This window comes from Micromonospora arida (assembly GCF_042873195.1).
Lineage (GTDB): Bacteria > Actinomycetota > Actinomycetes > Mycobacteriales > Micromonosporaceae > Micromonospora > Micromonospora arida.
In genome coordinates, this window is record NZ_JBIALC010000018.1 from 1 (window position 1) to 56,221 (window position 56,221).

Genomic DNA, 56,221 nt, shown 5'->3' on the forward strand with positions numbered 1-56,221 from the left:
GCGGGGGCGGGGGGGGCGGCCCCCCCCGGGGCGCGGCGGGGGGGGGGGGGCCCCGGGGGGGGGCGCCCCCCCCCCCCCCCGCCGGGGGGGGGTGTGGGGGGGGGGGGGGGGGCGCGGGGGGGCCCCCCCCCCCACGACAGTTCAGGAGCGGGAGCAGTTCGCCCCGTTGAGCGAGAAGCTGGTCGGCGACGAGTACGACCCGTTCAGGGTGCCCTGGTAGCCGAAGCTGGCCGTGCCTCCAGGTGCGATCGACCCGTTGTGGCCGACGTTACGGGCGGTCACCGCGGAGCCGCTCTGGCTCACCGTGGCGTTCCACGCGTTGGTGACCGTCTGCCCGCTGGGCAGGCTGTAGTTGAGCGTCCAGCCGTTTATCGCGCTGGAACCGGTGTTGGTGACCTGCACGTCGGCAGTGAAGCCGTTGCCCCACGAGTTGGCCGTGTACTTCACCGCGCAGCTCGCGCCACCGCCCGGCGGCGGGGTCGTCGGCGGCGGGGTGGTGGGGTTGCCGCCGCCGTTGACGTTGGCCGAGAACGAGGTCACCGCGAGGCCGACGCCACCCTGCCACGGCTCGAAGCCGGCCTGGATGCTGGTCAGGTACCAGGAGTTGGTGATCGCGCCCCGGTTGCGCGTGTCGTTGATGAAGTCCAGCACGCTGAAGTTCAGGCTGGAGATCGCGGACGACGCGACGTAGGAGATGACGTTGTTGGAGCCGTTGCTGCCCCGCCAGACCTCCCAGGTCCGGCCGGCCAGGTTCGTGGTGCCCACGACCGAGCCGATGGGCTGGATCGGGCCCTGCCGGTTGAGCCAGATCATGATCTCCATCTGGTTCACCCCGTCCCGCTTGGGCGACGGGTCCAGCCAGATGTCGTACGACGCGTTGTATGTGGCGCCGCTGACGTAGCGGTAGGAGATGCTGCTGGTGGCGCTGCTGATCTGGCTCACCTGGATCGGCAGGTTCGTGCCGGGGGAGCAGTTGGTGTAGTGACAACCGAAGAACACCGACGGGTACGCCGTGGGCGCCCCGTTGGTGGGGCTGCTGCCGTTCAGAGTGGTGATCTCGAAGCCGTTGTTGGTGGCGTTGATGCACTGCTGGGCGGTGGTGCCCCAGCGGTTGTTCTGCACCACGTAGCGGCCCTGGATGACGGTCGAGCCGTACTGTTCGCAGATCTGGGTGTCGGCGGAGGCGCTGCCGCCGAGGGCTACTGCCACCAGCGAACTGGCGACCAGCAACCCGGCGGCGGCCAGGGCCCGAAGTTGACGTTTCATGACACTCCTTGACTCGGCGCGTGCCGGGCGCCGGATGTGGTGGGGCAGTGCGGGAGCGCTCCCACGCTCAACGACACATTTACATGTCTGAAACTGGTACGCAACCGTCCGGGTCGAACTGGTGAATTGTGAGGATTGCCATCTCCCGCCGGACGGCTGGCTGCGGACGGCCAGCCAAGTGGCGCGGGTCGCCGACGGGCGGCGGGGTGCGGACCGATTGGGCCTGGTGTGCGCCGATCGCTCCGAGTAGCGTGTTGCCTCCAACGCGTGCCGCTCCCCCTCCGGAGGCGTACACCACCATGGGTGGCTCCCCCCTGCGCATCCTCGTCGTCGGCGCGGGCATCGCCGGCCTGGCCGTGGCCCGGGCGCTGCGCCTGGCAGGCTTCCGGCCCGACGTCACCGACAAGTTGCCGCCGGGGGAGTCCACCGAGACCGGTCTCTACCTGCCCGGCAACGCCGCCCGCGCGCTACACCGGCTCGACCTGCACGACCCGGTCCGGCCGATCGGGCAGGTGATCCGTCGGCAGCGGTTCTTCGACGCCGCAGGCGCGCAACTCTGCGAGGTCGACCTCGACGCCCTCTGGGCCGGCGTCGGCGAGTGCCGGGCGCTACCCCGGGCCGACCTGCACCGGGTGCTGCTCAGCGGTGCCGGCGGCGCCGTCCGGCACGGCGCCGAGGTCCGCACCCTGGACCTCTTCCCGGGCGCGGTCGGCGTCACCTTCACCGACGGCACCACCACGGAGTACGACCTGGTCATCGGCGCCGACGGGCCACGCTCCTCGGTCCGCGCCCTGGCCGCGCTCGGTGGGCCGCCACGCCCGGTCGGGCAGGTGGTCTACCGGGCCGTCCTGCGCGACGGTCCACCGGTCACCGAGTGGACCGCACTGCTCGGCCAGCGCTCCGGGTTCCTGATGGTGCCGATCGGGGCCGGGCGGCTGCACCTCTACGCCGACGAGGCCGGCACCGAGGAACCCGCCGACCCTCTCGCACGGCTGCGGGACCTCTTCGCCGACTACCGCGGCCCGGTGCCCGAGGTGCTGTCGGCCCTCGACGAGGTGCACGTCGGGATCACCGACGAGGTGGAGTTGGGCCGCTGGTACCGAGGCCGTGTCCTGCTGGTCGGCGACGCCGCGCACGCCACCGCGCCGACCCTGTCGCAGGGTGCGGCCATGGCCCTGGAGGACGCCGTGGTGCTGGCCGAGTCGCTGCGCGCCGCCAACAGCGTGGAGGCGGCGCTCGTGGCGTACGAGAGTCGTCGCCGTCCGCGTACCCGATGGGTGCGGGACCGGACCCGGGACCGCAACCGGACCAGGGACGTGCCACCGGCGCTGCGCGACCCGCTGCTGCGCGGACGCGGCGACCGGATCTTCGGAGAGCACTACCGGCTCCTGCTCGGCCCGCTGTAGATCCGTAGTAGATCGTGTCACGCCACCCCACGCGGCGCTGCGACCTGCCGGGGACTATCCTCCTTGCGGATGACGGCCCGCCGATAACCAGCGTGTGCCGAGCGGGACAACCGAGAACCGGAGGCCACTCGTGACCACCGTCGCACCCAAGCCGGTCGTGACCCGGCCCTGGCCGGTCCGGGAGCCGGTCAAGGGGTCGGCCATCGCGCGGCTGCTGCGAACCACGGACGCGAAGCAAATCGGGATCATGTATATGGTCACCGCGTTCGTGTTCTTCATGATCGGTGGCCTGATGGCCCTGGTCATGCGTGCTGAGCTGGCCCGACCCGGGCTGCAGTTCCTGTCGCCCGAGCAGTACAACCAGCTCTTCACGATGCACGGCACGATCATGTTGCTGTTCTTCGCGACGCCGATCGTGTTCGCGTTCGCGAACTACATCGTGCCGATCCAGATCGGCGCGCCTGACGTCTCCTTCCCCCGACTGAACAGCTTCGCCTACTGGCTGTATCTGTTCGGCGGGACGATGGCGACCGCCGGATTCATCACCCCGGGTGGCGCCGCTGACTTCGGCTGGTTCGCGTACGCGCCGCTGAGCAGCGTCGAGCACTCGCCGGGCGTCGGCGCCAACATGTGGATCATGGGTCTGGCCATCTCCGGTCTGGGCACCATCCTCGGCGCCGTGAACATGATCACCACGGTGCTGACCCTGCGCGCGCCCGGCATGACCATGTTCCGGATGCCGATCTTCACGTGGAACATCCTGGTCACCAGCCTTCTGGTGATCCTGGTCTTCCCGCTGCTGGCCGCCGCGCTCTTCGCGCTCGCCGCGGACCGCATCCTCGGCGCGCACGTGTACGACCCGGCAACCGGTGGGCCGATGCTCTGGCAGCACCTGTTCTGGTTCTTCGGGCACCCCGAGGTCTACATCGTGGCGTTGCCGTTCTTCGGCATCATCAGCGAGGTCATCCCGGTCTTCTCCCGCAAGCCGATCTTCGGCTACAAGGGTCTGGTCGCCGCGACCGTCGCGATCGCCGCGCTCTCCATGAGCGTCTGGGCGCACCACATGTTCGCGACCGGCCAGGTGCTGCTGCCGTTCTTCAGCTTCCTGAGCTACCTGATCGCCGTGCCGACCGGTATGAAGTTCTTCAACTGGATCGGCACCATGTGGCGGGGCCAGATCAGCTTCGAGACGCCCATGCTCTGGGCGGTCGGCTTCCTGGTCACCTTCCTCTTCGGTGGTCTCACCGGTGTGCTGCTGGCCAGCCCGCCGATCGACTTCCACGTGTCGGACTCGTACTTCGTGGTGGCGCACTTCCACTACGTGCTCTTCGGCACCATCGTGTTCGCGGTCTTCGCGGGCATCTACTTCTGGTTCCCGAAGATGTTCGGCCGGATGCTCGACGAGCGCCTGGGCAAGGTGCACTTCTGGCTCACCATGATCGGCTTCCACACCACGTTCCTGGTGCAGCACTGGCTCGGCAACGAGGGCATGCCCCGTCGGTACGCCGACTACCTGCCCAGCGACGGCTTCACCACGCTGAACATGATCTCCACGATCGGCGCGTTCATCACCGGTATCTCCACGCTGCCGTTCATCTACAACTGCTGGAAGTCGTACAAGACCGGTCCGGTGGTCGAGGTGAACGACCCCTGGGGTCACGGCAACTCGCTGGAGTGGGCGACCAGCAGCCCGCCGCCGCTGCGCAACTTCGACCGGATGCCCCGGATCCGCTCCGAGCGGCCGGCGTTCGACGCGAAGTTCCCGGAGTTGGCGGCCGGTGGCCAGAGCCTGGCCGGCCCGCCGGAGGGTGGCGCCAAGCCGCTCACCAGCGAGTCGGACGGCGGAGCCAGCTACCGCGAGGACACCGCGAGCGACGTCGACCGGCACTGACGCTCAAGCTCAGCAGTACGACGGGCGCCGCCCCCGGGACACCGGGAGCGGCGCCCGTCGCCATGTCCAGCCCACCGTCACTCCTACTGCTCGCCCTCGTTGCGGCCGCTCCCCATCGCTTCCTCCAGGCCCGCTCGGCGTCGGCCCGGTCCGGCCCGGTCTGGCGTCGGCGTGGCCCGCCCGGCGTCGGCGTGGCTCCGGGGCAGGCCATGTCCCTAGTGAGCGTGATGTCTGTGAGTCATCGTGATGACTCACAGACATCACGCTCACTGGCGTGTATGCCTGCCGGCTGTCGGGCGGACACAGCGATCTGCAGTTGTCCCGGCATGCCCGGAACTGGCCGGGCAGATGTAGCTGCGTCAGACACTGAATGCCTTGGCCGACACTGCCCCGCCCCACAGTGCCCGGCCGCCGCCCGGGACCCACCCGGTCCAGACGGCCCTGTCCAGGCCAGGCCGCCGAATCTGGGCCCGGCCGTTAGTGGGCGGCGGGAGTGAGGTCGACCTCGACGGGCTGCGGGGTGGCCGCGTCGGCGTTGCGGCGGCGGCGCAGCTCGATCGGGAGCACCACCAGGGTGACCAGCGCGCCGAGCGCACCGGTCACCACGAAGCCCCAGAGTGGCGCGCTGGCGTCGATCACCGCGCCGGCGAGCGGTGCGCCGACCGCGATGCCGACGGTGACCGCGGAGCCGTGCAGACCCATCGCCTCACCGCGTACCTCGGCCGGAACCAGGCGGCTGACCGCGTCCGAGCCGGCGGCGATGGTCGGCGCGCAGAGCGCGCCGGCGGGGATCAGCGCCAGGCACAGCAGCCACCAGTGCGCACCGCCCAGCCCCACCGGAATGGTGCAGAGGGCCAGTGCGGCGGTCAGCGCCAGCGGGGAGAACGAGCGGTGCACGGCCCCGTACGCGAAACCGCCGGCCAGCGAGGCGACCGCCCAGATGGCCAGGACCGCGCCGGTCCACCCGACCTCGCCGCTTGCCCGCAGGACGGCGACCACCGCCACGTCGGTGCCCCCGAGCACCAGGGTCGCGGCGGCGCTGAGCGCCAGGACCGCGAGCAGTCGGGGGGTCAGCCACTCCCGGCGCGGCACCCGGCGTTGGGGGCCGGTGGGCTCGGTGGCCTCCCGGATCGGTGGGTTGACCACCCACAGGGCGATCCCGGCGGCGACGATGCCGCCACCGACCAGATACATGGTGGTCTGCGCGGAGATCGCGGTGACCAGGGCCACCGCCAACGCCGGGCCGATCATGAAGGACAGCTCCACCGACATCGAGTCCAGTGCGTAGGCCGGGCGGCGTTGGTCCTCGGGGACCAGCGCGGCGATCGACTGACGGACCACGGAGAAGATGGGTAGGGCCAGGGAGCCGGCCACGAACGCGGCCGGAAGGAGCACGGGGTACGTCAGCGACGGCGCGGTGGACCAGAAGATCGCCTCGGCGACGGCGGTGAGCACCAGGACCGGGCGCAGTCCACGTCGGTCCACGAGTCGGCCGAGCAGCGGCCCGCCGATCGCCGCGCCCACGGTCACCGCCGCACCCACCAGGCCGGCCGCCCCGTAGCCCCGATCAAGATCGAGAACCACGTGGAAGGTCAGCGTCACCCCGGTCGCGGTGAGCGGGATGCGGGCGAGGACGGCAACCAGTAGCAGCGACCGCAGGCCGGGCAGGGCGAGCGCCCGCCGGTAAGGCTTCATGTTCACGTGGGTCCGTACCTCCGGCGACATCCTCGACCGGCGGCGGCCCCTTGGCCAACCAATTAGCGCCTCATGCGGCCCTGATCACAGGCTGGCCGTGCATGATCACCCCGGCGCCCTCCATCGCGCGCAGGGCCACGTCGGTGGTCGCCGGGGCGACGGCGGCGGTCAACTCCAGCAGCACGGTGGTGGCGAAACCCTCCCGGGCGGCGTCCAGCGCGGTCGCCCGGACGCAGTGGTCCGTGGCGATGCCGACCACGTCGACCCGGTCCACGTCACGCCGGCGCAGCCAGTCGGCCAGGCACTCGCCGTCGTCCGCATGTCCCTCGAAACCGGAGTACGCCGCTGCGTGCTCGCCCTTGTGGAAGATCGCCTCGACCCGGGCGGTGTCCAGCTCCGGGTGGAACTCCGAACCGCTGGTGCCGACCACGCAGTGCCGGGGCCAGGACTCCACGAAATCCGGCGGATCGCCGAAGTGGGCACCCGGGTCGACGTGGTAGTCCTTGGTGGCGACCACGTGCGTCCACCGGTCCGGCTCGGTGGCGAGTAACCGGGAGATGCCGGCGGCCACCCCTGCGCCGCCGACGACGGCCAGCGAGCCGCCCTCGCAGAAGTCGTTCTGCACGTCCACGATGATCAGCGCGTTGGCCATCGGGGGGTTTCCTCTCTCCGCACGGTCGGTCGGTGGCGCTCGGGGATGACTCAGCCAGCGGGTACGACGGTGACCGGCACGGCCGGGTCGCCGGCCGAGAGCTTCAGTCCCTCCCACGGGATGGAGATCAGACACTCCCGCAGGTGCTCCCGTGACTCGTCGAGGGTGGGCAGCGGCACCGACTCACCGGCGACCACGTACGACTGCTGGAGCAGGCGGTCGTTGGGCTGCCGGTCGGGAACGCCCTGCGGGACGATGACCTCCTCGGTGGCGGTGCCGGTCGGCTTGTGCCGACGGACCGCGACCTTCCGGCCGCCGATGGTCGCCTTGTGCTCGGAGCGCTTCACCACCGGCCGTCCCTCGACCTCGACCAGTTTGTAGACCAGCCCGGCGGTCGGTGCCCCGGAGCCGGTGACCACGGCCGTGCCAGCTCCGTACATGTCCACCGGTTCGGCGGCCAGCGCGGCGATCGCGTACTCGTCCAGGTCACCGGAAACGATGATCTTTGTCTCGGTGGCGCCCAGCGAGTCGAGCAACTCCCGGGACTGCTGAGCGATCACCGCGAGGTCGCCGGAGTCGATCCGTACCGCCCGCAGGTCCGGCCCGGCCACCGCGATGGCGTTGCGGATGCCCTGGCTGATGTCGTACGTGTCGACCAGCAGCGTGGTGTCCTTGCCCAGCGTGGCGACCTGCGAGGCGAACGCCGCCCGCTCGTCGTCGTGCAGCAGGGTGAACGCGTGCGCCGCCGTGCCCGCCGTCGGGATGCCGTAGCGCGCGCCGGCCGCGAGGTTGGACGTGAACCGGAACCCGGCCAGGTAGGCGGCCCGCGCCGCGGCCACCGCCGCCTCCTCGTGTGCCCGACGCGACCCCATCTCGATCAGCGTCCGGCCCCGCGCCGCGGTCACCATCCGGGCCGCCGCGGCGGCCACCGCGCAATCGTGGTTGAGCACGGACAGCGCCAGCGTCTCCAGCACCACACATTCGGCGAAGCCGCCGGAGACGGTGAGGATCGGTGAACCGGGGAAGAACAGCTCACCCTCGGCGTACCCGTCGATGTCGCCGGTGAAGCGGTAGTCGGTGAGCCACGCCGCCGCCGCCTCGTCGACCACCCCGGTCCGGAGCAGGAACTCGACCTCGGTGGGGTCGAACCGGAAGTCGTGGATCAGCTCGATCAGCCGGCCCGTCCCGGCGACCACGCCGTACCGGCGGCCAGTGGGCAGCCGGCGGCTGAACACCTCGAAGACACACCGGCGGTCGGCGGTGCCGTCCTTCAGTGCCGCGCTGACCATGGTCAGCTCGTAGTGGTCGGTCAGGAGCGCGGGGCGGTGGATGCTCACCGCCCCAGCCTAAGGTTCAGCTCAGGTCGCCGCCGTCGTGGCCCGGGATCGAGCGCAACGCCGCCCACAGCTCGGCCCGGCCGGTGACGCCGAGCTTGGCGTAGATCCGTTGGAGGTGGTTCTCCACGGTGCGCGCCGAGAGGTAGAGCCGTTCGGCGATGGCCCGGCTGGGAGCGCCGTGCGCGGCGAGGCGTGCCACCTGCCACTCCCGCTCGGTGAGCACGGGCGCCCCGGCCTGGAGCGCCGGCGTCCGGATCAGGTCACAGCGCCCGAGCAACCCGGCGAGGCGCTCCCGGGCGTCGTTGGCGGCAGCCGAGTGCCGCCGGCGCAGCCGCTGGACGGCCTGGGAGGTGGCCTCGGCGGCGTACACGGTCAACTCCAGGGCGGCATAGTCGTCGGCGACAGCGAGCAGATCGGTGGGAGAGTCGGTCACCGCCGCGCGGGCGTGCCGGGCCAGCAGCGGCGGGAGCACCCCGTCGACCCGCTCGGAGAGCTCGGCGAGGCGTTGCGCGACGGTGCGCCGACCACCGTCGAAGCAGGTGGGGCCGACCGCCATGCCCGCCTGGTCGAGTCGGACGAGGTCGTGCAGGACATGCACCTCGTGCCCGGCGAAGTCGTCCGAGCGCAGCCGATCCACCAGGTCACCGAGGTGTTTGACAGCGCCCGGCAGGTCGCCCGAGGCGGCGAGTGACGCGCCCCGGGCCTGCTCCAGCCACGGGTAGAGCACCGCCATGCCCGGCGCGTGGGTGCGGTCGGCTTCGGCCATCGCCGCAACCGCCTGCACGGCGTCACCACGCAGCGCCGCCGCCTGGGCGCGTTCGGCCTGGGCCAGACCGGCGTAGACCCGACTCGTGGCCAGCACCGCGCAGGCACCCAGCGAGGTCCGCATGGCCGCGTCGCTCTGCCCGCGCAGCCGGGCCGCGTACGCCTGGAGGATGGCCAGGTAGCCGGTGCCGAGGCGGAAGTCGCCGGCTCCGGCGAGGTCGGCGAACTCGTCGGCCACGATCGCGTCGATCCCGGCGAGGTCGCCGGTGAGCATGAGCCGGGTGCCTCGGGCCAGCTCCAGGGCCAACTGGAGGTACGGCATGTCGGTGCGCCAGCTCGCTGCGGCCGAGTGCACCTGGGCGATCGCCGTACCGCTGCGGGTCAGCTCGCCCTGCGCGGCCTGGACGTACGCGATGGTGGAACGGGCCAGCTCGCGGGCGGCGACGCCGGCCGCCGGCCGGTCCAGTACCCGTCGGCTGAGCCGCACCGCGGTGGCCGTGTCCAGTCGGTGCAGGCGCATGATCGCCTCGAAGGCGTGCACCCGGGACCGGTCGGCGGAGTCGCTGAGCTGCTCGACCCGGCTTGCGATCTCCTCCACCGTGGACTCCTGGCTCAGCCCCCAGTAGCTGACCATGCCGCGTACGGTCAGCCAGCGGCAGAGGCGCCGCTCGTCGCCGGCCTCGGGGGTGACCGCGTCGAGGACGTCGATCGCCTCGTCGGGCCGGTCGGCGAACATCAGGATGGTGGCCAGCAGCTCCGCCGCGTCGTAGCCGCCGTCGGCGTCCAGCGCGGCCCGCGCCAGGCGGGTCGCCAGCGGCACGTCGTAGCGGGTGAACGCCTGCACCGCTGCGTCCAGCAGCAGAGCCGGATCCTGTGCGGTGCCCGAGTCGAGTTGCCAGACGGCCACCCGCAACAGGTCGTCGCGTCGGCGTTTGCCGACCTGCTCAAGCAGCTCGGCGAGGTGTGCCTGAAGTCGGCGGGTGCGGCTGACCGGGCAGCGACGGCGCATCACCTCGCCGTAGAGCGGGTGCGCCAGCCGGACGTTGGTGCGCCGGTCGTGCTGAATGACGGTGATCAGCCCGCGTTCCTCGGCGGTCTCCACGTCCGACTGCTCGGCGGCCTGCCGCAGGAGGTGCAGGCCCAGTGGTTCACCGAACGCGACCAGCTCGACGACCGCGCGGACGCCGTCGGTGAGCTTGCCGACCCGGGTGTCGATGAGGTCGGTCAGGTTGGGCGCCAGTTCCAGTCGCCCGGTCCACTTCCAGATCCCGTACGTGCGCTTCAACTCGGCGCTGCCGTTGGCGGCGTGCACCAGCTCGCGCAGCAGCAGCGGATTGCCGGCCGACAGCCGGCCGAGCCGGTCGGCGGAGCCGGCGTCGACCGGGCCGCCCAGGATCGCCGCCAGCAGGTCGGTGGTCTCCTCCTGCGGCATCGGGGTCAGCTCGACATGTTCGACCAGGTCGTCGGTCCAGAGTGCACGGATCGGCAGCGGGATCTGCTCGCCGTCGCGCAGGGTGCCGACCACTGTGGCGTTCTCGGCGCGGGCGACCAGATGCACAAGTGCGGCCGAGGGGGGATCGAGCAGGTGGGCATCGTCGATGGCGAGCACGATCCGTCGGCCGGCCGCCTGCTGTTGCAGCACGTTGAGCGCCCAGCGCAGGATGCCGGCGGGGGAGAGGCCCTGGGGCTGCTCGGCGGGGAGGACCTGGACCAGCCCACCGAACGGCAGCGCGGCGGTGGTGGCGCTGGCGGCGATGGACCAGATCGCGAACCGGTCGGTGGGCAACGCGCCCACGCCCTCGCGCAGCAGCCGACTCTTGCCGATGCCAGCGCTGCCGCTGAAGAAGAGCCCGCGGCCGGCCTCACCGGTCACCGCCTCCAGCAGGCGGTTCAGCTCACCCGTGCGGCCGACGAACTCCCATCGACTCATTCGCGCAGCATATCGACCGGAATCCGTCCGCGCCCGCACCGTCACGGTGCGAAGTTGAGTATTCGCACAATTACCGCTGAGTATTCGAGGTGTTCCGCCCGGTCGTCAGCCCGCCCGTAGTCTTCCGAACATCCGGGTTGACGTACCGGAACTTTCGTGACCGGACGTCCGGTCACCTGCAACGGGAGGCACCTGATGAAGCAGGGCCCTCTCCCCTCGGTCGATTCGCCGGACGACATGACCGGCCCAACCGACGTACCCGTCTGCGGCCCTCTCCCCACCCGGGTCGGCGTGTCCGGCGCCGCCCCGGACGAGCCGCTCGGTGTGGTCGCCGTCGGGCCGGCCGGTGCTGAGCGGCGTGCCGTGCTCGCCACCCTGCTCGAGCTCGACCCGGTCATGCTCACCGTGCCGGCGGGCAGTTGGTTGGTCGTGCGCGACGCAAAGGTTCCCACCCGCGCGGCGTTCGTGCCCGGCTACCGCCAGCCGCACTCGTACGGCGCGGACCGGGACGCCGCCGGTCCGGCGTTGGCCCGCCCGCCCCGGCGGGTCGAGCTGAGCGTGCCCCAGCCGCTGCTGCGGCACTTCACCCTGGTCGACGTTCCGGACACCGCCACCCTCGGCGTGTCCGGCACCCGGGTGCTGCTCGAAGCGGCGGGTCGAGCCGGCGCGCTGCTCTTCGTGATCGCCGCCGACCAGGCCTTCACCGCCGTCGAGTTGAACCTGCTCGCTGAAGTCGCCCCGACCTCGGTGGAGGTCGTCTTCGCGGTCACCCCCGGCGCGGCGGGGTGGGCTCCGCTGGCCGACGGCACGGCGACTACGGAGGGCGCGGGGGCGTCCGTCCCGCCGGTCGGGGGTGCGGAGACCGAGGTGGACGCGGTCGCGGTGACGGTGGAGGCGCATCGGGCGGCGCTCCTGGCCGCGGTGCCGGCGCTGGCCGGTGCGCGGTGGTTCCCGGTCGACGGGGCCGACACCGCCGCCGACCTGCGGCGGGCGCTGGTGGGTTGGGCGTCGCGTGAGGGGTTGCAGCGGGCCAGCGTCGACCCACCGGTCCTGCCGGGCCAGCAGGGTCGCGTCGCCGTGGCCGCCGATCCGGGTGGCTGGTCCGAGCGGCTCGACCGCCACGCCCGCTCGTGTTCGCAGCGGATCCGCCAGCACCTCGCCCTGGAGTTGGCGAACATCCACCTTCGGGCCGTTCAGGAGATCGTGTTCGGAGTCGGCTGTGCCGGCCTACCGGATCTCCTCGACCGGGAGATGGCGGCGTTGTCGTTGTTGGCCACCGCGCAGTGCGATCAGGCGGTGCGCGGCATCATGACCGACGTCGCCTCCCAGGTGCTCGGCGCGCCACCGGCCGAAGGCGTGCGCCGCCGGATCGCCGCCGCGGTGCAGTACGGCCTGGCCGATCACCGGCCCGGCCACGAACTGGACAAGGTGCTGTTGATCACCAGCACGGCCGGCGTGGCCGAGTTGACCGGCCTGGAGGCGATCGACGCCGCCGCCAGCTATCCGGTGGCGTCCCGGGACGAGGTGCTCCCGCCCATTGCGGTGGCGCTTTCCGGCGGGTGCTGGCAGCAGTGGCGTACGCCCGGCAACGGCGACCACAGCGCGGCGCGTGCCTGGTCGCAACGGGCGGTGCGTGAGGTCGAGTTGGGGTTGTCCAGGGAGATATCCCGACGGTTCGAGGTGATCCGCCTCTCGCTGGGCGTGGTGCTCTCCGATGCAGTCGATCACGGCATTCTGCTCGCCTGACGGCGCGCCCACCGGTTGGTCCGGGTCCGGGCCGGGCCTCACCTCCGACGGCGTCCGGGGCGGGTCGGGAGGGCCCGGGGTGGGTGATCCGCGCCGGGCCGGCGTTCCGGTTCCTCGGTTCCGGGAAACCGGTGGCACGATGGGGGGCATGGCGGCTCCGCAGGTTGCACCGGTCGAGACGCCGGACACTGACGAGGTGCCGGCGTCCGACCGGCAGTGGGTGACGATCGTGTGGGACGACCCGGTCAATCTGATGACGTACGTGACCTGGGTCTTCCAGAAGCTTTTCGGCTACAGCCGGGAGAGGGCCGAACAGCTGATGCTGGACGTGCACCACAAGGGCCGTGCCGTGGTCTCCACCGGTGCCCGCGAACGGATGGAGCACGACGCGTCGCAGCTGCACGCGTACGGGCTGTGGGCGACGGTGGACAGATCATGAGCATGTTCCATCGCCAGGCCGGTCACTACGTCGCCGTGTTCGCCGTCGACGAGGTGCGGGTGCTGCGCAAGGTCGCCAACGAGGTGGTGGGTCTGCTCACCGATGGCTTCGACCACACCGACCCGGTGGTCGGTCGGCTCTTTCCGGCGGTCTACCCACAGGACGCTCCGGGCACCGCCGAGTTCCGCCGCTACACCGAGGGCGACCTGAAGACCGCGAAGATCGATCAGGCGGGGGCGATCCTGGCCGCGTTGCCGGACGATGCCGGTGGCGAGGTGCGGCTGGACGCCGAGGCCGCCGAGGCGTGGTTGCGGGCACTGAACGACGCCCGGCTCGCGATGGGCGTCCGCCTGGAGATCAAGGACGGCACGGATCTGGGCGAGGAGTTGGACGACGCGGTCGCTGAGGACCCCGGTTCCAGCCGGGTGTTCCAGCTTTCGGTCTACGCCTATCTCGGATATCTACAGGAGTCGCTGCTCAACGCCTTGATCGACTAGGGGTGACCGGCACCACTTCGGCCCGCGCCCGGCAGGCGTTAGGCTGGTACACGTGCTGAGCATCGACCGGTCGATCATCGACGCGATCGTCGCCCACGCCCGCCGGGATCACCCTGACGAGGCGTGCGGCGTGGTCGCCGGTCCCGTCGGCAGCGACACCCCGACCCGGCACATTCCGATGGACAATGCCGCGCGGTCGATGACCTTCTACGAGTTCGACTCGATGGAGCACCTGCGCGTGTGGCGGGAGATGGACGACCGGGACGAGGAGCCCGTCGTCATCTACCACTCGCACACCGCCACCGAGGCGTACCCGTCGCGGACGGATGTCTCCTTCGCCGGTGAGCCGGGAGCGCACTACCTGCTCGTGTCGACCCGTGAGCCCGACTCGGAGGAGATCCGGTCGTTCCGGATCGTCGACGGCGTGGTCACCGAGGAGCCGGTCCGTGTCGTGGAGGCCGGTGTCGACCCGCACGCCGTCCAGTCCTACATGTTCGGGCAGAGCCCGGCGACGGTCGATTACGAGTGTTCCGGCCGCTGACCTGTCAGCGTCGCAGCCGTCTCGTCCCGTCACCGTAGGCACACCCGATCGAGGAGTTCCACATCATGGCTATTGAGGTTCGCATCCCCACCATCCTGCGCAGTTACACCGGCGGCGCCAAGGTCGTCGACGGCACCGGCGACACGCTCGCCGATCTGCTCACCGACCTGGATTCCCGGCACGGCGGTCTGCGCGGCCGGCTGATCACCGACGCGGGCACGCTGCACCGCTTCGTCAACGTCTACGTGAACGACGAGGACGTCCGGTTCCTGGGCGCGCTCGACGCGAAGCTCTCCGACGGCGACAGCGTCACCATCCTGCCGGCGGTGGCGGGCGGCGCGTTCGGCTTCGCCGCGGCAGCGGCGATCAGTTCGCACAGCGCCGCGGCAGCGGCGATCAGCTCGCACAGCATCAGCTCGCAGAGCGCCGCCGTCGCGGTGGCCCGCGGCGCCGTCGCGGCTCGCTGAGGTCGGCCGCCATGGCGCGGTACGACAGTCTGCTCGACGCCAGCGGGGGTACGCCGCTGGTCGGCCTGCCCCGACTCTCTCCGACGGTGCCCGACGGGGCCCCTCCGGTGCGGCTCTGGGCCAAGCTGGAGGACCGCAACCCCACCGGCAGCATCAAGGACCGCGCGGCGCTGTTCATGGTCCGGGCGGCGGAGGAGGCTGGTCGGCTCCGTACGGGTGACACCATCCTCGAGCCGACGAGTGGCAACACCGGCATCTCGTTGGCGATGGTGGCGAAGCTGCGCGGCTACCGGCTGGTCTGCGTCATGCCGGAGAACGTCTCCACCGAGCGGGTGCAGCTGCTCCGGATGTACGGGGCCGAGATCATCTTCTCGCCGGCAGCGGGTGGGTCCAACCAGGCGGTCGCCACGGCGAAGCAGATCGCCGTCGAGCACCCCGACTGGGTGATGCTCTACCAGTACGGCAACGAGGCCAACGCGCGGGCGCACTACGAGACGACCGGGCCGGAGCTGCTGCACGACCTGCCCAGCATCACGCACTTCGTGGCCGGGCTGGGCACCACCGGCACCCTGATGGGCACCGGGCGTTACCTGCGGGAAAAAGTCGAGGGCATTCAGATCGTGGCCGCCGAGCCGCGCTACGGCGAGTTGGTCTACGGCCTGCGCAACATCGACGAGGGGTACGTTCCGGAGCTCTACGACGCCTCGGTGCTCTCCCGGCGGTTCTCGGTCGGCACCCGGGACGCGGTGTTGCGTACCCGCCAGCTCGTGGAGGTGGAGGGCATCTTCGCCGGGTTCTCCACCGGTGCGATCCTGCACGCCGCGCTGGCGGTGGCGCACGAGGCGGTGCGCGACGGCCGCCGGGCCGATGTGGCCTTCGTGGTCTGCGACGGCGGGTGGAAGTACCTGTCCACCGGCGCGTACGGCGGCACCCTCGCCGATGCCGAAGACGCCCTGGACGGGCAGCTCTGGGCCTGACCGATCTGGTCTGCCGACTACGGGCCGTCGACATTCGTCGACGGCCCGTGCGCTTCCCGACGTACCGCGAGCGCGTGTCACGTTCGTGACAACTTCCGTTGGATGATTCTTGCTGCCGGGTGCGCCAGCGTAGGCTGCGCAGCGTGGCGTACGCGTCGGTAGAGATCATAGCCGGGACCGTCGCCGGCGCGGTTGCTACTGACAGTGACAGCGAGACCACTCGATGCGACTGACCGTTCTGGGAAGCGCCGGCAGTTTCCCTGGCCCCGAGTCGCCCTGCTCGGCCTACCTCGTCGAGGCCGACGGCTTCCGGCTCCTGGTCGACTTCGGCTCGGGATCGCTGTCCAGCCTCCAGCGGTACGCGGGGTTGCACGCCCCGGACGCCATCCTGCTGACCCACCTGCACTGTGACCACATGTTCGACGCCGTGCTGTATGTGGTGGTACGCCGGTACGCCCCGGACGGCCCTTACCCGGCGCTGCCGGTGTACGCGCCCGCCGGAGCGCCGGACCGGCTCAGCGCCGCGTACGGCGACGACGGTTCGGTGGAGGACGTGTACCAGTTCTACGCGCTCCAGCCGGGCACCTTCCCGATCGGCCCGTTCGCCGTCACCGTCGACCGGGTCAACCACCCCGTCGAGACGTACGGCGTGCGGCTGGAGCACGACGGTCGTTCGCTGTGCTACTCGTCGGACACCGCGCCCTGCGAGGCGCTGCTGCGGCTGGCCCAGAACGCCGACGTGTTCCTCTGCGAGGCCAGTTACCTCGACGGCATCGACAATCCGCCGGATCTGCACCTGACCGGTCGGGAGGCCGGCGAGGCGGCGACCAAGGCCGCGGTGGGTCGGCTGCTGCTCACCCACCTGGTGCCCGCCTGGGGCAGCGAGGCGCACACGTTGGAGTCGGCCGCTTCCGCGTACGCCGGGCCGCTCGAGGTGGTCCGGCCCGGCGCCAGCTACGACGTCTGACGCAGCACGCCCGGTTCGCGAGTCCGGCCGGCGGTCGCCGGGTTCCTCGGTGTGCACGTCGCGAACGTTCCCCGGGGCACCGCGAGCGAGGTGGATCGCCGCACCGCATAGGGTGCAGGCATGGCGCGACCTGACGGGCGAGGGCCCTCTCAACTTCGACCGGTGACCCTGACCCGAGGCTGGAGCACCCATCCGGAGGGCTCGGTTCTCGTCGAGTTCGGCGGCACCCGGGTGCTCTGCACGGCGAGCGTCACCGAGGGGGTGCCCCGCTGGCGCAAGGGCTCCGGGCTCGGCTGGGTGACCGCCGAGTACGCGATGCTGCCCCGGGCCACCAACACCCGCTCCGACCGGGAAAGCGTCAAGGGTCGGGTCGGTGGCCGTACCCACGAGATCTCCCGGTTGATCGGCCGTAGTCTGCGGGCCAGCATCGACCTCAAGGCGCTCGGCGAGAACTCGATCGTGCTCGACTGCGACGTGCTCCAGGCCGACGGCGGCACCCGCACAGCGGCGATCACCGGCGCGTACGTCGCCCTGCACGACGCGGTGGGCTGGCTTGCCGCCCGCAAGTCGTTGGCCGGCAAGCCGGAGAAGGTGATGCACCGCTCGGTGGCCGCGGTCAGCGTGGGGGTCATCGCCGGGGAGGCCCGGCTCGACCTCTGCTACGAGGAGGACGTCGCCGCCGAGGTGGACATGAACGTGGTGTGCACCGGCGCGGGCGACTTCGTCGAGGTGCAGGGCACCGGCGAGGCCGGCGTGTTCGCCCGCGACCAGCTCGACGCCCTGCTCGACCTGGCCGTCGCCGGCTGCGCCGAGTTGGCCGAAGCCCAGCGAAAGGCGCTCGGGTGAGCGCGAGGAGTGAGCTTGCGAGCCCCGCAGTCGCGAACAAAGGTGATTCAGCATGAACAAGGTCCTGCTCGCCACCCGTAACCGCAAGAAGCTGGTCGAGCTGCAGCGGATCCTGGACGGCGCGCTCGGCGCGCACCGGATCGCCCTGCTCGGGCTGGACGACGTCGAGCAGTACGCGGAGCTGCCGGAGACCGGCCTGACCTTCGGCGAGAACGCGCTGATCAAGGCGCGGGAGGGCTGCCGGCAGAGTGGGCTGCCGACCATCGCCGACGACTCCGGCCTCGCGGTCGACGCGCTCAACGGCATGCCGGGGGTGTTCAGCGCCCGCTGGTCCGGCCAGCACGGCGACGACCGGGCCAACCTTCAGCTGGTGCTGGACCAGATCGCCGACGTCCCGGACGAGCAGCGGGCCGCCTCGTTCGTCTGCACCGTGGCGTTGGTGCTGCCCGGCGGCAAGGAGCACCTCGTCGACGGCAGGCAGTCCGGGCGGGTGCTGCGCGCGCCGCGCGGTGACGGCGGCTTCGGCTACGACCCGATCTTCCTGGGCGACGGGCAGGACCGGACCAACGCCGAGCTGACCCCGGCCGAGAAGGACGCGATCAGTCACCGGGGCAAGGCGTTGCGCGAGTTGGCCAAGCTGGTCGCCAAGGTACTGCCGCCGTCCGCGGGCTGAGACCGGGCTTGTCCGATTGACACCTGCGGGGTGGCGGAGCGATCGGTCGATGACATGTACTGATCTCGGGAGTCCGGGGAATCCGGATTGGCAGGTTGTCGGGGAGACGGGATGGCATGGGCCGGTAGGCGTGGTGTGCTGGCGGCACTGATGGGTGTCGGCCTGCTGGCCGCCAGCGGTGCTCTCCTGGCCTTCTCGGCCGACAAACCGGAGAGCGCGGCGCGTGGCGCCCGGGTCGTCGACCCCATTCCGCCGGCGCCACCGTTGACCCAGTCGCGCGATCCCCGCAGCGGGTTCGTCCACCCGGGTGTGCTTGTCAACAGCGCGCAGTTGAACTTCGTGAGCGGCAAGGTGAGGGCGGGCGAGGAGCCTTGGCGCTCGGCCTGGTTGGCCATGCAGCGCAGCCAGTACGCCGAGCTTTCCTGGCGTCCTCGGCCGGTTTCCACTGTGAACTGCGGCTACTACTCCCAGCCGGACACCGGTTGCACCGCGGAGGCCGAGGACGCGGTGGCCGCGTACACGCATGCTCTGATGTGGTGCTTCACCCGTGACCGTAGGTACGCGGAGAAGGCAATCGACATCCTGGACGCGTGGTCCGGCGTGGTCAAGAAGCACACCAACTCCAACGCACCGCTGCAGGCGGGGTGGGCCGGGGCGACGTTCGCGCGAACCGCAGAGCTGATCAAGCACACCTACACCGGCTGGGATCCCGCCTCTTTGGCGCGGACCGAACGGATGCTCCGGAAGGTCTACCTACCGGTGGTGCTCGGTGGCACCGATGGCATCAGGGCGGGGAACTGGGGCCTGATCATGCTCGATGCGGCCGTCGGCATCTCGGTGTTCCTCGACGACCGGGCTTCCTTTCTCAAGGCGATCGAGAAGTGGCGTATGCGCCTGCGGGCGTACGTCTATCTGCGCGGCGACGGGGCCATGCCGTACGCGCCGCCCGGCGATGCCCTCACGAAGTCGCAGCTCACCGAATACTGGGGCGGGCAGACCATGCTCGTCGACGGGTTGGCGCAGGAGACCTGCCGGGACTTCCTGCACACCGGTTGGGGTCTCGCGGCGGCGGCGCACGTTGCCGAGACAGCGTGGATCCAGGGCCGCGACCTGTACGCGGAGGCACGCGAGCGGTTGACCCGCGCACTGGAGTTCCACAGCGGACTCGAGTCGGGCGGGTCGGTGCCGCCCTGGCTGTGCGGCGGTCAGCTCGTGACCGGGTTGGCGCCGTCACCCGAGGTGGCCTTCAACCACTACGGCACCAGGATGAAGCTCGACCTGCCGAACACCAGACGGGTCGTGGAGGCGGACCGGCCCGCCGGCCCGCCCGCCTACTTCTACGCCTGGGAGACGTTGACCCACGCCGGAGATCCGAACTGACGCGTCCACCTCGCGGTATGCAGAACGAGGGGACGCGCGGCGGGTGGCGGAACCGGCTCCCGGTCAGCGGGACGGGGCAACAAACGTATACCCTCGCCGTCGCCACCATTCTGTGGCGGTGTGGCCGCTGCGCGCCATGGTGTTACCCCTACCGATCTGGTGAGGCACAGTGACGGATTCGAAGCAGACCTCTCCCGGGGTGGTGCGACCGGAGATCCAGGCGTTGCGGGCGCTCGCGGTGCTCCTGGTGCTGCTGTTCCATTTCTGGCCGAACCGGATCCCGGGCGGATACGTCGGCGTCGACGTCTTCTTCGCGATCAGTGGCTTCCTCATCACCGCCCACCTCGTGCGGGAGGTGGAGAAGACCGGGTCGGTCCGCCTCCGCACCTTCTGGGCGCGCCGGATCCGGCGTCTGCTGCCGGCCTCTCTGCTCGTGCTCGTCGCCACCGCGGGGGCCGTCTTCGTCTGGGTGCCGCAGCTCTACTGGTCACAGATACTCCGCGAGATCGCGGCGGCGACGGTCTACGTCGAGAACTGGCAGCTGGCGCACGACGCCGTGGACTACCTCGCCGCGGAGAACGTCAGGTCGCCGGTGCAGCACTACTGGTCGCTGTCCGTGGAGGAGCAGTTCTACCTGGTCTGGCCCCTCCTGATCGTCCTCGCCGTCCTGGTCGCCCGCCGGATCCGGCGGACGGACCCGATCGGCGCGATCCGGGTCACGCTTGCGCTGATCGTCGCTGCCTCCTTCGCGTACTCCGTCTACGAGACGTCCGCTAACAGCGCCGCGGCCTACTTCGTGACGCCCACCCGGGCCTGGGAGTTCGGGGCCGGCGCGATGCTCGCCACGTTGCCGGGGCTCGGACGGTCGGCGAGTGACCGCACTCGGGCGGCGGTCTCCTGGTTGGGCTTGCTCCTGATCGGTATCGCCGCTTTCCTCCTTCATTCCGGGACACCGTTCCCGGGCTACGCGGCGGCGCTTCCCGTCGTCGGTGCGCTCGCCGCCATCTGGGCCGGCGCTCCCAGCCCACGCTGGTCTCCGCTGCGGCCGATGGCCTCGACGGTGGTCCAGAAGCTCGGCGACTGGTCGTACTCCATCTACCTCTGGCACTGGCCGCCAATCGTGATCTTCGAGCTGGCGACCGGCGACAAGATGACCTGGCCGGTGAAGCTCGTCGTCATCGCCGGTGTGGTGGTGTTGGCCGCGTTGACCAAGCGCCTCGTCGAGGACCCGGTGCGGTTCGGCTTGTTCAGCGGTGGGCGGCGGCTGTGGCCGCAGTACGCGGCTGCGGCGATGTCGATGGTGCTGGTGCTCTCCGTCGTCGTCGCCGGCAACCGACTGGTCGAACAGAGCGGCAAGGCGAACAACTCACGCCTTGAGCAGTTGATGGCCGCAGGGACGCCGTGTCTCGGTGCGGGCGCGATGGTGGAGGCGCAGCGTTGCGAGCCCGGCGCCCTCGGCCAGGAGTTGTTCCCCGAGATGTCGATGCTCACCAAGGACACGGGTTCCGCGTACGACTGCTATGACCAGGAGCCGGGCGCGACACTCACGTCGTGTCGTGTCGGTTCGCAACGGGCCGACGCGACGCGCGTCGCGCTCGTGGGCGACTCGCACGCCGCCATGCTCATCCCCGCCATCGAGGGGCAGCTCGACTCGCGGAACTGGGCGGTCGACACCTACGTCGGCCGCGGCTGCATCTGGGCGAAGGTGGATGCCGTAGACCAGTCCGACCCGTGCTACGCGCGACGGAACGCGATGATGCAGCGGCTCGGCGACGGCCCGAAGTACGACCTCGTCATCGTGACCGGCAAGCGCAATGCGAGCGCCAACCCTGAGGCGGCGGCCGGCCAGATCCGCAGGTACGTCGAGGCGTGGCGCCCGGTGCTGGAGCGGGGAACCAGGATCGTCGTGGTGGCGGACAACCCGGGGCTCGGGGCGACGGACCTCGGCTGCCTGGTGGACGACGCGGCGAACGGTGGGGACCCGACGCGGTGTGCGGTCGACCGGCAGACCGCGCTCGGCACCCGGGACGCTCTTGAGGAGGCGGCGAAGCGGAGCGACGGCAAGGTGCAGATGGTGGACCTGACCGATCTGTTCTGCACCGCGACCCAGTGTCCGTTGGTGATCGGTAACGTCATCGTCTACCGCGACGCGCATCACATGACGGCGACCTACGCGCGCACCCTGGGGCCCCAACTCGTCGAGCGTGTCGCGGCACGTCTCGCACCCTGACGGCCAGTCTGCGACCCGCGCACCGCGCGATGCGTCCCAAGGGTCCGGAACGATCGGCCACGGTCGCGCGACTGCCCGCCCAGGGTGGGCGAAAGAGGGGAAATCCGCCTGCTGTCGGGACGATCAACGGGCGGGTTCGCCGCCGACCGAGGCGGCCTCTATCGGTTATGACGCTCGCGTATAGTGCCCCGAGGGATAGCGCTGAGAGGATCGTGAAATGGACATAATGCCTCGAAAGGCGGCCACTGCCCCGACCGAGGGCAGTGACCGTCGACTCGGGCGTTATCCGTGGGCCGCCGCCAGAATCATGGCAGCACTGGCCATGGCGGTTGTCGGCGTGAAGTCATTCTTCGATATCTTCGGCGAGAAGGTCGCGGCTGACACCGTGGACGCCGGAATGGTCGTCACGGTCATTGGCGCCCTCCTCATGGTGGGTTCTTTCGTTGCCATGATAATCGCGGCGAAACGATTTCCGACCACGCTGGCGCCATCCCTCATCGCAGTGCTGATCATCGGCCTGTTCTCCATCATCGGCCTCCTGGCGATACCCGCGCGGGAAGACTTCGTCCAGATCTTCGCCACGGCCGACGTACGCGAGATCTTCGGGCCACACGTCGCGCCCAAGAGCGGGGTCATCACGCAGGGCGCCCAACTCGCGGTCGGCTTTGCGCCGATCGCGTTGTTGGCGGTCATGTTCTTCAAGCCGGACTGGTTCACCCTCGAACGCCTGCGGTGGGTGCTCCTGGCCGTGATTCTCGGTGCCGTCGCGCACTCGGTGATCGCCTGGCTGCAGGTCGTCGGCGTCGTTCCGTACACCTACTTCTTCAACCTCATGAGCGGCCGGGTCGGGCGAGCTTCGGGAGGCTACTTCCATCCCGCCTCGCTCGGCCGGCTCCTGATCTTCGCGGTGTTCATCCTCTACGCCGCTGGTAACCGGCTACGGCTCAGTTCGCTGGCCCGGTACGGCATCGTCGCACTCCTGGCCGCGACCGCAGTCGTCAGCACGCACCGGATAACCATTCTCTGTGTGGCGTTGGTGATCGTCGCGTTCGAGTTGCGCCGCCTCCCCGAACTCCTCCGGCAGATCTCCGACCTGCCGTTCCGCACGGCCGTCTGGGGAGCCGCCATCCTCGTCGTCCTGATGGTCCTGGCGGCGATCCGCTGGGGGGCCTATCTCTGGGATCGTGCGCTGTTCCTGCTCACCCAGGTCGGTTCGCTCAATCCCACAAACGATGAGTTCCTGCACGGTCGTGGGCAGATCTGGTTCCGCGTGGTAGATGTGTGGCAGGACGCGCCGTGGGACGTCTGGCTCATCGGACTCGGCTATGAACCATGGAACACCCACGCCGACCCGCTGCGGATATTCGTGGTGTGGGGATTGCTCGGGCTCGCCCTGATGTCGATTATCTTCATCAACCTCTGGCGCGTCACGAAACGGGCCGTCGCGGTCGAGTCTCGATGGATGCTCACGGTCCTCTACGTTCTGACCATCATCTCCGCCCTGACGCAGAAGCCAACCTCATACTCGTACTTCATGTGGTTGTTCTTCCTTTCGCTCCTGCTTCTGGTCAGGTTCTTCCCCGCTAAGAGCGCGCCGGTAAGCGTGCCTGACGATGCTAGTGGTGATCCCAGATGAGTTCCCCCCTATTCATTTCGTGGAAGCGGTACCAGCGTCGTTCCGACGTGCTTGCGGAGGCGTTGGGCGCGGAGGTGGCCTGGCGGCCGTCCAAGGCGACGCCGAAGGCCCTGCGGCCCTTCGACTACGTCGCCCACACGAGGAACGACCTCAAGCTGATCCGCTCGCGTCGGCCATCGTTCGTGGTCGCGCAGGCGCAGCCGCACCTGTCCGCGCTGGCGCCCTACCTCGGCCGGGTTCCGTACATCGTCGACGCGCACAACGGGCAGTTCCAGTCGTGGTGGCGCCGCGTGCCCAGCACCGCCTCGATCCTGCGTGGCGCGCAACTGGTCCTGACCCATACCGCGGAGGCCGACGCCATCGCCCGCGCGGAGTTTCCAGGTCTGCGCACGCTCGTCGTGCACGACCCACTTCGGGAGATCCCACCGGCACCGCCACGGGGCTGGGTGTTCGTCGTGGCCACCGTCGCCCCGGACGAGCCGATGGACGTCCTCATCGACGCGATCGAGGCCATGCCCGACGTCCCCTTCGCGACCACCGCACCACTGCACCGGTTGCCATCGCCGCTGCGTGAGCGCGCGGAGCGCCTACCCAACCTCACCACCCTGGGCTTCCTCGACCTCCCCGACTACGAGGCGGCCGTCGCCGCCGCACGCGCGGTCGTCGTACTGACCGACCGGGACGCCACTCAGCCCAGTGGCGCCTGTGAGGCGCTGAGCGCGGGTCGACCACTGGTCCTGTCGCGTACCCAGACGACCGAAGCCCTGTTCGGAAGCTTCGCCACGCTCGTCGCCAACCAGAGCGACGCCCTGATCGAGGGCGTCCGGCAGGCCATCGCCGAGGACCCGGCCGCGGCCGGGCGGGTCGCGGCGGCCCGCGAGGCGTGGATGCGGCGGACGGAAGCCGAACTGGCGACGTTGCGATCGCACGTGCCGGCCCGAGCGACAGCGTGACGGTCGGACGATGACCGGAGCCCAGGTGCAGGCCGGTACGGCGACCGCCGGCCGGTCCGGCAGCGGTATGGCACGCCGCCTCCGGCAACTGGGACTGCTCGGGGTCAGCCAGGCCGGCGTCACCGTGCTCGCGTTCCTCACCCAGGTGCTGCTCGCCCGCAGCCTGCCCAAGGCCGACTTCGGTGCCTTCATGGCGGTCATTTCCCTGGTGACGCTGGCCGGGCCCCTGGCCATCTTCGGGGTCGCCGAGTTCTGGTTGCAACGGTTCGGACGCGAGGGGCAACGGGCGTTCCGGTGGGTACGCCCGTCCATCGCGTTGGTCGTCGTCACGTCCGGTGTGCTGGTCGCCGCGCTGGTCTGCTGGGGCTTGCTCGACCGGCACGACCCCCACAACGGCAACCTGCGGATCGGTCTCGCCCCGATCATCCTGTCGCTCGTCGCCATGGCGCTGTCCGGGTCCGCTCTCCAACTGCAGGGCGCCTACGGGCGGCTCGCAGCGCTGCAGCTGGCACCGCAGGTGGGTCGGCTCCTGGTGGCCGTCCTGACTCTGGCCTTCGGGTTGTCGGCGATCATGGTGGTGCTGGGGTACGCGCTCGTGGCGGCTGTCACGGTTGCCATGAGTGTCGTGGTCCTCGCGCCGTTCTGGTACGGGCGAGCGACGCTGGAGGGGCATTCGCCAGTGCTCCGCCGGTCGACGAGGCCACCCCGGGCACGCCATCTCGTCGCCGCGACGTGGCTGTTCCTGCTGGGTAGCCTGTTCTACCAGCTCGGCATGCAGTTGGGCGTCGTCGTCTCGGCGGAGTTCCTGAGCGCGGAGTCCGCAGCGGTGCTCGCCGTTCCCATGACGCTACTGACCGCGATCTACCTTCTACCGCGCATCGTCTACCAGCAGTACTTCCTGGCGAAGCTGCACCGCTGGTCCCGCTCCAACCGCAGCGCTGTCCTCATCGCGTACCGCGCCGGCACGGTCGGGATGATCGGTCTCGGCCTGTTCCTCGGCGCCTTCGTCGCGCTCGCCGGCCGTTACGCCATCCCGCTGATCTTCGGCGCGGAGTACCGGACGTCCGTACCGGTGATGGCCATCCTCGCGCTGGCGATCCCGTTGCGCTTCGGTTCGGCAAGTGTCGAGTCGTTGCTGATGAGCGGTGGCCTGGTGCGACAGAAGGTGCTGTATCAGGGGTTGGGCGCGCTCGCCTACCTGGCCGCGCTGGCTACCGCGATCCCACTGTTCGGTGTGGCTGGCGCCGCCTGGGCGACGGTGCTGTCCGAGGCGATCATCCTCGTCCTGTTCTGGACCCGAGCGAAGCGTGACGTCGTCGCGGGCGCGGACCTGCCCTCCTGGGCGGAGATCCGACAGATGGTCCTCAAGAGCTAGACCCGCGTCGACGGGCCGTTCCGCGGCCCCGACGTCGTGCGCCGGGGCCGCCGATGGTCAGCCCAGCGGGCCGACCTCCCGTTCGATGGCGGTGCGCAACTCAGGTCCGGCCACGACGGCACGGGCCGCCTCCATCACCGGGGCGAGGAACACGTCCGGCCCGGGCTCGCCGGCTGCCGTGCCGAGCGCGTCAACGGCCGCCCGGCCGGCGGGGGACGGTTCCAGCGGGGCGCGTAGCTGGAGGCCGCGTACGCCGGCGAGCAGCTCCACCGCGAGCAGGCTGGTCAGGTTGTCCAGCACCGTGCGCAGCTTCTTGGCCGCCGCCCAGCCCATCGAGACGTGGTCCTCCTGCATCCCGCTGGTGGGCAGCGAGTCCACCGAGGCGGGGGCGGCCAGCCGGCGGTTCTCGGCGACGATCCCGGCCGCCGTGTACTGGGCGATCATCAGCCCGGAGTTGACCCCGGCGTCGGGGGAGAGGAACGCCGGCAGTTCCCGGGACCGGGTGACGTCGAGCAGCCGGTCCACCCGCCGCTCGGCGATCGCGCCCACCTCGGCGGCGGCGATGGCGAGGAAGTCCGCGGCGAAGCCGAGCGGGGCGCCGTGGAAGTTGCCCGTCGACTCGACCCGCCCGTCCGGCAGCACCACCGGGTTGTCCACCACGGACACCAGCTCCCGGCCGGCTACCGTGCGGACGAAGTCCAGGGTGTCGCGGGCCGCGCCGGCCACCTGCGGCGCACAGCGCATCGAGTACGCGTCCTGCACGGCGTGCGCCAGGTCGTCGCGGTGCGAGTCCATCACCCGGGAGTCCTGCAACAGTCGGTGGATGTTCGCCGCCGACGCCGCCTGACCGGGGTGCGGCCGGATCGCGTGCAGCTCGGGTAGGAACGGCCGCTCCGAGCCGAGCATCGCCTCGATGGCCAGCGCGGCCGTCACGTCGGCCATGGCGAACAGGTGCGCCGCGTCGTGGATGGCCAGCAGCAGCATGCCGAGCATGCCGTCGGTGCCGTTGATCAGCGCCAGCCCCTCCTTGGCGGCCAGCTCGATCGGCTTGAGCCCGGCGCTGGTCAACGCGTCGGCCGCGTCCTGCCGCTCACCGTTCGGGCCGAGCACCCAACCTTCGCCGAGCAGCACGAGCGCGCAGTGCGCCAGCGGCGCCAGGTCACCGGAGGCACCCAGCGAGCCGTGCTCCGGCACCCACGGGGTGATGTCGTGGTTGAGCAGGTCGACCAGGGCTTCGGCGACCAGCGGTCGGACCCCGGAGCGGCCGAGGGCGAGGGACCGGACCCGCAGCAGCATCATGGCCCGGACCACCTCGCGCGGCATCGGAGCGCCCACCCCGGCGGCGTGTGAGCGGATCAGCGCGTGTTGCAGCTCGGCCCGCCGCTCCGGGGCGATGAAGGTGTTGGCCAACGCGCCGAACCCGGTGGAGACCCCGTAGACGGGACGGCCCGACGACTCGATGCCGTCCACGATGGCCCGGCTGGTCGCCATCGCGTCGATGGTGGCCGGGGCGAGGACGACCGTGGCGGTGCCGCGGGCCACCGCGAGCACGTCGTCGGCGGTGATCCCGGTGGGCTGGATGGTCACGTTCGTCATTGCGGTACTCCGTTGCGTATTACCTGGCGGATCAGGGGGACACCGGGCCGGTAGGCCAGGTGCAGGTGTGACGGCGCGTCCAGGACGACGAGGTCGGCCCGCGCGCCGGGGGTGAGGACACCGATGTCGTCGCGGCGCAGCGCCCGCGCCCCACCGGCGGTGGCGGCCCAGACCGCCTCCGCCGGGGTCATCCGCATCTCGCGGACCGCGAGGGCCACGCAGAACGGCATCGACGAGGTGTACGACGAGCCCGGGTTGCAGTCCGTCGCCAGCGCCACTGTGACACCGGCGTCGAGCAGCCGGCGGGCGTCCGGGTACGGCGAGCGGGTGGAGAACTCGGCGCCGGGCAGCAGGGTGGCCACGGTGGTCGTCCCCGACCCCGACGTCGACCCCATCCTGGTCGAGGCCAGGGCGTCCACGTCGGCGTCGCTCAGGTGTGTGCAGTGGTCGACGCTCGCCGCGCCCAACTCCACGCCCAACTGCACCCCCGGGCCGGGGCCGAGCTGGTTGGCGTGCAGCCGTACGCCCAGCCCGGCGGCCTGACCGCAGGCCAGGATGGCGCGGGCGTGGTCGACGTCGAAGGCGCCCTGCTCGCAGAACACGTCGATCCACTTCGCGTACGGGGCGGCGGCGGCCAGCATCGGCCCGCAGACCAGCCCGACGTAGTCGTCGGCGCGGTCGGCGTACTCGGCGGGCACGACGTGCGCGCCCAGGAAGGTGGTCTCGGTGCTGGTCTCGGCGGCGATCCGGAGCGAGCGGGCCTCGTCGGCGACGGTCAGCCCGTACCCACTCTTGATCTCCATGGTCGTGGTGCCCTGGCGCAGCGCCTCCCCGCGCAGCCGGCGCACGGTGGCCCGCAGCTCGTCGTCGGTGGCGGCCCGGGTGGCACCGACAGTGGTCCGGATGCCGCCGCCGGTGTAGGGCTGCCCGGCCATCCGGGCGGCGAACTCGGCGGCCCGGTCTCCGGCGAAGACCAGGTGCGCGTGGCTGTCCACGAAGCCGGGCAGCACGGCGGCCCCACCGGCGTCGACATGATGGTCGGCGGCCGGCGCGTACGCGGACGGCCCGACCCAGACCACCCGGCCCTCCTCGACCAGCACGGCGGCGTTGCGGCGGATGCCGAGTGGGCCCTCGCCGGCACCGTTGGTGACCAGCTCCCCGATGTTGTCGACCAGCAGGCTGCGGCTCATGCGGGTGTCACCGCCTCGATCGCGGACGACAGTTCGACCGGCACGTCCACTGTCAGGTGTCGACCCTCGGCCACCACCACCCGGCCGTCCACCACCACCTGCTCGACGTCCGCCCCGCCGGCGGCGAAGAACGCGCCGACCGGCGGCACCCCGGCGGTGCGGGCGCTGTCCAGGCGTACCGTCACCAGGTCGGCGCGGGCGCCCACCGCGATCCTCCCGGCGTCGGCCCAGCCCAGGGCGGCGTGCCCGGCGACGCTGGCCGCGTTCAGCAGGTCGGGCGGCACGAAGTGACCACGTCGGCGGGTACGCAGCCGCTCGTCCAGCTCGACCGCCCGGGCCTCCTCGAACAGGTCGATCACGGCGTGGCTGTCGCTGCCGAGGCTCAACCGGATGCCCGCGTCGGCCATCCGCCGGGCCGGGCCGATGCCGTCGGCGAGGTCCCGCTCGGTGGTCGGGCAGAGGCACACCCCGGTCCGGCTGTCGGCGAGCAGGGACAGGTCCGCGCTGGTGGGGTGAGTGGCGTGGACGGCGGTGGTGTGTGGCCCGAGCACGCCGTGCTCGGCGAGCAGCGCGGTGGGCGTACGCCCGTGCACGGCCCGGCACTCGTCGTTCTCGGCGGGCTGCTCGGAGAGGTGCACGTGCAGCGGTGCCTGCCGCTCCCGGGCCCAGTCGGCGACCGTGCGCAACTGATCGGCCGGGACGGCCCGCACCGAGTGCACGGCCGCGCCGACCCGGGCGTGCGGGTCCGTCGGCTGGAACGCGGCGGCCCGCTCGGCCCAGCGGCCCCCGTCGCCGTCGCCGAAGCGGCGCTGCGGCCCGGCGAGGGGCCGACCGTCCACGCTGGAGGTCAGGTAGCAGGTGTCCAGCACTGTGAGCCGGATCCCGGCGTGCGCCGCGGCCTCCACCAGCGCAGCGCCCATCGCGTTCGGGTCGTCGTAGGCGCCGCCGTCCGGTCGGTGGTGCAGGTAGTGGAACTCGCCCACGCAGGTGATGCCGGTCAGCGCCATCTCGGCGTAGACGGCCCGGGCCAGAGCGAGGTAGGTCTCCGGGTCCAGCCGGTCCGCGACGGCGTACATCTGGTCCCGCCAGGTCCAGAAGTCACCCCGCCCACCGTGGGTACGCCCGCGCAGCGCCCGGTGGAAGGCGTGCGAGTGCGCGTTCGCGAGACCGGGCAGGGTCAGGCCGGGCAACGGCACCGCGTCGGCGTACACCTCGACCCCGGCCGGCGGCCTGCTGCCGGGGGTCAGCGGCGTCACCGCGGTGATCCGGCCGTCGTCGACCTCGATCAGCACGTCGGGGGTGGGCTCGGCGTGCTCGGGCAGCCAGGCGTACTCGGCGAGCCAGCGGGTCGGTGTCACCGGCATGTCAGCTCCTCCAGCACCCGGGCCAGCGCGCGCACCCCGGCGGCGCAGTCGTCGTCGGTGGCGGCCTCGGCGGGGGAGTGCGAGACGCCGGTCGGGTTGCGCACGAAGAGCATCGCGGTGGGCAGGTACGCGGCGAGCACCCCGGCGTCGTGCCCCGCCCCGGTGGGCAGCACCGGCGCGTCGAGCAGCGTGGCCAGCCGTTTGGCCAGCCCGCCGTCGAAGGCGACCACCGGGGTGGCCGACTCCTCGGTGACGGTCACCGTCGTACCGTCGCGGCGGGCCCGCTCGGCGAGCTTGCCGCGTACCGCGTCGACCAGCCCGGTCAGCGTCTCCGGGTCGGCCGCACGGGCGTCCAGCCAGCCGGTCACCTTCGACGGGATCGCGTTGGTGGCGTTGGGTTCGACGGCGACCCGGCCCACTGTGGCGTGCGCGCCGCGCAGCCGGGCCTCCTTGTTGGCCGCCAGCACCGTGAACGCGTAGGTCAGCATCGGGTCGCGCCGGTCGGCCATCCGGGTGGTGCCCGCGTGGTTGCCCTCGCCGACGACGTCGAAGCGCCACCGGCCGTGCGGCCAGATCGCGCTGGCCACCGCGACCGGCGCGTCCGTGTCGACGAGCGCGCGGCCCTGTTCGACGTGCAACTCCACGAAGGCGCCGAACCGGCCCAGCAGCTCCGGGCGTGCGCCCGCCGGCCGGTCACCGAGCGCCTCGGCGAAGCTCACACCGGCCGCGTCGCGCAGGCCGGCCGCGCGTTCGGCCGACAGCGCCCCGGTGAGCAGCCGCGACCCCAGGCACGGTACGCCGAAGCGCGCTCCCTCCTCCTCGACGAAGGCACCAAGCACCAGCGGGCGGCCAGGGGTGACGCCCGCGGCGCGCAGTTCGTCAACGGCGAGGAACGCGCTCACGACGCCGAGCGGCCCGTCGTACGCCCCGCCGTGCGGCACCGAGTCGAAGTGGCTGCCGGTGAGCACCGCGTCGGACGCCTCCGGGTCACCCCAGTGGGCGAAGAGGTTGCCGTTGCCGTCCTCGGTGACCGGCATGGCACGGCGCTCGGCCTGCGCACGGAACCAGGAGCGCAGCTCCCGCTCCGGCTCGGTCAACGCGTACCGCAGGTAGCCGCCGCTGTCGGCGTCCCGCCCGACCGGCGCGATCTCGTCCCACAGCGCCCGGAACCGGGCGGAAAGGTCGTCGCTCACGCGGGACCCCCCTCCGTCATGGGTACCCGGACGCCGTGGCGGTCGGCGACCTCGCGAGCGCTCTCGTAGCCGGCGTCGACGTGCCGGATGACGCCCATCGCCGGGTCGTTGGTGAGCACCCGCTCGATCTTCTGACCGGCGAGGGCGGTGCCGTCGGCCACGCACACCTGCCCGGCGTGGATCGACCGGCCGATGCCCACCCCGCCGCCGTGGTGAATGGACACCCAGGAAGCCCCGCTGGCCGTGTTGACCAGGGCGTTGAGCAGCGGCCAGTCGGCGATCGCGTCGGAGCCGTCGGCCATCCCCTCGGTCTCCCGGTACGGGCTCGCGACGCTGCCGGTGTCCAGGTGGTCCCGGCCGATCACCACCGGGGCGGAGAGTTCGCCGGAGGCGACCATGTCGTTGAACCGCACACCCGCCCGGTCCCGTTCGCCCTGACCGAGCCAGCAGATCCGGGCCGGCAGGCCCTGGAAGGCGACCCGCTCACCGGCCAGCTTGATCCAACGGGCCAGCGACTCGTTCTCCGGGAACAGGTCGAGGATGGCCCGGTCGGTGGCCGCGATGTCGGCCGGGTCGCCGGAGAGCGCCGCCCACCGGAACGGGCCCCTACCCTCACAGAACAACGGCCTGATGTACGCGGGCACGAAGCCCGGGAAGTCGAAGGCGCGTTGGTAGCCGCCGAGCTGCGCCTCACCCCGGATCGAGTTTCCGTAGTCGAACACCTCGGCGCCGGCGTCGAGGAAGCCGACCATCGCCTCGACGTGCTTCGCCATCGACGCGCGGGCCCGGTCGGTGAACTCGGCCGGCTTCGCGGCGGCGTAGTCCCGGGCCTCGGCCAGCTCCACCCCCACCGGCAGGTACGCCAGTGGGTCGTGCGCGCTGGTCTGGTCGGTCACGATGTCGATCTCGACGCCCCGGTTCAGCAGGTCGGGGAAGACCTCGGCGGCGTTGCCGACCACGCCCACGCTCAGGGCCCGGCGCTCCCGCTTCGCGGCGCGGACCCGAGCGATCGCGTCGTCCAGGGAGTCGGCGACCTCATCCAGGTAGCGGTCGTGCACCCGACGGTCGAGCCGGGTGCGGTCCACGTCCACGATCAGGCAGACGCCGCCGTTCATGGTGACCGCGAGTGGCTGCGCGCCGCCCATTCCGCCGCAGCCGGCGGTCAGCGTCAGCTTGCCGGCGAGGGTGCTGTCGCTCTGCCCCTGCCCGCCGCCACGGGCGTCGGCGATCTTGGCGGCCACCGCCGCGAACGTCTCGTAGGTGCCCTGGAGGATGCCCTGGGTGCCGATGTAGATCCACGAACCGGCCGTCATCTGCCCGTACATGGTCAGGCCGAGCTGTTCGAGGCGGCGGAACTCCGGCCAGGTCGCCCAGTCGCCGACCAGGTTCGAGTTGGCCAGCAGCACCCGGGGCGCCCACTCGTGGGTGCGCATCACGCCGACCGGGCGGCCCGACTGCACGAGCATGGTCTCGTCCTCGCGCAGGTCGGTGAGCGTGCGGACCAACGCGTGGTACGACGGCCAGTCCCGCGCCGCCTTACCGGTGCCGCCGTAGACCACCAGGTCGTCGGGGCGTTCGGCCACCTCGGGGTCGAGGTTGTTCATCAACATCCGCAGGGCGGCCTCCTGCTGCCACCCGCGGGTGGTGAGCTGGCTGCCCCGTGCGGCACGAATGGGCTGGGTCATCTCTGAATCTCCTCCGGTCAACCGAGGAACAACTGTCGGCGGGCCGCGGAGGCTTCGAACGCCTCCAGTCGGCGTTGGGTGTCGGCCGGCGCGGCGTCGCAGATCGCCTGCAACAGCACCATGGCCAGGGTCATCGGGGCGGTGTGCAGGTCGAAGACGAGTTGCGCGCCGACCGCGGCGGCGAGCACCACGTCGGCGTGCTCGGCGGCCGGGCTGACCGGCGAGTCGGTGATCGCCACCACGGTCAACCCGGCGGCGCGGGCGTCGCGCAACGCGTCCAGGGTCTCCCGGGGGTAGCGGGGCAGCACGAAGGCCAGAACGGCGGACGCCCCGGCCTCGGCGGCCTGCTCCAGGCGGTCGGTGAGCAGGCTGCCGCCGTCGTCGAGGACCCGTACGTCCGGGTGCACCTTCGCCGCGAAGTAGGCGAAGTACGCGGCCAGCGGCGCGGCGGCGCGTAGACCGAGCACCGGCAGTGGGCGGCTCTCGGCGAGCAGCCGCCCGGTCTCGGCGATCCGGTCCCGGTCGGCGAGCTGACCGGTCAGTCGGTCCAGGTTGTCCATCTCGGCGCGTACCGCCTGCTGGAGCTCGTTGCCGGCGTCCGTCGATCCGGCCGACGTCGCGCTGGTCAGGTCGCGCAGCCGGCGGCGCAGCGCCGGGTAGCCGTCGTGGCCGAGCGCGACGGCGAACCGGGTCACCGACGGCTGGCTGACCCCGGCCAGCTCGGCGACCTCGGTGGCGGACAGGTACGCCACGGTGGGGGAATGCTGCACCAGACAGTGCGCGATCCGCCGCTGGGTGGGGGTGAGCCGCACCCCCTGGAACAGGTCGAGCACCTGCTCGGCCGGCACCCCGACAGCTCCTTCATTCACAGGGTGACTCTATGCATGAAAACTTTCACGAGGCAAGCGTCCGCATCGGGTTACACCGTTCGCTGAGTGGTCGGTTGGCCGACCGTCGGGCGACCAGGCGAGCGCCCCCTCTGTAGGATCCGCACGGCGGTCGAGCAGAGGAGTGCGCATGCAGTCGGTTGGCCCGTACCGGTTCACCCATATGTTGGGCACCTGCCCCGTGGGCAAAGCCTGGGCCGCCATCGACGAGCAGGGCCGGTTCGTGACCGTCGCCGTTCTGGACGCCGCCGCGGCGAACACACCGGGCTGGCGGGAAGCCTTCACCGGAACTGCCAACGCCATGTCGCAACGGCCGGGCGGCGAGGCCTTCGCGTACGCCGACTTCTTCGCCGACGAGCCGTGGGCGGCCTACCCGGCCGAGTCGGGCCCGGGGGCCGAGAAGTTGTTCCGCGCGTTGGGGCAGGAATATCACCCGGTGCCGACCGCGCAGGCGGGCGCGACCAAGCAGGACGATTCCCCGGAGCCGGTCAGCGGAGTGCCGCGGCAGCCGTCCGGGCCTCCACAGTCGGTGTCCGGCCCGCCGCATCCGGTCTCCGCACCGCCACAGCCCGTCTCCGGTGTCCCGCAGCCAACCTCCGGAGCGCCGATCGCGCCATGGGCGCTGCATTCCGGTGCGCTGCCCAGCGTGCCGCCGGCCCCGCCGCCCGCCCCGGCCCCGCCGCCCGGCGACGACGCACCCCAGTCACCGGCACCCGTGTCCGGCGCTCCGATGGATCCACCGCCGTACGATCCGTTCCGCGCCCCGGTCCGGCGGATCAAGCCGTCGGAGCCGCCGCCGCGGCGTACCGGGTTCTGGGTGGGGCTCGCCGCGCTCGTGCTGGTGGTGGCCGTGGCGAGCGGCGTCGGCATCTGGGCGATCGCCGGCAGCGAGCAACCCGATCCGTACGCTCCGCCGACCGGCACCTCCACCACGGCGTCCTCCACCGTCGCTCCGGTCGAGCCAGCGTTGAAGCCGTGGGCGCAGGCCTCCCTGTACAGCCCGGAGGAGAAGGCCCTCGCCGTCGCCGCGCCTTCGCTGGTCTTCGTCGAAGCGGTCTTCACCGGATATGTCCGGGACACCAGGACGAACGTCCTTGTGCACCCGCAGCCCGTCTCCTTCATCCGTCGGTGCAGTGGTTTCCTGCTGGCTCCGGACGGCCACGCCGTCACCAACGGATCCTGTGTCAAGCCTGCCGAGGCGCGCGCCCGTTGGCTCGCCGTCGACGCGTTGGCCAGGACGCTCGTACAGGCAAAGCAACTTCCGGCCGGGCAGATCTCCGCGTATGTCGCGGCGAACCTCGGCAAGGTGCGTTTCACAGGCGTCGAGCCGGACGCCGAGCCGACGAGTGCGGTCTACGCTCAGCTCAACCGCGCCAAGGGAAACGCGGTGGCGGAGCCGGCCATCAAGGCCGAGGTCGTCCGGAGCCTGCCTGAAGACAGCGGCAACACCGCACTGATCAAGCTCGCCCGGGGCAATCTGCCTGTGGTGGAGCTCAACCCGTCGGCAAGCCTCGCCGAGGGTTCTCCGGTGCGAATCCTCGCCTACGCGACCTCCGACGTTGCCTTCCGTAACGCCGCGTACCGTCCTCAGTCGAGGAACGTGACGATCACCGGAACGAGCCAGCGCGGGCCGGTCTCGATCTACCTCGTCAACGAGGATCTCGGGCCAGCCTCACACGGGGGCATCGCCCTCGATTCCTCCGGCCGGGTCGCGGGCCTCATCTACCAGGACCAGGCAGCGCCGGACCGCGCCAACCGGGCGATCCTGCCGGCATCGACGATCAGCGCGCTGCTGAGCGAGGCCGGGGTCGCCAACACGCTCGGCGACACCGACAAGGTCTACCGCAGCGGGTTGGACGCGTACTTCAGCGGCGACTCGTCAGGTGCCGTCACGCAGCTCGACAGGGCGGCCGCCGCGACGCCCGACAACCTGCTCGCGCAGGCCTACCGGCAGAACGCCACCGAGCGTCAGCGGTTGGAGAAGGCGTCGCGGGAGCAGTCCAGCAACCTCGTACTCGTGTTGGTCGGATGCGCTGGCGTGTTGCTCGTCGCCCTCGTGATCCTCGCCGTGCTGCTCATCCGCCGCCGCCACCGGTGACCGCGTGTCAATGATTCTCGCGGATCGGACACATCGGAAATAGACGCTAAGTCCCCCCGTTGATGATCGCCCTCATTGGTCATTCACCCATAACAAATAATCCGTGCCGCCGAGAAGACTAGATGTTCGGCTGAGCCGATTCACCCGGACGGTCGCAACTCCGCGTGCCTGCTTCGGCAGAGTGCCCGCCCCGACCAGATCCAGGCGCTGGCCAGCTAAACCCCTTACTGAGTCAGCGTTTCTCGATTGACAGGCCGCGTGCTGCCAGGTGATGGTGCGTCAGTGCGGCGATCGCTATACTCCGTCTTGTTGCGCGATGGATCTTCATTGTCGTCGATCAAGGGAATGGTCCCGCGAACGCGTCGCTGAAATCGCTGCGAATGGTGGCTTTTCATGGGGGTGGCGAAGGTGGGCGTGTCGGATCGTCGTGTCAGGTGGGCCGGCAGGGACGGTCTCTCGGAGAGGCCAGGGCGATCTGGTGGGCTTCGAGGCGGCTCCCGTCCGTGACGAACCACCCCGCATACTCGCCCCCCTCCTTGCGGCATGACTCCGCTGGCAACACCCTCTCGTCCGGACAGGACACCAAGCCACCGATGATCGACGGGCCGACGGTCCCGGCCATGCCTGCTGTCGACGCCGCGACGCTCCCGCTGATGCGGGCGGTGGAGCAGGTGACCCCTGCCTTTTCGGTGTGCATCGCCGTGCGGGACCGGCCCGAACTCCTGGTGAAGTCCATCCGGAGCGTGCTTGCCGGCACCTTCAGCGACTTCGAGCTCATCGTCGTCGACGACGGCTCGGCAGTCGCCGTGCGGGACGGGTTGGCCGCCGCGGGCCTCCTCTCCGACCGTCGGATCCGTGTCGTCCGCCAGGATCCGACGGGGATCAGCGCGGCGCGCAACACCGCCCTGCGCGTCGCCCGGGGCAGGGTCGTCACAGTGCTCGACTCGGACGACGAGTTGGCACCCGACGGCCTGGCCAGGCTGCACGAGTTCGTCACTCGGACCGGCGCGCGCTGGGTCTACACCGACTACGAGGAGATCGTCGGCGACTCGGCGAAGGTGATCAGGCTCCCGTCGTACCCCGATTCCCGTCGGATGCTCCGGTCCGTGCTGACCCGACCCCGGCTGCCCTTCAAGCACTCGGGCATGACCATCGACCGCCTGTTGCTGAAAGAGCTCGGCGGGTACGACGAGCAGATGTCAATCAAGGTGGATGTCGAGCTGGTGCTGCGCGCCCTCAGCAACGGGGTGCACCTGCAACGACTCGACGAGCCCATCGTTCGGTTCCATCGGCACAGCGGCAGCATCAGCCGACGGCGCGTCGCCGGTCTCCTCGCGTGGCGCAAGATGATCAAGAAGTACAGCCGCCCCCGCATACCGGGTCTTGCGCTGTGCATCGTGACGGTGCGTGCGGTGAGTGAGATCGGCAAATGGGCGGTCACCGCGGCCGGGCGGTGATCCACCGTCGGCGAGCCGCAGAGAAGCGACTCGCCGAATAGCACTATCCACTCCCGACCTTCTGCTTCTCTTCGCGACCGGTCCCTTGGGCCAATGCGGGGTTCCGACGCGCCGAAGCAGGAGTTCCAGGCCCGTCGCGACGCGTCGAGGAACTGATCGGGCTATATCAGGAGCACCCGAACCGCCACTAGGCAGGACGCCTTTTCGACGCATAGGGTGCACGTCGCGATCTCCCGACGGGGGCGATGTGGGAAAGGAAGGTCGTGTCCGCGCACACTGAGTTCCTCAAGGCTGTCACGCCACAGCAGAGACCGAGTTTCGACCCCGACCTGGGGGTGATCACGCCCCCCTCCAACGGCATGGCCCGGTCGGTGTTCGCGCGTCCGGTCGCACCTCGGGCCAACTGGCGCCGCCGCTACGTGGCGTGGCTGGTCCTGCTTGACGTACTCGCGGCCCTGGCCGCCAGCCGGACGGTCGTCACCCTGCTGGCCGACGCCGACGCCGGCTTCTGGGACCAGCGGGTGCTCGGGAACGTCAGCTCCTTCAGCCTCGCCTCCTTCGTCGGCGTCCCTCTGGGCTGGCTGATCCTGCTCGTCGCCGCCGGGGCGTATGACCAGCGTGCGCTCGGACTGGGCACCGAAGAACTCAAGCGGGTCGCCCGCGCCAGCCTCGCGATGGCCGCCGCTGTCTCGTTCCTGGCGCTCGGCTTCAAGAAGGACCTGTCCCGGGCGACGGTCGCCGCCATCATCATCTTCCTGCTGCTCTACACGCTCGTGGTTCGGTTCGCCGCCCGGGTGGTGCTGCGGCGGATCAGGCGCACCGGGCGGGCATCACAGAAGGTGCTGCTGGTCGGCCGTCTCACCGACGCGCTCGCGGTGCACGAGGTGGTGACCCGTAACTACGGGGCCGGGCTGCACCCGATCGCCATCCACCTGCCACACCATCCCCGCCCTGGCGAGCGGGTCAACGCTCCGGTGCCGGTGTACGTGGGCTGGGACCTGGTTCCGCTGGTCCAGCAACTCGGCGCGGACACCATCGCGGTCTGCGGCCCGGCCAGCCTCGAGTCGTACGAGCTACGCAAGCTCGCCTGGCAGTTGGAGGGCACCGGCCTGGACCTGGTGGTGGTCCCACAGGTCACCGACGTCACGGGTCCCCGCATCCACGTCCGGCCCATCGAGGGCCTTCCCCTGCTCAACGTGGACGAGCCGACCATCTCCGGTCTCTCGTTGCTGGCGAAGAGCGTCCTGGACCGGGTGACCGCGCTTGTCGGCCTGGTGCTGCTGAGCCCGGTGCTGCTCGCCATCGCCCTGGCCATCAAGTTCAACGACCCCGGCCCGGTGATGTTCCGGCAGACCCGGATCGGCCACGAGGGTCGCGCGTTCAAGGTCTGGAAGTTCCGGACGATGTACACCGACGCCGAGCAGCGGTTGGCGGCCCTGCAGCACCGCAACGAGAGTGACGGCCTGCTCTTCAAGATGAAGGACGACCCTCGGGTCACCCCGATCGGCCGGCACCTGCGGGCGCTCTCCCTGGACGAACTGCCCCAGCTGATCAACGTGTTGCGCGGGCAGATGTCGTTGGTCGGCCCACGCCCGCTGCCCACCGAGGACGACGACTACCGCGGTGACGTCCGTCGGCGGCTGCTGGTGCGCCCCGGCATCACCGGCCTCTGGCAGATCTCCGGCCGCTCCGACCTCACCTGGGACGACGCGGTCCGGCTGGACCTGCACTACGTCGACAACTGGTCGCTGGTGTACGACCTCGCCATCCTGTGGAAGACGGCAAGCGTGGTGCTGGCCCGGCGTGGGGCCTACTGACCGATCCGATCACCGGTGTGCCCGCCAGGGCCACAGACACACAGCGACGGGCGGCGGCCGTGAAGGCCGCCGCCCGTCTGGTGTGTCGACTGCCGGCGAATCCGCGCCGGCCCCAGGTCACTTCTTGCCGAGGCTGACGATCTCGGGGACCGAGTCCCGGCGGACCGCGTCGTAGAACGTCTTCGCTCGGGCGTTGTCGGCCAACACCACGCTCTCCGAACCGATCCGGCCGGTGCCCTTGGTGGGGCTGGTCACGAAGGTCATGTTCCCGCCGCGAACACCGCGCATCTGATTCGCCATGTCGAACAGCGACAGTTCCTTGTCCACCGAGACCGAGTTCGAGGTGGCCTTGAGGAAGCTGTTCAACTTGCCGGGGTTGGTGAGGATGCCGCCAGAGGAGGCCTTGTCGATGATGGCGCGGATCACCTGCTGCTGGTGGCGGATCCGGGCGAAGTCACCATCGGCGAACTGCTTGCGCTGGCGCGAGTAGTCGAGAGCCGCCTCGCCATCCATCCGCTGCATGCCCTGCTTGAAGGTGCGGAATGGCTCGTGGATCGAGGTGAAGCTCTTCTCCGAGTTGATGTCCACGCCGCCCAGCGCGTCGATGATCTCCTTGAAGCCCGCAAAATCGATCAACGTCACGTGGTCCACCCGGACACCTGTGAACTTCTCCACCGTCTGCACCATGAGGGGCACCCCACCCCAGGCGTACGCGGCGTTCACCTTGGCGTCCCGGCCACCGTTGTTGCCGTCCTTCGACTTCGGCACCGAAACCCAGGTGTCGCGGGGGATCGAGATCAGCTGGGCGCTCTTCCGGTCCTTCGGCAGGTGGGCCAGGATGATCGTGTCGGTACGCGAGCCGCTCGTCTTCTCCGGGTCGCGTGAGTCGCTGCCCAGAATCATGATGTTCATGGCACCGTCGACGGTCGCCTGCGGGCGCGACTCCTCGGGCACGCCGTCGAAGGCGTCGACCCGCTCGATACCCGACTCGACCGATCGCAGGTAGAGACCGCCGGCCACCATGCCGCTGCCGCCCAGCACCAGCAGGATCAAGAGGCTGAACAGGGCGATCCGGCGCCAGCGGCGGCGGCGCGGTGGCGCGGCGGCCGGCGGTGTCTCCTCGGTCGGTTGAGGCCCGCCGGCGGCGCCGTAACTCGGTTCCGTCCAGTGCTCCGCTGTATGTTCACGACGTGGCATGGGCGCGATGCTACTGAACGTGGTTTCCTACCGCGTACCCTCGTCCGGCCACGATCGAACGACGTGGGTTCCGAATCGGGCGGTGGCCATCCGCGACTTCTCTCTGCCGGTGCCCCCGTAAAGGTGGTATGAACCTCCGGTGGACGCCACGCAGTTGCGCCGAGCGATCGCCCGTACCCCACTCGCACCCGTCGCCGCATTCCCCAAGCGGCTCGCCCGGGTCGCCCGCCACGATGCCAAGGTGCTGCGCGCCTCGGCCCGGTGGTTGGTCACCTCCCGTGAGCATCACAACTACACGTACGAGCTGACCAAGCTGAGTCGCCACCACCTGACCTGGTTCGTCAGCGTCGTCTGCGACATTCCGGTCCAGCAGGTCCGTGGCTACGTCGCCGAAATCGAGTCCGACGACGTGCTGCGGCACCACATCGAGCAGGCCACCGCCACCGCAGCGCGCCGTGGTCTCGCCGACAAGAAGGTCCGCTATGCCCGACGCGTCGGCTGGTACGCGATCGTCCGTGCCACCCGCCCCGCGCACGTCGTGGAAACCGGCGTGGACAAGGGGTTGGGCACCTGCGTCCTCGCGTCCGCCCTGCTACGCAACGCGCAGGAGGGGCACCCGGGCCGGGTCACCTCGCTAGACATCAACCCCGAGGCCGGCTACCTCGCCCGGGTCGCGCCGTGGTCGGAGGTCGTCGACCTGGTGATCGGCGACTCGATCGCCTCGATCGGCGCGCTGGACCGCCCGGTAGACCTGTTCCTGCACGACAGCGACCACAGCCGCGCCCACGAGAAGCGTGAGTTCGACGCCGTGGAGCCCAAGCTCGCCCCCGGCGCGATCCTGCTCACCGACAACGTCACCAGCACCAACGTGCTCGCCGAACACGCCGAACGCACCGGCCGGCGGTTCCTCGCCTACCGGGAGAGCCCGGCCAACCACTGGTACCCGGGCGACGGGATCGGCGTGGCATGGTAGCCGGGTGCGGCTGACCTCGATTCACACGTACCCCATCAAGGGTTGTCACCGGCTCGACCACGACGGCGCGTTCGTGCACCCCTGGGGCCTGGCCGGCGACCGGCGCTGGATGGTCGTGGACGCCGACGGGGTCGGCGTCACCCAGCGGGAGACGACCCGGCTCGTCGGCCTGCGCGCCTCCGTGCGCCCCGGAGGTCTGTCGCTGCGCGCCGATGGGCAGCCCGACCTCGACGTGCCCGAGCCGGCCGGCGGCGAACCGGTCGCGGTGCGCACCTTCCGCAGCCGCACGTTCCCGGTCCCCGCGCTGCCGGCCGGCCAGGCGGCCGACGACTGGCTCGGCGCCCTGCTCGGTCGACCGGTCCGACTGGTCTGGCTGGCCCAGCCGACCCGCCACCTGGCCGCCGGCACCCGCGAACACGACACCGGTGACCAGGTCAGTTTCGCCGACGCCTACCCGGTGCTGCTGGCGAACGCCGCCTCCCTCGACGCCCTCAACGACTGGCTGGCCGAAGCGGGGGAGGAGCCGGTGCCGATGACCCGCTTCCGACCCAACCTGGTCGTCGACGGTGCGTCGGCCTGGGCCGAGGACGACTGGGTGGGTCGGCGGCTGCGCATCGGCGACCGGATGTTCCAGGCCGCCGGGCCGTGCGACCGCTGCGTGGTGACCACCACCGACCAGGAGACCGGGGTACGCACCAAGGAGCCTCTGCGCACCCTCGGGCGGCACCGCAACGTCAAGCAGAAACTCCTCTTCGGACTGAACCTGGTGCCGCTCGACAGCGGACCCCTGGCGGTGCACGCCCCGATCGCCGTCGCGCCCTGACCGGGCCGCCGACCAGCAATCGGCACCCCACGGTCACCGTCCGTCGATGCTGTCTTAGCTTTGGCTTAGCCCGCTTGTCCGTACCCGACCGGGTCCGGCAGCATCGCCGTCGTGACGGACGGAAGCGCTGTCGACATCAACATCGACCTGGACCATCCTCCAGAGGACCGGCCCGCGCCGTCGTCCGGCGCGAAGCCCTGGCTGGTCGCCACCGGCGTAACGGTCCTCGCGGCGACGCTCGGGCTCACCCTCACCCTGCGCTCCGGCTCCACCCCGGCCTGCGCCGCCGGCCGGACGCTGGCCGCCGCGCCGCCCACCGGCAACGCCACGCACACCGGCAAGGCCACCTTCTACGACTCCAAGGGCGCCGGCGGCAACTGCTCGAACCCGGCCGCCCCGGCCAACCGGCTCTACGTCGCGCTCGGTCCGACGGAATACTCCGCCGGTGCCGCCTGCGGCGGGTTCCTCGACGTCGTCGGGCCCAAGGGCACCGTCCGGGTGCTCATCATGGACCAGTGCCCGGAGTGCGAGCCCGGCCACCTCGACCTGTCCCGCGAGGCGTTCGCCCGAATCGCCGACCCGGTCCAGGGCCTCGTGCCGGTCACCTACCGCGCGGTGGTCAACCCGCCGCTGCCCGGACCACTCACCTTCCGGATCAAGGAGGGCGCGTCGCAGTGGTGGTTCGCCGTCCGCGTCGGCAACCACGGCAACCCGCTGCGGTCCGTCGAGGTCCGGCAGCGTGACAGCGACCCCTGGCAGTCGGCCGCCCGGCAGGACTACAACTACTGGTTGATCGCCTCCGGCGCCGGGCCGGGCCCGTTCAACGTGCGGGTCACCGACGTGTACGGCAACCGGGTCATCGTCGGCGGCATCCGGATGGCACCGGGCCAGGTGCAGAACAGCACGGTCCGGATGTACGCACCCGGCGGCGGGGCCGCCCCACGTCGTCCGGCCGCGTCGACCCGACCGCCGAGCAGCCGACCCGCCGTCACGCCGACGCCGACCCGGCGCTCGGTCGAGGTGGCGAGGACGAGCGCTCCGGCCACCGACGCGCCGACCACCAGCTCGCCCCGGGCCAACGCCCGGTGGTGCGGGGGCTGACCGCTCAGTCGGCCACCGTCAGATCAAGCCACATCAGAATCTCGTCCCGGTCGTCACCAGGGGCCACCCGCAGCGCGCCCGGCAGCCGGCCGATCTCCCGGTACCCGAGGCGGCCGTAGAACTTGTCCAACCCCAGGCCGTCGCGCACCGTGACGTGCAGCGCCTCGTGGCCCAACGCCCTGCCCAGCCGGGCGGCCTCCATCATCAGCGCCGAGCCGTAGCCGGCGCCCTGGGTGCCCGGGTGGACCATCACCCGCTTCACCACACACCAGTGCGCAGTGAGCGGGAAACGGTTGTCACTGAAGATCAGCATCGCCGCCAGCCGGTCCCCGGAGTAGCCGACCAGCAGCCGGTCCGGTCCGTCGACGATGCCGGCGAAAGTCGGATCGGCGGTGACGTGCACGTCGATGGCGGTGACCGGTGGCACGAAGCCGACCGCCCCGCCGGCGTTGCTGACGCCCACCCAGAGGTCGACGATCTCGGCACGCAGCTGCGGGGTCAGGTCAGGATCGAGGACGAAGCGCAGACTCACGCTCGCCATCCTGACCCAACGACCAGGGCCACGACCCGCGACAGTGACGCGCCCGACAACCAGGACCGCGACCACGAGCCCGACCATCATGCGGGCACGAGACTCGACGGTGGCGCGCCGGCTCACGGTGCTTGCTGACTGTGCGGGAGAGGGGATTCGAACCCCCACATCCTTCCGGATACAGGTTCCTAAGACCTGCGCGGCTGCCATTACGCCACTCCCGCCAACTTCCTGAGTTTAGAGTGTCTGGCTTCGGCGGTGTTGAGCCCGGCCTCCTTGAGGATGGTCGAGATCGTGCCGTGACCGACTTTGCATCCCCCACCAGGCAGATTGCGGAGAACACCGGACAGCCGCTTCGGCCCGACATCGGGATGCGCCAGTGCCTGTTCTATTACCGCTTCGCGATGAGCGATCGAACGCCAACCGCGGCTCGGACGCGGCTTCAACACGCCGTCCTGCACGAGCCTTCGCCGGACCTTGTGCAGATAGGCCGGAGTCCAGCCCAACTGCCGTGCCGCCTCCAGGGCCGTCACCTGCTGTGCGTCGACCCGACCGAACAGGTCGACGAGTTCCGTCCGGGTGGCCGGTCGGCGATCAGAGCCGGTCGTCCCGACGTGGCGTTCCTCCCCAACGGTTGGCGTCGCGAGGATGGGGAGGTCGGAAGCCCGTCTTCCTCGCCCGGCGTAGGTCGCGGTCTGGCTGTGGCAGTTCGGGCAGAGGAGCCGCAGGTTCGGTGGCCGGTTGTCGAGAAAGTCCCCGTTGATGTGGTCGACGTGCAGGATGAGCGACGCGCCTCGCCACACCGGCCCTGTCCCACAGCCCTCACACTCCTGCGGCACGCCGAGTGTGCCCAGCGCCCACTTCAACCGCGCGCCGGGCGTCCGGCGGGACCCTTCGGGCAGCACCACCAGAAGCTGCGCGGATGTGGTGCGTCGTTCGCCACGCCGCCCCTTGTTGTGGGCCTGCCTCGCGAAGTGCGACGTGTCGATGCCGAACCGCTTGAGCTGCCGGCTGATGTGCGCGTGTGAGCCACCGCTGACGCGCACGCCGAGCAACCGCATCACCTCGGTGATGTTGCGGGCGACGGCGGCAGCGGCGGCCAGCGCTTCGGGCGTGTACTTGTATCGAACCACTGACGGAACGTAGCGATCCGGTACGACAGGTCAGTCCAGGCCGAGGTCGCGGCGGAGCTTGGCGACGTGCCCGGTGGCCTTGACGTTGTAGAGCGCCCGCTCGACCTTGCCGTCGGCGTCGATCACGAACGTCGAGCGGATCACGCCGGTGACGGTCTTGCCGTAGAGCTGCTTCTCGCCGTACGCGCCGTAGGCGGTCAGCACCGCCTTGTCCGGGTCCGACACCAGCGGGAAGGTGATGGCGTCACGCTCGCGGAACTTCGCCAGCTTCTCCGGCTTGTCCGGGGAGATGCCGACGACCTCGTAGCCGGCGGCCTGGAGTGAGGCGAGCGAGTCGCGGAAGTCGCAGGCCTGCTTGGTGCAGCCGGGGGTCATCGCGGCCGGGTAGGCGTACAGGACGACCTTGCGACCGCGCAGGTCGGCGAGGGAGAGCTGGTCGCCGGTGTCGGTGGCGAGGGTGAACTCGGGCGCGGGGTCACCGGGGGAGAGGCGGTCGGGCGAGGTCATGGCCTCGACCCTACCGCCGTGCCGGCGAGCGCCGCCGCCGGCGCGACGCGTCGGCGTGTGGGGTACGGCGCGGGTCGGCGGGGCCTGACCTGGAGTGATCAAGCCCATGGGTTGTTGCCAGAGTCTGGCAACAACGATGCTTGGGAAATAGGCTGACCCACGCCGGCCCGGTCGGGCCCGCTGACGCGTGGGAGGTCGCGTGGAAACACTGGCGATGCACATCTCGAACGGGATCATCGACGGTCCCGTCGCAGCGATCTTCGCGGCGCTCGCACTGGCCGGGCTCACCGCCTGCGTTCTGCGCGGACGGCGCGACCTGGACGACCGGCTGGCACCGATGGCCGGCCTGGTGGCGGCGTTCATCTTCGCCGTCCAGATGCTCAACTTCCCGATCTTCACGGCCGGCGTGAGTGGCCACCTGCTCGGTGGCGCGCTCGCCGCCATGCTGGTCGGCCCGTGGGTCGGCGCGCTCTGCGTGTCCGTGGTGCTGGTCGTGCAGGCGTTGGTCTTCGGTGACGGCGGCGTGGCGATGCTCGGCCTCAACATCACCAACATGGCGCTGCTCGGCACCGCCGCGGCGTACCTGCTGATCGCCCTGATGCTGCGAGTGCTGCCCCGGACGCGCGCCGGCCTGGCGGTGACCGCGTTCGTCGCCGCGATGCTCAGCGTGGTCGTCGCGTCCCAGGGCTTCGTCGTGCAGTACTGGCTCGGCGGCACCACCGACCTGGGCAGCAACCTGGCCGGCCTGGCCGGCACGATGGCCGGAACCCACCTGCTGATCGGCATCGGCGAGGGCCTGATCACCGCGACCACCGTGCTCACCGTCGCGAAGGTGCGACCCGACCTGGTGTACGCGCTGCGCTCCCTGCGCACCCCCACCACCCCCGCTGTCCCGGTCTCCGGAGGTGTCCGATGAAGAACCGTTCCTGGGCCTTCCTGGCCGGCGGCCTGCTGGTCGCGCTGCTGCTCGCCGGCGTGGTCAGCAACTACGCCTCGTCCCACCCGGACGGGTTGGACTCCTCGCTGCTCAAGGGCTGCACCGTCGACGCCGACGACAACATCGTCGGCGGCAGCTGCCCGGCCCAGCAGGCGAAGGACCATGAGTTGGCCGACAGCCCGCTCGCCGACTACGGCGTACGGGGCGTGCGGAACAGCTTCGTCTCCACCGGCCTCTCCGGGGTGCTCGGGGTACTGGTCACCTTCGCGGTCGGGGCCGGCGTGTTCTGGCTGCTGCGCCGTCGGGGCGGCACGCCGACCGACGCTGACGCGGCGACGCCCACTGGGGACGCCATGCCCGCCGAGGATGACGCGGCGACGCCGCGCGCCGCCACGACAAGCTGAACAGGGGTACGCGGATGGGGGCCGGTCACGGGCACGTGCTGTACCGCGAGTCGGACTCGCCGGTGCACCGGCTCCCGCCCGAGGTCAAGATCGTGGCGATGGTGGTCTTCACCCTCGCCGTGGTGGCCACTCCACGCGAGGCATTCTGGGCCTTCGGCGCGTACGCCGTGCTGGTGGCGGTGGTGGCGGCGCTGGCCCGGGTGGGGCCGCGGTGGTTGCTCAGCCGAGCGTTGATCGAGCTGCCGTTCGTGCTGTTCGCGGTCGCCCTGCCGTTCCTCGGCAGCGGCGACCGGGTCGAGGTGCTGGGCCTGCGGCTGTCCGAGGACGGGTTGCACGGCGCGTGGAACATCCTGGCCAAGGGCACCCTGGGGGTGCTCGCCTCGCTGCTGCTCGCCGCGACCACCACCACCCGGGACCTGATCGTGGGGCTGGACCGGCTGCACTGCCCGCAGGTGCTCACCCAGATCGCCACGTTCATGCTGCGCTACCTCGACGTGCTGGTCGGCGAGGCGCGGCGGATGCGGGTGGCCCGGATCTCCCGGGGTGACGACCCGCGTTTCCTGTGGCAGTTGCGCGGCTTCGCCGCCGGGATCGGGGCGTTGTTCCTGCGCGCCTTCGAGCGCGGCGAGCGGGTCTATCTGGCGATGCTGTCCCGGGGCTACACCGGGCGGATGCCCGCCGTGTGGCAGGGCGAGGGTGCGGCGAGCGCCGGTCAGTGGCTGGTCGCGGCGACTGTGCCGGTGTTGGCGGCCTCGATCGCCGCCACCGCCGTCGTGCTGTCATGATCGGTGTCGTGCAGACCGCTGTCTCGCTGGACGTTCGGGGTGTTCATTTCGCGTACCCGGACGGGCACGTAGCCCTTCAGGGGGTCGACCTGAACGTGCCGCGGGGTGACCGGGTGGCGCTGCTCGGGCCCAACGGCGCCGGCAAGACCACGCTGGTGCTGCACCTCAACGGCATCCTCACCCCGACCGAGGGGAGCGTGAGCGTCGGCGGGCTGACGGTCACCCCGGATCGGGCCACCCTGGCCGAGGTTCGCCGCCGGGTGGGCATCGTCTTTCAGGACCCGGACGACCAGTTGTTCCTGCCCACGGTGGCGGAGGATGTGGCGTTCGGGCCGGCGAACCTGGGTCTGCGGGGGGCCGAGTTGGCCACCCGGGTGGACGAGGCGCTCGCCGCGGTGGGGATGGGTGAGCACCGGGACCGGGCCCCGCAGCACCTGTCGTTCGGGCAGCGCCGCCGGGTGGCGGTGGCCACCGTGCTCGCCATGCACCCGGAGATCCTGGTGCTCGACGAGCCGTCGTCGAACCTGGACCCGGCGGCCCGTCGGGAGCTCGCCGAGATCCTGCGCGGCCTGCCGGTGACCCTGCTGATGGTCACGCACGACCTGCCGTACGCGGCGGAGCTGTGCGAGCGCTCGGTGATCCTGGACAACGGCCGGATCGTCGCCGACGCCCCCACCAGCACCCTGCTCAGCGACGCCCCCCTGCTGGCAAGACACCGCCTGGAGCTTCCCTACGGGTTCACCCCGCAGCCGTAGACCCACTCTCGACGGTCTCCACCCGGGGTGCCGCCGCTGTGGTGCGCGAGGTGGCGTGCAGGCGCAGGATGCCGGCGGCTGTCGCGCCGGCGCCGGTGATCAGGAAGAGCGCCACCATTACCCTGGCGGCCGCGGGTGACCAGGGCACCGGGGCGATGGCGCGGGAGAACACGGCGGCGTTCGACGCTCCGGCGAAGAGCGCCAGGCAGGTCCCGGCCAACGCGACCACGAAGTCGGCGGCCGGGCGGCGGCTCAGCGCGTACCACCCGGCGGCGATCGCGCCGAGGCCGGTGAGCAGGGACCAGATCTGCCCGGAGAGCAGCCCGACCAGCACCCCGCCCACGCCCCGGGCGCCGGCGTCCAACTCCCGTCCCACCGGGTACCCGACGGCCAGCGCGCCGCCGACGATCAGCAACACGCCGAGCGCGGACAGAGCGCGGGCGCCGGCCGGGGCGGTGGCGGCGAACAGGCCGAGCGCGCCCACCGCGAGCAGACCCACGATGGTCACGGCCCACCAGGTGTACGCGTCCGGCGGCGGCACCCAGTCCAGCGTGCCGCCGATCACCACCGGGTCGGTGCCGTCGCGCAGCGGGATCGTCCAGTCCCGGACCCGGTGCTCGCGGTCCGGTGCGGCGCGTACCGCGGCCGGTGGTGCCGACTCCTGCCACAGCGCGCGCTGGTCGTGCCAGCGCGCCGTGGTGCCGTCGTCGATCCGTTGCCAGGAGGGTGCGGCGGCCGGGTCCGCCTCGGCCGGGAGCGAGGTGTCCCCGGCGATGGTGCGGTTCAGGTACGTGGCGGGGGAGTGGCTGTTCTCGAAGACCCCGTCCGGCCCGACGCGCAGGTACGGCTCGCCGGAGTAGCCGATGACCTCGATGGTGCGGCCGGTGCGGTTGGTCAGTTCCAGTCGGGCGCCCGCCTCGATGACGCGTACCTCAAGCCCTGGCCGCGCGGGTGCGACCCCGGTGGTCCGGGTGCGGTAGTCGGTGCCGTCCGGTGCGTCCGCGCCGTGCGCGGCGGCGGGCGCCGCGCTGATCACTGTCGCCAGGCCGGCTGCGGCGGCGATCAGGCCGGCGCGGCCCAGCAGGCTACGGATCACTTGCCGGCCGCCGCCACGGCCGCGGTGAGAGCGTCCGGGGTGGGGTTCTCGACGGGTTGACCGTTGACCTTGACGGTCGGCGTGCCGGTGACGTTGCTCTGGCTGGCGTCTTCGGTGACGTGTTCGGTCCAACTCTTGTACGTGCCGTCCTTGACGCAGCTGCCGAAGGAGCCCTGGTCGAGGCCCACGCTGGTGCCGATGTCGATGAGCTTGTCGTCGGTGAGCCCCGCGCTGCCCTCCGGCGGCTGCTGGGCGAAGAGCGCCTTGGCGTACTCGTGGTACTTGCCGCCCGCCGCCGCGCAGCCGGAGGCGGCCGAGGAGCGGGTGGAGTAGTCGGTGGTGGAGAAACGGTTGAGGTACGCGACCGGGTGGTAGACCACCTTCGCCTTGTTCTCGGCCACCAACTGTTCGAGCGTGGATCCGCTGGTCTGCTCGAACTGCTTGCAGGCCGGGCAGAGGAAGTCCTCGTAGACGTCGACGGTGACCGGCCCGCCGCCGGTGACGATGCCGGTGCCGGCCGCGTTGGCGCCGGGTGGGGTGGTGAAGTTGTCGGAGCGCTGGTTGGACCAGACGGCCCACCCGACGACGCCGGCGATGACCAGGACGACGACCGCGGCGGCGGAGACCCAGATCGTGCGGCGGCGGCGCCGTTCGCGGGCCAACTGCTCGCGGACCACCCGGGCGGCGTCCCGCTGCCCCTTGCGACTACTCATCCTCGTCCTCCACAACGGGTTCGCCGGACACCCACCCGTCCACCGATACCGGCGTACGAGGCCAGATCAGCAGAAATCCGGCCAGAACCAAGAATCCCAGGTCCCGGAGGATCTCCGGGAGGTAACTGGGTGCCTGCCCCGCGGCGAGCTGCCCGCCGCTGCCGAAGCAGCCGCAGTCGATGGCCAGCCCACGCGTCCAGGCCGAGGCGATCCCCGCGATGAAGACCACCAGCAGCGCGGCGGACACCCCGGCGACGAGCCGGGTGGCCAGCCCGAGCAGCAGCAGCACGCCCAACGCCAGCTCGACGAAGGGCAGCGCCGCGCCGATCACGGTCGCCACGTCGTACGGCATCACCTGGTACGCGTTGACCGCCCGCCCGGAGGCGGCGAGGTCGCTGACCTTCGAGGCGCCGGCGACCAGCCAGACGGCGGCGAGGCCGAGTCGGGCCGCGATGCCGAGCCACGGGCGGACCAGGGGCCAACGGTGGCCCCGGGTGGAAGGTGCTGTCACGCTCATTTGTCGTCCCGTCCGCGCCGGAAGTTCCGCGCTCAGCCGGCCAGGGCGTCGCCGACCGCCTCGACCAGGTCGTCTCGGGCCCGGGCGACCCGGGACCGAATGGTGCCCACCGGCACCCCTTCGACGGCGGCGGCCTCGGCGTACGACAGGCCGAGCAGTTGGGTGAGCACGAACGCGGAACGCCGCTCGGGGCCGAGGCGACGCACCAGGTCGGCGGCACCGAGTTGGCCGGCCGGGTCCGGATGCGGTCGGTCGGTGTACGCGTTCGCCGTCAGGCGCTCGTCGAGCCGCCGCCGCCGAACGACAGTGCGCAGGTGGTCGGCGCAGGCGCGCCGGGCGATGCCGAGCAGCCAGGTGCGGGCGCTGGAGCGGCCCTCGAAGGCGGGGAGGGCCCGGAACGCCCGCAGGTAGGTCTCCTGGGTCAGGTCGTCGGCGCTGTCCGGGTCGACCAGGGCGGCGGCGAACCGCCAGACCTCGGCCTGGGTCAGCCGGACGAACGCCGCCTGGGCGGCGGGGTCACCGTCGCGGGCGGTCAGCGCCGACTCGGTTGCCGGGTCCCGGGCGACCTCGTCGACCGGCTCTGCCGGACCGGCGGCACCGGAGTCACGCGGGACAGGGATCACGACACACCAGGTTACGCGGCAGTCGGCGGCGCGTCAGGGCCGTTCGGCCCTTGGATGGTCTGCGCCACGTCGGGAACTTTTCCCCGACCCGGGCCGACTACCAGTTCATGACGTGCGACCACAGAAGCGACCACCCCCCTCGGGTCGCCGAATGGGACACCCATCGGCGACCATGGCCGGCATGACTGTCGCCCCCCGCCGCTGGGCCGCCAGGCTGGCCGCAGCCGCCGGCCTCCTGGTCACCGTCGTCGCCTTGTTGATCGCGCCAGCCACCCCCGCCAGCGCCCACGCGGTGCTGGAGAGCAGCAGCCCGGCCGCCGCCTCCATCGTGCCGAGCGGGCCCTCCGAGGTGGTCCTCACGTTCAGCGAGTCGGTCCGCAAGGTGCCGGGCAAGATCCGCGTCATCGCGCCGGACGGTTCCCGGGCCGACCGGGGTGAACCGTCGTTCAGCGGCGGTGTGGTGACCATTCCGGTGGACCCGGCCGGCGCCCGCGGCACCTACCTGGTCAGCTTCCGGGTGATCTCGGCCGACAGCCATCCGGTCTCCGGGGCGTACACCTACTCGGTCGGCGCACCCTCGACCCCACCCGTCGACTCCGGCACGGACAGCCGCGCCAACCCGGTGGTGGGCACGGCGGTGAAGGTGGCCCGCTTCCTCGGCTACGCCGGCCTGGTGCTGCTGGTCGGGCCGGCGCTGGTGCTCGCCGCGCTCTGGCCACGGCGGCTCTCCCGGCGGGGGCCGACCCGGCTGGCCTGGACCGGCCTCGGTCTGGTTGCCTTCGCCACCCTCGCCGACCTGTGGTTGCAGGTCCCCTACACGGCCGGTGGTGGTCTCCTCGACGTCACCGGCGAGGGGTTCGGCAGCGTGTTCGGCAGCACCTTCGGCGCCGCCCACCTGGTCCGACTCGGCCTGCTGGCGGCGTCCGTCTTCCTGCTCCGCCCGCTGCTGGCCCGGCCCGCCGGCCGCGCGGACGCGATCATCCTGGCCGTGCTCGGCGGCGCCGCCCTGCTGACCTGGCCGCTGGCCGGGCACGCGGCGGCGTCCCCGGCGCCGGCGGTCTCCGTGGTGGTCGACGCGGTCCACCTGGGCAGCATGGCGGTCTGGCTGGGCGGTCTGCTCATGCTCGCCGCCTTCCTGCTGCGCCAGGCCGACGAGCGGGAGCTGAGCGCGATCCTGCCGATCTGGTCGCGCTGGGCGGCGCTCGCCGTCTCGGCGCTGCTGCTGGCCGGCACCGTCCAGGCGCTGATCGAGGTGGCCACCCCGCAGGCGCTCTTCGACACCACGTACGGCCGCTTGCTGCTCGCCAAGATCGGCTTGTTCGCACTGGTCATCGCCGTGGCGGCGTACTCCCGGAAGTTGGTGCGCAGCCGCGTCGCGGCGCAGCGCCCGGTGCCGGTGCGCCGGGCGGTCCTGGTGGAGTTGGCAGTCACCGTGGTGGTGCTGGCCGTGTCCGCCACGCTGGTGCAGACCACGCCCGCCCGTACCGCCGCGGCCGGCCCGTCCGCCGGGTCCGAGTCCGGCCTCTTCAGCACCCGGCTGTCCAGCCCGTTGCTGACCGTCGAGGTCGAGGTGAGCCCGGCCGAGCGGGGCAACAACTCGGTGCACCTGTACGCGTACGACAAGGCCAACCAGCCGCTGCTGGTCGCGGAGTGGAAGGCGACGGTCGCGCTGCCCTCGGCCGGGATCGAGCCGATCGAGGTGCCGTTGCTCCGGTTGACGGACAGCCACGCCTACGGCGACATCAGCCTGCCGACCCCCGGCGAGTGGCAACTGAAGATCACCGCCCGAACGACCGACATCGACCAGGCCACGGTGACCGCCACCGTGCCCATCCGTTAGAGAGGCTCGCGAAACCCATGACCCGACTCCGGCGTACCGCAACCGCCGCTGCCGCCCTGGCGTTCACCGCCGCCGCCACCGCTGTGCTCGGCTTCGCCGGACCGGCGTCCGCACACGTCACGGTGAACCCGAAGGAGGCGACCCAGGGTGGCTACGCCCGGGTGGCGTTCCGGGTGCCCAACGAGAGCGACACCGCGTCGACCACCAAGCTGGAAGTGGTACTGCCGGAGAACGCCCCGGTCGGCTCGGTGTCGACGATGCCGGTGCCGGGCTGGACGGTCGCCACCGAGAAGCGCAAGGTGGACCCGCCGATCGAGGTGCACGGCAGTCAGCTCACCGAGGCCGTTTCCAAGATCACCTGGACGGCGTCCGGTGAGGCGGGGGTGAAGCCGGGTCAGTTCCAGGAGTTCCCCGTCTCGATGGGGCCGCTGCCGCAGGTCGACTCGATGGTCTTCAAGACCCTGCAGACCTACTCGGACGGCAACATCTCGCGGTGGATCGACGAGCCGGCGCCGGGTGCCGAGGAGCCGGAGCACCCCGCTCCGGTGCTCACCCTGGCCGCCGCGGCGGCGCCGGCGGGTTCTGCCTCGCCGACCGCAGCCGTCGCCTCGCCCGACGACGATGACGACGACGACGGCAACGGGCTCGCGGTCGGCCTCGGTGTGGCCGGTCTCGTCGCCGGTCTGGCCGGTCTGGTGCTGGGCGGGCTGGCCTTCACGCGTACCCGCCGGGAGCCGGTCGCCAAGGCCTGACCCTGTTTCACCCGCTGGCCCGCCGGATCTTCCGGCGGGCCAGCGCGCTTTTCCGGAGCCGATGTCAACCGTGCCGTGGATATCCCCTGATCAGACGGTGTACGTCGGTAAGGTCGGCCGGGTATTTGGCTACGGAGGGGGACGGTGCGGATGCGGTTCGTGCGGATGATCGCCGGAGTGCTGCTGTTGGTCGTGGGAATTCCGGCGCTGTTCGCCGGTGGCGGGCTGTGGCTGGTGAGCCGACACGCCGACCCCGGCGGGGCCTTCGCCGCCCGTTTCGAAACGGTCCGCACGCCCGGTCACGCGATCGTCGTCACCGACCTCGACCGATTGCTGCGGCAGGATGCGCCCTTCGCGCGTACCGCGCAGACCCGGCTGCGCCTGGACGCCCGCGGCACGGGCGGGCCGGCCTTCGTCGGATTGGCGCCCACCGCCAAGGTGCGTGGCTGGCTGGAGGCGGTGCCCCACGCCACGGTCCGCCGGATGGCGCTGGCCCGAGGTCCGCTGCCGGTCCGGCTCGATCCGGCCGGACCGGCCGCCGACACTCCGGGCGTCGCGACGGCCGACGGGCCGTTCACACCGCTAGGCCGGCCCTTCTGGGTACGCGAGGGGATCGGCTCGCTGGAGTGGAGCGCGGACGACCTCGCCGGCGAACCCATGAGCCTGGTGGTGATGCGCACCGATGGCGAGGCCGACCTGGCCCTGGACCTGCGCGCCGAGTTGCGGGCCGGGTGGACCGGCCCAGCCACCTGGGGTCTGCTGACCGTCGGCGTGCTGCTGGTGGTGTGCGCGGCGCTGCTCCTGCTGCGGCCGCTACGGCCACGCGAGGTGATCTTCGTGGTCGAGCCGGATCAGGTGCCGGTGCTCGCCGGCCGGCTCGGGGTCACCTCGCTGAGTGGCCTGGGCCTCCGGCAACCCGATCCGACCCCACCGTTGCCGGCACGACAACTCGCCCCGGTCGGCTCCGGGGCTCCGGAACCCGCCCGGCCGGCGATCGGTGCGGCCCGCGCGGCCACCCTCGCCGACCTGGACGAACCGGTCCGGCTGCCCCGCCCGCCGGAGGTGACGCTGAGTCTCGCCTGGCCGCCGGCCGACGTGGACGAGCCCACGGCCCGGCCGGTGGCGACCGCAGCGGGCGACGAGCCGGCCCGTGGCGGCCCTGTCGGGTGACGGGCCCGGCTGGTGGCGGTGGGTGAGACGGCGAGTGGCCCTCCGCGCTGCCGACGCGGAGGGCCACTCTCACCGGGGGATCGGTGCTACCCGAGCGACGCTTGAGGTAGATGAGGACAGGTTAGCGCCGAACGTGGTTACTCGGGAGGTCTGTCCAATTGGTGCGATTTTCCGCACCGAGCCGCGAGCGCACCGGCAACGCGACCAGCAGCAGCAGGCTGAGCAGCACGTAGGTGTTCTGCACGACGAAGTCCACCGGGTCGTGAGTGCGGACCGGTCCCGCGCCCCAGGCCTGGAACGTCACCACGCCGTAGATGGTCACGGCGGTGATGCCCAGCGCGAGCCCGGCCAGCCACCGACGCCGGCGTGCCTCGTCCGGGCGGTCCGCGCTCAACGCCGCGTCGGCGAGCAGCACCACCGCCGGCACGAACCAGTAGATGTGGTGGGTCCAGGTGATCGGGCTGGCCAGGGAGCCGACCAGGCCGGTCAACGTCAGGCCCGTCAACGGGTCACCGGCCCGCGCCGCGCGCGCGGCCCGCCACAGCCCGTAGCCGGCGACCGCGGCGACCAGCAGCAACCAGAGCAACCGGTCCGGCTTCTCCGGCTCGGTGAACCGGCTGAGCAGGCCGAACAGCGACTGGTTGCCGACGATGTCGGTGCGTCCCACCCGCTCGGTGGTCCACAGTTCGTGCGTCCAGAACCGCCACGAGTCACGTGGGGCGATCGCCGCCGCGAGCAGGGTCGCCGCCGCCGCGGTCGCGCTCGCCACCGCCGCGGCCCGCCACCGACGGGTGGCCAGCAGGTACACGATGAAGATGCCGGGAAAGAGCTTGAGCGCCGTCGCCAGCCCCACGCCCACCCCGGCCCAGCGTCGCGCCTGCGGTACCGCGAACAGCAGGTCGGCCAGGATCAGCACGACCAGCAGCATGTTGATCTGTCCGAAGGTGATCGTCTCGCGGATGCTCTCCACCGCCAGCACCAGCAGCACGGCGGCGATCAGGGTGAACCTTCGGGGCAGGTCGTGTCGGGCGATCACCGGCGCCACCAGCCACCGGGTGGTCAGCACCACGGCCAGCACGGTGAGCGCCGTGAAGATCGCCACGGTGGCGCCGAGCCGCAGCAGACCGAACGGCCACAACAGCAGCGCGCTGAATGGTGGGTAGGTGAAGTACAACTCGCCCTGCACCCGGTCGGGCTGCACGTAGTCGTAGAGCGGGTGGCCGACGCGCCACCAGTCCATCGCGGACATGTAGATCTTGAGATCGAAGAAGTTGTGCACGAGGCCGGGCAGGTACAGCGCTGGCAGCACAGCCCCGAGGGCCACCACCGCGACCAGGCGACGGACCGTACGGCCGCCGGGATCGTCTTCGGTGACGGCGGGCGGTGCGACGGGTTCTGCTGGCACCC

Annotated in this window: 49 protein-coding genes and 1 tRNA gene; 29 read left to right on the forward strand and 21 right to left on the reverse strand. The window is 71.2% G+C overall.

The window, feature by feature from the left end; all coding sequences use genetic code 11:
* Positions 1–141: 141 nt before the first annotated feature.
* Positions 142–1,266: a GH12 family glycosyl hydrolase domain-containing protein gene (locus tag ACFYP0_RS31500; RefSeq protein WP_124862183.1), complete on the reverse strand. Its 1,125-nt coding sequence runs from the start codon at positions 1,264–1,266 to the stop codon at positions 142–144.
* Positions 1,267–1,565: 299 nt separating this feature from the next.
* On the opposite strand from ACFYP0_RS31500, the gene ACFYP0_RS31505 reads away from it, so the two are divergent.
* Together ACFYP0_RS31505 and ctaD are read left to right on the forward strand one after the other, a co-directional pair.
* Positions 1,566–2,672, forward strand: coding sequence for an FAD-dependent monooxygenase (locus ACFYP0_RS31505; protein WP_355494277.1), 1,107 nt, complete (start codon positions 1,566–1,568; stop codon positions 2,670–2,672).
* Between the two features lie 130 nt (positions 2,673–2,802).
* Positions 2,803–4,563, forward strand: a complete 1,761-nt coding sequence (gene ctaD, locus ACFYP0_RS31510) for an aa3-type cytochrome oxidase subunit I (protein ID WP_124862177.1) — start codon at positions 2,803–2,805, stop codon at positions 4,561–4,563.
* 477 nt (positions 4,564–5,040) lie between these two features.
* On the opposite strand, the gene ACFYP0_RS31515 is transcribed toward ctaD, so the two are convergent.
* Genes ACFYP0_RS31515 through ACFYP0_RS31530 form a run of 4 tightly spaced genes read right to left on the reverse strand, consistent with a single transcriptional unit; the run spans position 5,041 to position 10,942 of the window.
* Positions 5,041–6,288 carry an MFS transporter gene (locus ACFYP0_RS31515; protein WP_355494276.1) on the reverse strand — a complete coding sequence of 416 codons (1,248 nt, stop codon included), beginning with the start codon at positions 6,286–6,288 and terminating at the stop codon, positions 5,041–5,043.
* 40 nt (positions 6,289–6,328) lie between these two features.
* On the reverse strand, positions 6,329–6,910 hold the full coding sequence (locus ACFYP0_RS31520) for an isochorismatase family protein (protein WP_355494275.1): 582 nt from the start codon (positions 6,908–6,910) through the stop codon (positions 6,329–6,331).
* A gap of 50 nt (positions 6,911–6,960) precedes the next feature.
* Positions 6,961–8,247 carry a nicotinate phosphoribosyltransferase gene (locus ACFYP0_RS31525; protein WP_355494274.1) on the reverse strand — a complete coding sequence of 429 codons (1,287 nt, stop codon included), beginning with the start codon at positions 8,245–8,247 and terminating at the stop codon, positions 6,961–6,963.
* 16 nt (positions 8,248–8,263) lie between these two features.
* On the reverse strand, positions 8,264–10,942 hold the full coding sequence (locus ACFYP0_RS31530) for a LuxR C-terminal-related transcriptional regulator (protein ID WP_355494273.1): 2,679 nt from the start codon (positions 10,940–10,942) through the stop codon (positions 8,264–8,266).
* 195 nt (positions 10,943–11,137) lie between these two features.
* Between ACFYP0_RS31530 and ACFYP0_RS31535 the strand changes: the two genes are divergently transcribed.
* From ACFYP0_RS31535 to ACFYP0_RS31600, 14 genes are all read left to right on the forward strand, one after another.
* A complete protein-coding gene (locus ACFYP0_RS31535; RefSeq protein ID WP_386998436.1) occupies positions 11,138–12,688 on the forward strand; it encodes a hypothetical protein in 1,551 nt (516 codons plus the stop codon).
* Positions 12,689–12,836: 148 nt separating this feature from the next.
* Positions 12,837–13,127 (forward strand): ATP-dependent Clp protease adapter ClpS, encoded by a 291-nt coding sequence (clpS, locus tag ACFYP0_RS31540; RefSeq protein WP_088946433.1) that lies wholly within the window; start codon positions 12,837–12,839, stop codon positions 13,125–13,127.
* Complete coding sequence (locus ACFYP0_RS31545) at positions 13,124–13,624, forward strand: DUF2017 domain-containing protein (protein ID WP_124862162.1); 501 nt, start codon at positions 13,124–13,126, stop codon at positions 13,622–13,624. The genes clpS and ACFYP0_RS31545 overlap by 4 nt, the downstream gene beginning before the upstream one ends.
* Positions 13,625–13,676: 52 nt before the next feature.
* Positions 13,677–14,165 carry a Mov34/MPN/PAD-1 family protein gene (locus ACFYP0_RS31550; protein WP_030487200.1) on the forward strand — a complete coding sequence of 163 codons (489 nt, stop codon included), beginning with the start codon at positions 13,677–13,679 and terminating at the stop codon, positions 14,163–14,165.
* Between the two features lie 65 nt (positions 14,166–14,230).
* Positions 14,231–14,632, forward strand: a complete 402-nt coding sequence (locus ACFYP0_RS31555; protein ID WP_124862159.1) for a MoaD/ThiS family protein — start codon at positions 14,231–14,233, stop codon at positions 14,630–14,632.
* Positions 14,633–14,643: 11 nt separating this feature from the next.
* Positions 14,644–15,609, forward strand: coding sequence for a PLP-dependent cysteine synthase family protein (locus ACFYP0_RS31560; RefSeq protein WP_124862156.1), 966 nt, complete (start codon positions 14,644–14,646; stop codon positions 15,607–15,609).
* 223 nt (positions 15,610–15,832) lie between these two features.
* Entirely contained in the window at positions 15,833–16,576 is a 744-nt protein-coding gene (locus ACFYP0_RS31565) for an MBL fold metallo-hydrolase (protein ID WP_124862153.1), read from the forward strand.
* 120 nt (positions 16,577–16,696) lie between these two features.
* Positions 16,697–17,422, forward strand: coding sequence for a ribonuclease PH (rph, locus tag ACFYP0_RS31570; RefSeq protein ID WP_355494271.1), 726 nt, complete (start codon positions 16,697–16,699; stop codon positions 17,420–17,422).
* 52 nt (positions 17,423–17,474) lie between these two features.
* Complete coding sequence (gene rdgB / locus ACFYP0_RS31575; protein ID WP_124862148.1) at positions 17,475–18,095, forward strand: RdgB/HAM1 family non-canonical purine NTP pyrophosphatase; 621 nt, start codon at positions 17,475–17,477, stop codon at positions 18,093–18,095.
* A 111-nt stretch (positions 18,096–18,206) separates the two neighbouring features.
* On the forward strand, positions 18,207–19,475 hold the full coding sequence (locus ACFYP0_RS31580) for an alginate lyase family protein (RefSeq protein ID WP_355494270.1): 1,269 nt from the start codon (positions 18,207–18,209) through the stop codon (positions 19,473–19,475).
* Positions 19,476–19,644: 169 nt separating this feature from the next.
* Positions 19,645–21,705 (forward strand): acyltransferase family protein, encoded by a 2,061-nt coding sequence (locus ACFYP0_RS31585; RefSeq protein ID WP_386998437.1) that lies wholly within the window; start codon positions 19,645–19,647, stop codon positions 21,703–21,705.
* A gap of 217 nt (positions 21,706–21,922) precedes the next feature.
* Complete coding sequence (locus ACFYP0_RS31590; protein ID WP_355494268.1) at positions 21,923–23,341, forward strand: O-antigen ligase family protein; 1,419 nt, start codon at positions 21,923–21,925, stop codon at positions 23,339–23,341.
* Complete coding sequence (locus ACFYP0_RS31595) at positions 23,338–24,294, forward strand: glycosyltransferase (protein WP_124862136.1); 957 nt, start codon at positions 23,338–23,340, stop codon at positions 24,292–24,294. Before ACFYP0_RS31590 ends, ACFYP0_RS31595 begins: the two co-directional genes overlap by 4 nt.
* 10 nt (positions 24,295–24,304) lie before the next feature.
* Entirely contained in the window at positions 24,305–25,669 is a 1,365-nt protein-coding gene (locus ACFYP0_RS31600; RefSeq protein ID WP_355494267.1) for a lipopolysaccharide biosynthesis protein, read from the forward strand.
* 57 nt (positions 25,670–25,726) lie between these two features.
* On the opposite strand, the gene hutH is transcribed toward ACFYP0_RS31600, so the two are convergent.
* The 6 genes from hutH to ACFYP0_RS31630 are packed head-to-tail and all read right to left on the reverse strand — an operon-like array spanning position 25,727 to position 33,566.
* Positions 25,727–27,265 (reverse strand): histidine ammonia-lyase, encoded by a 1,539-nt coding sequence (gene hutH / locus ACFYP0_RS31605; protein ID WP_355494266.1) that lies wholly within the window; start codon positions 27,263–27,265, stop codon positions 25,727–25,729.
* Positions 27,262–28,455, reverse strand: a complete 1,194-nt coding sequence (gene hutI / locus ACFYP0_RS31610) for an imidazolonepropionase (protein WP_355494265.1) — start codon at positions 28,453–28,455, stop codon at positions 27,262–27,264. Before hutI ends, hutH begins: the two co-directional genes overlap by 4 nt.
* Positions 28,452–29,819, reverse strand: coding sequence for a formimidoylglutamate deiminase (locus ACFYP0_RS31615; protein WP_386998438.1), 1,368 nt, complete (start codon positions 29,817–29,819; stop codon positions 28,452–28,454). Before ACFYP0_RS31615 ends, hutI begins: the two co-directional genes overlap by 4 nt.
* Positions 29,810–31,012: an allantoate amidohydrolase gene (locus tag ACFYP0_RS31620; protein WP_386998439.1), complete on the reverse strand. Its 1,203-nt coding sequence runs from the start codon at positions 31,010–31,012 to the stop codon at positions 29,810–29,812. Before ACFYP0_RS31620 ends, ACFYP0_RS31615 begins: the two co-directional genes overlap by 10 nt.
* A complete protein-coding gene (hutU, locus tag ACFYP0_RS31625; protein ID WP_386998440.1) occupies positions 31,009–32,697 on the reverse strand; it encodes a urocanate hydratase in 1,689 nt (562 codons plus the stop codon). The genes ACFYP0_RS31620 and hutU overlap by 4 nt, the downstream gene beginning before the upstream one ends.
* A 17-nt stretch (positions 32,698–32,714) precedes the next feature.
* Positions 32,715–33,566 (reverse strand): MurR/RpiR family transcriptional regulator, encoded by an 852-nt coding sequence (locus ACFYP0_RS31630; RefSeq protein ID WP_386998441.1) that lies wholly within the window; start codon positions 33,564–33,566, stop codon positions 32,715–32,717.
* Between the two features lie 148 nt (positions 33,567–33,714).
* Between ACFYP0_RS31630 and ACFYP0_RS31635 the strand changes: the two genes are divergently transcribed.
* The 3 genes from ACFYP0_RS31635 to ACFYP0_RS31645 all read left to right on the forward strand — a co-directional run bounded on the left by ACFYP0_RS31635 (position 33,715) and on the right by ACFYP0_RS31645 (position 38,956).
* Positions 33,715–35,682, forward strand: coding sequence for a trypsin-like peptidase domain-containing protein (locus ACFYP0_RS31635; protein WP_386998442.1), 1,968 nt, complete (start codon positions 33,715–33,717; stop codon positions 35,680–35,682).
* A gap of 620 nt (positions 35,683–36,302) precedes the next feature.
* The gene (locus ACFYP0_RS31640) at positions 36,303–37,139 is read left to right on the forward strand and encodes a glycosyltransferase family 2 protein (RefSeq protein WP_386998443.1); all 837 of its coding nucleotides are present in this window, start codon (positions 36,303–36,305) and stop codon (positions 37,137–37,139) included.
* 359 nt (positions 37,140–37,498) lie between these two features.
* Positions 37,499–38,956, forward strand: coding sequence for a sugar transferase (locus tag ACFYP0_RS31645; RefSeq protein WP_244218875.1), 1,458 nt, complete (start codon positions 37,499–37,501; stop codon positions 38,954–38,956).
* 117 nt (positions 38,957–39,073) lie between these two features.
* On the opposite strand, the gene ACFYP0_RS31650 is transcribed toward ACFYP0_RS31645, so the two are convergent.
* Positions 39,074–40,153 (reverse strand): LCP family protein, encoded by a 1,080-nt coding sequence (locus tag ACFYP0_RS31650; protein WP_124855243.1) that lies wholly within the window; start codon positions 40,151–40,153, stop codon positions 39,074–39,076.
* Between the two features lie 139 nt (positions 40,154–40,292).
* On the opposite strand from ACFYP0_RS31650, the gene ACFYP0_RS31655 reads away from it, so the two are divergent.
* From ACFYP0_RS31655 to ACFYP0_RS31665, 3 genes are all read left to right on the forward strand, one after another.
* Positions 40,293–41,126, forward strand: coding sequence for an O-methyltransferase (locus ACFYP0_RS31655; protein ID WP_357003921.1), 834 nt, complete (start codon positions 40,293–40,295; stop codon positions 41,124–41,126).
* Between the two features lie 4 nt (positions 41,127–41,130).
* A complete protein-coding gene (locus ACFYP0_RS31660; RefSeq protein ID WP_124855239.1) occupies positions 41,131–41,949 on the forward strand; it encodes an MOSC domain-containing protein in 819 nt (272 codons plus the stop codon).
* A gap of 111 nt (positions 41,950–42,060) precedes the next feature.
* A complete protein-coding gene (locus tag ACFYP0_RS31665) occupies positions 42,061–43,050 on the forward strand; it encodes an expansin EXLX1 family cellulose-binding protein (protein ID WP_386998444.1) in 990 nt (329 codons plus the stop codon).
* Between the two features lie 4 nt (positions 43,051–43,054).
* On the opposite strand, the gene ACFYP0_RS31670 is transcribed toward ACFYP0_RS31665, so the two are convergent.
* The 4 genes from ACFYP0_RS31670 to bcp form a co-directional block, all read right to left on the reverse strand.
* On the reverse strand, positions 43,055–43,582 hold the full coding sequence (locus ACFYP0_RS31670) for a GNAT family N-acetyltransferase (protein ID WP_386998445.1): 528 nt from the start codon (positions 43,580–43,582) through the stop codon (positions 43,055–43,057).
* 141 nt (positions 43,583–43,723) lie between these two features.
* Positions 43,724–43,806 (reverse strand) — tRNA-Leu (locus tag ACFYP0_RS31675).
* On the reverse strand, positions 43,792–44,715 hold the full coding sequence (locus ACFYP0_RS31680) for an HNH endonuclease signature motif containing protein (RefSeq protein WP_386998446.1): 924 nt from the start codon (positions 44,713–44,715) through the stop codon (positions 43,792–43,794). The genes ACFYP0_RS31675 and ACFYP0_RS31680 overlap by 15 nt, the downstream gene beginning before the upstream one ends.
* 30 nt (positions 44,716–44,745) lie before the next feature.
* On the reverse strand, positions 44,746–45,222 hold the full coding sequence (gene bcp, locus ACFYP0_RS31685) for a thioredoxin-dependent thiol peroxidase (RefSeq protein ID WP_124855233.1): 477 nt from the start codon (positions 45,220–45,222) through the stop codon (positions 44,746–44,748).
* 199 nt (positions 45,223–45,421) lie between these two features.
* Between bcp and ACFYP0_RS31690 the strand changes: the two genes are divergently transcribed.
* From ACFYP0_RS31690 to ACFYP0_RS31705, 4 genes are read left to right on the forward strand one after another with little or no spacing between them, the layout of a single operon-like run.
* Positions 45,422–46,138 carry an energy-coupling factor ABC transporter permease gene (locus ACFYP0_RS31690; RefSeq protein WP_124855230.1) on the forward strand — a complete coding sequence of 239 codons (717 nt, stop codon included), beginning with the start codon at positions 45,422–45,424 and terminating at the stop codon, positions 46,136–46,138.
* Entirely contained in the window at positions 46,135–46,563 is a 429-nt protein-coding gene (locus tag ACFYP0_RS31695) for a PDGLE domain-containing protein (protein WP_124855228.1), read from the forward strand. Before ACFYP0_RS31690 ends, ACFYP0_RS31695 begins: the two co-directional genes overlap by 4 nt.
* A 14-nt stretch (positions 46,564–46,577) precedes the next feature.
* A complete protein-coding gene (gene cbiQ / locus ACFYP0_RS31700) occupies positions 46,578–47,348 on the forward strand; it encodes a cobalt ECF transporter T component CbiQ (protein WP_124855226.1) in 771 nt (256 codons plus the stop codon).
* Positions 47,345–48,103, forward strand: a complete 759-nt coding sequence (locus tag ACFYP0_RS31705) for an energy-coupling factor ABC transporter ATP-binding protein (protein WP_124855224.1) — start codon at positions 47,345–47,347, stop codon at positions 48,101–48,103. The genes cbiQ and ACFYP0_RS31705 overlap by 4 nt, the downstream gene beginning before the upstream one ends.
* Here the strand turns inward: ACFYP0_RS31705 and ACFYP0_RS31710 are convergent.
* Genes ACFYP0_RS31710 through ACFYP0_RS31725 form a run of 4 tightly spaced genes read right to left on the reverse strand, consistent with a single transcriptional unit; the run spans position 48,087 to position 51,052 of the window.
* Complete coding sequence (locus ACFYP0_RS31710) at positions 48,087–49,199, reverse strand: hypothetical protein (RefSeq protein ID WP_124855222.1); 1,113 nt, start codon at positions 49,197–49,199, stop codon at positions 48,087–48,089. The two genes, ACFYP0_RS31705 and ACFYP0_RS31710, sit on opposite strands and share 17 nt — an antisense overlap.
* Complete coding sequence (locus tag ACFYP0_RS31715; protein WP_124855220.1) at positions 49,196–49,912, reverse strand: DsbA family protein; 717 nt, start codon at positions 49,910–49,912, stop codon at positions 49,196–49,198. Before ACFYP0_RS31715 ends, ACFYP0_RS31710 begins: the two co-directional genes overlap by 4 nt.
* Positions 49,905–50,429 (reverse strand): MauE/DoxX family redox-associated membrane protein, encoded by a 525-nt coding sequence (locus ACFYP0_RS31720; protein WP_124855218.1) that lies wholly within the window; start codon positions 50,427–50,429, stop codon positions 49,905–49,907. Before ACFYP0_RS31720 ends, ACFYP0_RS31715 begins: the two co-directional genes overlap by 8 nt.
* Positions 50,430–50,461: 32 nt before the next feature.
* Positions 50,462–51,052 (reverse strand): sigma-70 family RNA polymerase sigma factor, encoded by a 591-nt coding sequence (locus ACFYP0_RS31725; RefSeq protein ID WP_386998447.1) that lies wholly within the window; start codon positions 51,050–51,052, stop codon positions 50,462–50,464.
* A gap of 172 nt (positions 51,053–51,224) precedes the next feature.
* Between ACFYP0_RS31725 and ACFYP0_RS31730 the strand changes: the two genes are divergently transcribed.
* The 3 genes from ACFYP0_RS31730 to ACFYP0_RS31740 all read left to right on the forward strand — a co-directional run bounded on the left by ACFYP0_RS31730 (position 51,225) and on the right by ACFYP0_RS31740 (position 54,814).
* Positions 51,225–52,892 carry a copper resistance CopC/CopD family protein gene (locus ACFYP0_RS31730; protein ID WP_386998462.1) on the forward strand — a complete coding sequence of 556 codons (1,668 nt, stop codon included), beginning with the start codon at positions 51,225–51,227 and terminating at the stop codon, positions 52,890–52,892.
* 17 nt (positions 52,893–52,909) lie between these two features.
* The gene (locus tag ACFYP0_RS31735) at positions 52,910–53,644 is read left to right on the forward strand and encodes a YcnI family copper-binding membrane protein (RefSeq protein WP_386998448.1); all 735 of its coding nucleotides are present in this window, start codon (positions 52,910–52,912) and stop codon (positions 53,642–53,644) included.
* Positions 53,645–53,794: 150 nt separating this feature from the next.
* The gene (locus tag ACFYP0_RS31740; RefSeq protein WP_386998463.1) at positions 53,795–54,814 is read left to right on the forward strand and encodes a hypothetical protein; all 1,020 of its coding nucleotides are present in this window, start codon (positions 53,795–53,797) and stop codon (positions 54,812–54,814) included.
* A 121-nt stretch (positions 54,815–54,935) separates the two neighbouring features.
* Here ACFYP0_RS31740 and ACFYP0_RS31745 read toward each other — a convergent pair whose 3' ends face one another.
* The gene (locus ACFYP0_RS31745) at positions 54,936–56,219 is read right to left on the reverse strand and encodes a glycosyltransferase 87 family protein (protein WP_386998449.1); all 1,284 of its coding nucleotides are present in this window, start codon (positions 56,217–56,219) and stop codon (positions 54,936–54,938) included.
* Positions 56,220–56,221: the final 2 nt, after the last annotated feature.

What these genes read in the sequence shown, in the direction of transcription:
- hutI (WP_355494265.1), bottom strand. Translation starts at nt 28,455, where the DNA reads ATGAGCCGCAGCCTGCTGGTCGACAACATCGGGGAGCTGGTCACCAAC.
- ACFYP0_RS31740 (WP_386998463.1), top strand. Translation starts at nt 53,795, where the DNA reads ATGCGGTTCGTGCGGATGATCGCCGGAGTGCTGCTGTTGGTCGTGGGA.
- ACFYP0_RS31645 (WP_244218875.1), top strand. Translation starts at nt 37,499, where the DNA reads ATGGCCCGGTCGGTGTTCGCGCGTCCGGTCGCACCTCGGGCCAACTGG.
- ACFYP0_RS31705 (WP_124855224.1), top strand. Translation starts at nt 47,345, where the DNA reads ATGATCGGTGTCGTGCAGACCGCTGTCTCGCTGGACGTTCGGGGTGTT.
- ACFYP0_RS31635 (WP_386998442.1), top strand. Translation starts at nt 33,715, where the DNA reads ATGCAGTCGGTTGGCCCGTACCGGTTCACCCATATGTTGGGCACCTGC.
- hutU (WP_386998440.1), bottom strand. Translation starts at nt 32,697, where the DNA reads ATGACCCAGCCCATTCGTGCCGCACGGGGCAGCCAGCTCACCACCCGC.
- ACFYP0_RS31640 (WP_386998443.1), top strand. Translation starts at nt 36,303, where the DNA reads ATGCCTGCTGTCGACGCCGCGACGCTCCCGCTGATGCGGGCGGTGGAG.
- clpS (WP_088946433.1), top strand. Translation starts at nt 12,837, where the DNA reads ATGGCGGCTCCGCAGGTTGCACCGGTCGAGACGCCGGACACTGACGAG.
- ACFYP0_RS31615 (WP_386998438.1), bottom strand. Translation starts at nt 29,819, where the DNA reads ATGCCGGTGACACCGACCCGCTGGCTCGCCGAGTACGCCTGGCTGCCC.
- ACFYP0_RS31505 (WP_355494277.1), top strand. Translation starts at nt 1,566, where the DNA reads ATGGGTGGCTCCCCCCTGCGCATCCTCGTCGTCGGCGCGGGCATCGCC.
- ACFYP0_RS31530 (WP_355494273.1), bottom strand. Translation starts at nt 10,942, where the DNA reads ATGAGTCGATGGGAGTTCGTCGGCCGCACGGGTGAGCTGAACCGCCTG.
- ACFYP0_RS31735 (WP_386998448.1), top strand. Translation starts at nt 52,910, where the DNA reads ATGACCCGACTCCGGCGTACCGCAACCGCCGCTGCCGCCCTGGCGTTC.
- ACFYP0_RS31595 (WP_124862136.1), top strand. Translation starts at nt 23,338, where the DNA reads ATGAGTTCCCCCCTATTCATTTCGTGGAAGCGGTACCAGCGTCGTTCC.
- ACFYP0_RS31515 (WP_355494276.1), bottom strand. Translation starts at nt 6,288, where the DNA reads ATGTCGCCGGAGGTACGGACCCACGTGAACATGAAGCCTTACCGGCGG.
- ACFYP0_RS31560 (WP_124862156.1), top strand. Translation starts at nt 14,644, where the DNA reads ATGGCGCGGTACGACAGTCTGCTCGACGCCAGCGGGGGTACGCCGCTG.
- ACFYP0_RS31555 (WP_124862159.1), top strand. Translation starts at nt 14,231, where the DNA reads ATGGCTATTGAGGTTCGCATCCCCACCATCCTGCGCAGTTACACCGGC.
- rph (WP_355494271.1), top strand. Translation starts at nt 16,697, where the DNA reads ATGGCGCGACCTGACGGGCGAGGGCCCTCTCAACTTCGACCGGTGACC.
- ACFYP0_RS31535 (WP_386998436.1), top strand. Translation starts at nt 11,138, where the DNA reads ATGAAGCAGGGCCCTCTCCCCTCGGTCGATTCGCCGGACGACATGACC.
- ACFYP0_RS31590 (WP_355494268.1), top strand. Translation starts at nt 21,923, where the DNA reads ATGGACATAATGCCTCGAAAGGCGGCCACTGCCCCGACCGAGGGCAGT.
- hutH (WP_355494266.1), bottom strand. Translation starts at nt 27,265, where the DNA reads ATGACGAACGTGACCATCCAGCCCACCGGGATCACCGCCGACGACGTG.
- ACFYP0_RS31720 (WP_124855218.1), bottom strand. Translation starts at nt 50,429, where the DNA reads ATGAGCGTGACAGCACCTTCCACCCGGGGCCACCGTTGGCCCCTGGTC.
- ACFYP0_RS31715 (WP_124855220.1), bottom strand. Translation starts at nt 49,912, where the DNA reads ATGAGTAGTCGCAAGGGGCAGCGGGACGCCGCCCGGGTGGTCCGCGAG.
- ACFYP0_RS31650 (WP_124855243.1), bottom strand. Translation starts at nt 40,153, where the DNA reads ATGCCACGTCGTGAACATACAGCGGAGCACTGGACGGAACCGAGTTAC.
- ACFYP0_RS31580 (WP_355494270.1), top strand. Translation starts at nt 18,207, where the DNA reads ATGGCATGGGCCGGTAGGCGTGGTGTGCTGGCGGCACTGATGGGTGTC.
- ACFYP0_RS31730 (WP_386998462.1), top strand. Translation starts at nt 51,225, where the DNA reads ATGGCCGGCATGACTGTCGCCCCCCGCCGCTGGGCCGCCAGGCTGGCC.
- ACFYP0_RS31565 (WP_124862153.1), top strand. Translation starts at nt 15,833, where the DNA reads ATGCGACTGACCGTTCTGGGAAGCGCCGGCAGTTTCCCTGGCCCCGAG.
- rdgB (WP_124862148.1), top strand. Translation starts at nt 17,475, where the DNA reads ATGAACAAGGTCCTGCTCGCCACCCGTAACCGCAAGAAGCTGGTCGAG.
- ACFYP0_RS31600 (WP_355494267.1), top strand. Translation starts at nt 24,305, where the DNA reads ATGACCGGAGCCCAGGTGCAGGCCGGTACGGCGACCGCCGGCCGGTCC.
- ACFYP0_RS31500 (WP_124862183.1), bottom strand. Translation starts at nt 1,266, where the DNA reads ATGAAACGTCAACTTCGGGCCCTGGCCGCCGCCGGGTTGCTGGTCGCC.
- ACFYP0_RS31545 (WP_124862162.1), top strand. Translation starts at nt 13,124, where the DNA reads ATGAGCATGTTCCATCGCCAGGCCGGTCACTACGTCGCCGTGTTCGCC.
- bcp (WP_124855233.1), bottom strand. Translation starts at nt 45,222, where the DNA reads ATGACCTCGCCCGACCGCCTCTCCCCCGGTGACCCCGCGCCCGAGTTC.
- ACFYP0_RS31520 (WP_355494275.1), bottom strand. Translation starts at nt 6,910, where the DNA reads ATGGCCAACGCGCTGATCATCGTGGACGTGCAGAACGACTTCTGCGAG.
- ACFYP0_RS31695 (WP_124855228.1), top strand. Translation starts at nt 46,135, where the DNA reads ATGAAGAACCGTTCCTGGGCCTTCCTGGCCGGCGGCCTGCTGGTCGCG.
- cbiQ (WP_124855226.1), top strand. Translation starts at nt 46,578, where the DNA reads ATGGGGGCCGGTCACGGGCACGTGCTGTACCGCGAGTCGGACTCGCCG.